Source organism: Bradyrhizobium amphicarpaeae, assembly GCF_002266435.3.
GTDB lineage: Bacteria > Pseudomonadota > Alphaproteobacteria > Rhizobiales > Xanthobacteraceae > Bradyrhizobium > Bradyrhizobium amphicarpaeae.
Window position 1 is genome coordinate 6,966,740 of record NZ_CP029426.2, and the last position, 55,871, is coordinate 7,022,610.

The 55,871-nt window shown below is 64.3% G+C and carries 52 protein-coding genes, 1 tRNA gene and 4 pseudogenes (1 of these 57 cut by a window edge); 28 read left to right on the forward strand and 29 right to left on the reverse strand.

Annotated elements, in window-relative coordinates:
- The 8 genes and pseudogenes from CIT40_RS32615 to CIT40_RS32650 form a co-directional block, all read right to left on the reverse strand.
- Nucleotides 1-61: the 5' portion of a M48 family metallopeptidase gene (locus CIT40_RS32615; RefSeq protein ID WP_094894546.1), read on the reverse strand. Its footprint begins 779 nt before the window's first position; the window shows 61 of its 840 coding nt (coding positions 1-61); it begins with the start codon at nt 59-61; its stop codon lies off the left edge, out of view.
- 217 nt (nt 62-278) lie between these two features.
- Nucleotides 279-1,607, reverse strand: coding sequence for a polyhydroxyalkanoate depolymerase (locus CIT40_RS32620; protein WP_094894544.1), 1,329 nt, complete (start codon nt 1,605-1,607; stop codon nt 279-281).
- Between the two features lie 121 nt (nt 1,608-1,728).
- Entirely contained in the window at nt 1,729-2,547 is an 819-nt protein-coding gene (locus tag CIT40_RS32625; protein ID WP_094894541.1) for an ABC transporter permease, read from the reverse strand.
- Nucleotides 2,548-2,764: 217 nt separating this feature from the next.
- A pseudogene (locus CIT40_RS32630) lies at nt 2,765-2,875 on the reverse strand (ABC transporter ATP-binding protein); the annotation flags it as partial.
- A 216-nt stretch (nt 2,876-3,091) separates the two neighbouring features.
- Nucleotides 3,092-3,202 (reverse strand): annotated as a pseudogene (locus CIT40_RS32635) (ABC transporter ATP-binding protein); the annotation flags it as partial.
- Nucleotides 3,203-3,430: 228 nt separating this feature from the next.
- Nucleotides 3,431-3,541: pseudogene (locus CIT40_RS32640) on the reverse strand (ABC transporter ATP-binding protein); the annotation flags it as partial.
- 228 nt (nt 3,542-3,769) lie between these two features.
- Nucleotides 3,770-3,880: pseudogene (locus tag CIT40_RS32645) on the reverse strand (ABC transporter ATP-binding protein); the annotation flags it as partial.
- A gap of 228 nt (nt 3,881-4,108) precedes the next feature.
- Complete coding sequence (locus CIT40_RS32650) at nt 4,109-4,912, reverse strand: ABC transporter ATP-binding protein (protein WP_094894529.1); 804 nt, start codon at nt 4,910-4,912, stop codon at nt 4,109-4,111.
- 105 nt (nt 4,913-5,017) lie between these two features.
- On the opposite strand from CIT40_RS32650, the gene CIT40_RS32655 reads away from it, so the two are divergent.
- Entirely contained in the window at nt 5,018-6,337 is a 1,320-nt protein-coding gene (locus CIT40_RS32655) for an ActS/PrrB/RegB family redox-sensitive histidine kinase (RefSeq protein ID WP_094894680.1), read from the forward strand.
- Nucleotides 6,338-6,440: 103 nt separating this feature from the next.
- On the forward strand, nt 6,441-6,995 hold the full coding sequence (locus CIT40_RS32660) for an ActR/PrrA/RegA family redox response regulator transcription factor (protein WP_094894527.1): 555 nt from the start codon (nt 6,441-6,443) through the stop codon (nt 6,993-6,995).
- Nucleotides 6,996-7,257: 262 nt separating this feature from the next.
- Here the strand turns inward: CIT40_RS32660 and CIT40_RS32665 are convergent, their stop codons facing one another.
- On the reverse strand, nt 7,258-7,749 hold the full coding sequence (locus CIT40_RS32665) for an MmcB family DNA repair protein (protein ID WP_094894524.1): 492 nt from the start codon (nt 7,747-7,749) through the stop codon (nt 7,258-7,260).
- 200 nt (nt 7,750-7,949) lie between these two features.
- On the opposite strand from CIT40_RS32665, the gene CIT40_RS32670 reads away from it, so the two are divergent.
- Nucleotides 7,950-9,647, forward strand: a complete 1,698-nt coding sequence (locus CIT40_RS32670) for an alpha-amylase family protein (protein ID WP_094894522.1) — start codon at nt 7,950-7,952, stop codon at nt 9,645-9,647.
- Nucleotides 9,648-9,785: 138 nt separating this feature from the next.
- On the opposite strand, the gene CIT40_RS32675 is transcribed toward CIT40_RS32670, so the two are convergent.
- A complete protein-coding gene (locus CIT40_RS32675) occupies nt 9,786-11,387 on the reverse strand; it encodes an alpha-amylase family glycosyl hydrolase (protein ID WP_094894519.1) in 1,602 nt (533 codons plus the stop codon).
- Nucleotides 11,388-11,549: 162 nt separating this feature from the next.
- Between CIT40_RS32675 and CIT40_RS32680 the strand changes: the two genes are divergently transcribed.
- Nucleotides 11,550-12,230 carry an MBL fold metallo-hydrolase gene (locus CIT40_RS32680; RefSeq protein ID WP_094894516.1) on the forward strand — a complete coding sequence of 227 codons (681 nt, stop codon included), beginning with the start codon at nt 11,550-11,552 and terminating at the stop codon, nt 12,228-12,230.
- A 3-nt stretch (nt 12,231-12,233) separates the two neighbouring features.
- Here CIT40_RS32680 and CIT40_RS32685 read toward each other — a convergent pair whose 3' ends face one another.
- On the reverse strand, nt 12,234-12,602 hold the full coding sequence (locus tag CIT40_RS32685) for a winged helix-turn-helix transcriptional regulator (RefSeq protein ID WP_094894514.1): 369 nt from the start codon (nt 12,600-12,602) through the stop codon (nt 12,234-12,236).
- 131 nt (nt 12,603-12,733) lie between these two features.
- Between CIT40_RS32685 and CIT40_RS32690 the strand changes: the two genes are divergently transcribed.
- A complete protein-coding gene (locus CIT40_RS32690) occupies nt 12,734-13,036 on the forward strand; it encodes a hypothetical protein (RefSeq protein ID WP_244611885.1) in 303 nt (100 codons plus the stop codon).
- 1 nt (nt 13,037) lies between these two features.
- Here CIT40_RS32690 and CIT40_RS32695 read toward each other — a convergent pair whose 3' ends face one another.
- Together CIT40_RS32695 and CIT40_RS32700 are read right to left on the reverse strand one after the other, a co-directional pair.
- Nucleotides 13,038-14,231: an extracellular catalytic domain type 1 short-chain-length polyhydroxyalkanoate depolymerase gene (locus CIT40_RS32695; RefSeq protein WP_094894678.1), complete on the reverse strand. Its 1,194-nt coding sequence runs from the start codon at nt 14,229-14,231 to the stop codon at nt 13,038-13,040.
- Between the two features lie 203 nt (nt 14,232-14,434).
- The gene (locus tag CIT40_RS32700; RefSeq protein ID WP_162307308.1) at nt 14,435-14,875 is read right to left on the reverse strand and encodes a hypothetical protein; all 441 of its coding nucleotides are present in this window, start codon (nt 14,873-14,875) and stop codon (nt 14,435-14,437) included.
- Between CIT40_RS32700 and CIT40_RS32705 the strand changes: the two genes are divergently transcribed.
- Nucleotides 14,777-16,012 (forward strand): LLM class flavin-dependent oxidoreductase, encoded by a 1,236-nt coding sequence (locus tag CIT40_RS32705; RefSeq protein ID WP_094894507.1) that lies wholly within the window; start codon nt 14,777-14,779, stop codon nt 16,010-16,012. The genes CIT40_RS32700 and CIT40_RS32705 overlap by 99 nt on opposite strands.
- Nucleotides 16,013-16,153: 141 nt before the next feature.
- Complete coding sequence (locus CIT40_RS32710; RefSeq protein WP_162307788.1) at nt 16,154-17,527, forward strand: cytochrome P450; 1,374 nt, start codon at nt 16,154-16,156, stop codon at nt 17,525-17,527.
- A gap of 258 nt (nt 17,528-17,785) precedes the next feature.
- On the opposite strand, the gene CIT40_RS32715 is transcribed toward CIT40_RS32710, so the two are convergent.
- Entirely contained in the window at nt 17,786-18,625 is an 840-nt protein-coding gene (locus tag CIT40_RS32715; protein WP_094894501.1) for an SDR family NAD(P)-dependent oxidoreductase, read from the reverse strand.
- 179 nt (nt 18,626-18,804) lie between these two features.
- Between CIT40_RS32715 and CIT40_RS32720 the strand changes: the two genes are divergently transcribed.
- The 11 genes from CIT40_RS32720 (at nt 18,805) to CIT40_RS32770 (ending at nt 33,164) form a co-directional block, all read left to right on the forward strand.
- Nucleotides 18,805-19,770: a sensor histidine kinase gene (locus CIT40_RS32720; RefSeq protein ID WP_094894498.1), complete on the forward strand. Its 966-nt coding sequence runs from the start codon at nt 18,805-18,807 to the stop codon at nt 19,768-19,770.
- Between the two features lie 209 nt (nt 19,771-19,979).
- A complete protein-coding gene (locus tag CIT40_RS32725; RefSeq protein ID WP_094894496.1) occupies nt 19,980-21,725 on the forward strand; it encodes a putative bifunctional diguanylate cyclase/phosphodiesterase in 1,746 nt (581 codons plus the stop codon).
- Nucleotides 21,726-21,871: 146 nt separating this feature from the next.
- Nucleotides 21,872-23,314, forward strand: a complete 1,443-nt coding sequence (locus tag CIT40_RS32730) for a sigma-54 interaction domain-containing protein (RefSeq protein ID WP_094894493.1) — start codon at nt 21,872-21,874, stop codon at nt 23,312-23,314.
- 344 nt (nt 23,315-23,658) lie between these two features.
- Nucleotides 23,659-24,843, forward strand: a complete 1,185-nt coding sequence (locus CIT40_RS32735; RefSeq protein WP_094894490.1) for a substrate-binding domain-containing protein — start codon at nt 23,659-23,661, stop codon at nt 24,841-24,843.
- 188 nt (nt 24,844-25,031) lie between these two features.
- The gene (locus CIT40_RS32740) at nt 25,032-25,808 is read left to right on the forward strand and encodes an ABC transporter ATP-binding protein (protein WP_094894487.1); all 777 of its coding nucleotides are present in this window, start codon (nt 25,032-25,034) and stop codon (nt 25,806-25,808) included.
- On the forward strand, nt 25,805-26,527 hold the full coding sequence (locus tag CIT40_RS32745) for a branched-chain amino acid ABC transporter ATP-binding protein (RefSeq protein ID WP_094894485.1): 723 nt from the start codon (nt 25,805-25,807) through the stop codon (nt 26,525-26,527). The genes CIT40_RS32740 and CIT40_RS32745 overlap by 4 nt, the downstream gene beginning before the upstream one ends.
- Nucleotides 26,524-27,534: a branched-chain amino acid ABC transporter permease gene (locus tag CIT40_RS32750; RefSeq protein ID WP_094894483.1), complete on the forward strand. Its 1,011-nt coding sequence runs from the start codon at nt 26,524-26,526 to the stop codon at nt 27,532-27,534. Before CIT40_RS32745 ends, CIT40_RS32750 begins: the two co-directional genes overlap by 4 nt.
- Complete coding sequence (locus CIT40_RS32755) at nt 27,531-28,616, forward strand: branched-chain amino acid ABC transporter permease (RefSeq protein WP_193550895.1); 1,086 nt, start codon at nt 27,531-27,533, stop codon at nt 28,614-28,616. Before CIT40_RS32750 ends, CIT40_RS32755 begins: the two co-directional genes overlap by 4 nt.
- Before the next feature lie 171 nt (nt 28,617-28,787).
- On the forward strand, nt 28,788-31,910 hold the full coding sequence (locus CIT40_RS32760) for an EAL domain-containing protein (RefSeq protein ID WP_162307789.1): 3,123 nt from the start codon (nt 28,788-28,790) through the stop codon (nt 31,908-31,910).
- 125 nt (nt 31,911-32,035) lie between these two features.
- Nucleotides 32,036-33,025, forward strand: coding sequence for a sensor domain-containing diguanylate cyclase (locus CIT40_RS32765; protein WP_414645436.1), 990 nt, complete (start codon nt 32,036-32,038; stop codon nt 33,023-33,025).
- Between the two features lie 62 nt (nt 33,026-33,087).
- Nucleotides 33,088-33,164: transfer RNA gene (locus CIT40_RS32770), tRNA-Arg, on the forward strand.
- 25 nt (nt 33,165-33,189) lie between these two features.
- Here the strand turns inward: CIT40_RS32770 and CIT40_RS32775 are convergent.
- Together CIT40_RS32775 and CIT40_RS32780 are read right to left on the reverse strand one after the other, a co-directional pair.
- Nucleotides 33,190-33,399, reverse strand: coding sequence for a hypothetical protein (locus CIT40_RS32775; protein WP_028139576.1), 210 nt, complete (start codon nt 33,397-33,399; stop codon nt 33,190-33,192).
- A gap of 94 nt (nt 33,400-33,493) precedes the next feature.
- The gene (locus CIT40_RS32780; protein ID WP_094894474.1) at nt 33,494-33,937 is read right to left on the reverse strand and encodes a TspO/MBR family protein; all 444 of its coding nucleotides are present in this window, start codon (nt 33,935-33,937) and stop codon (nt 33,494-33,496) included.
- 43 nt (nt 33,938-33,980) lie between these two features.
- Here CIT40_RS32780 and dinB point away from each other — a divergent pair, with 43 nt between their 5' ends.
- Nucleotides 33,981-35,081, forward strand: coding sequence for a DNA polymerase IV (gene dinB / locus CIT40_RS32785; protein ID WP_094894673.1), 1,101 nt, complete (start codon nt 33,981-33,983; stop codon nt 35,079-35,081).
- Between the two features lie 45 nt (nt 35,082-35,126).
- Here dinB and CIT40_RS32790 read toward each other — a convergent pair whose 3' ends face one another.
- Nucleotides 35,127-35,420 (reverse strand): hypothetical protein, encoded by a 294-nt coding sequence (locus CIT40_RS32790; protein ID WP_094894472.1) that lies wholly within the window; start codon nt 35,418-35,420, stop codon nt 35,127-35,129.
- A gap of 204 nt (nt 35,421-35,624) precedes the next feature.
- Nucleotides 35,625-36,311: a DNA-3-methyladenine glycosylase I gene (locus CIT40_RS32795; RefSeq protein ID WP_094894469.1), complete on the reverse strand. Its 687-nt coding sequence runs from the start codon at nt 36,309-36,311 to the stop codon at nt 35,625-35,627.
- 336 nt (nt 36,312-36,647) lie between these two features.
- Between CIT40_RS32795 and CIT40_RS32800 the strand changes: the two genes are divergently transcribed.
- From CIT40_RS32800 to CIT40_RS32810, 3 genes are all read left to right on the forward strand, one after another.
- The gene (locus tag CIT40_RS32800) at nt 36,648-38,042 is read left to right on the forward strand and encodes an MBOAT family O-acyltransferase (protein WP_094894466.1); all 1,395 of its coding nucleotides are present in this window, start codon (nt 36,648-36,650) and stop codon (nt 38,040-38,042) included.
- A gap of 30 nt (nt 38,043-38,072) precedes the next feature.
- A complete protein-coding gene (locus CIT40_RS32805) occupies nt 38,073-39,116 on the forward strand; it encodes a hypothetical protein (protein WP_148667249.1) in 1,044 nt (347 codons plus the stop codon).
- A 65-nt stretch (nt 39,117-39,181) separates the two neighbouring features.
- Nucleotides 39,182-40,009 (forward strand): metallophosphoesterase family protein, encoded by an 828-nt coding sequence (locus CIT40_RS32810; protein WP_094894670.1) that lies wholly within the window; start codon nt 39,182-39,184, stop codon nt 40,007-40,009.
- Here CIT40_RS32810 and CIT40_RS32815 read toward each other — a convergent pair.
- The 5 genes from CIT40_RS32815 to CIT40_RS32835 all read right to left on the reverse strand — a co-directional run bounded on the left by CIT40_RS32815 (nt 39,948) and on the right by CIT40_RS32835 (nt 42,919).
- Nucleotides 39,948-40,433, reverse strand: coding sequence for a Crp/Fnr family transcriptional regulator (locus CIT40_RS32815; protein ID WP_094894461.1), 486 nt, complete (start codon nt 40,431-40,433; stop codon nt 39,948-39,950). The genes CIT40_RS32810 and CIT40_RS32815 overlap by 62 nt on opposite strands.
- A 78-nt stretch (nt 40,434-40,511) precedes the next feature.
- Nucleotides 40,512-41,048 carry a GNAT family N-acetyltransferase gene (locus CIT40_RS32820; protein ID WP_094894458.1) on the reverse strand — a complete coding sequence of 179 codons (537 nt, stop codon included), beginning with the start codon at nt 41,046-41,048 and terminating at the stop codon, nt 40,512-40,514.
- Between the two features lie 122 nt (nt 41,049-41,170).
- Entirely contained in the window at nt 41,171-41,908 is a 738-nt protein-coding gene (locus CIT40_RS32825) for a di-trans,poly-cis-decaprenylcistransferase (RefSeq protein WP_094894455.1), read from the reverse strand.
- 32 nt (nt 41,909-41,940) lie between these two features.
- Nucleotides 41,941-42,315 (reverse strand): winged helix-turn-helix domain-containing protein, encoded by a 375-nt coding sequence (locus CIT40_RS32830; RefSeq protein ID WP_162307790.1) that lies wholly within the window; start codon nt 42,313-42,315, stop codon nt 41,941-41,943.
- Entirely contained in the window at nt 42,302-42,919 is a 618-nt protein-coding gene (locus CIT40_RS32835) for a hypothetical protein (RefSeq protein WP_094894449.1), read from the reverse strand. Before CIT40_RS32835 ends, CIT40_RS32830 begins: the two co-directional genes overlap by 14 nt.
- Nucleotides 42,920-43,114: 195 nt before the next feature.
- Here CIT40_RS32835 and CIT40_RS32840 point away from each other — a divergent pair, with 195 nt between their 5' ends.
- The gene (locus tag CIT40_RS32840) at nt 43,115-44,362 is read left to right on the forward strand and encodes a S1C family serine protease (RefSeq protein ID WP_094894447.1); all 1,248 of its coding nucleotides are present in this window, start codon (nt 43,115-43,117) and stop codon (nt 44,360-44,362) included.
- 12 nt (nt 44,363-44,374) lie between these two features.
- Here CIT40_RS32840 and CIT40_RS32845 read toward each other — a convergent pair whose 3' ends face one another.
- Complete coding sequence (locus CIT40_RS32845; RefSeq protein ID WP_094894444.1) at nt 44,375-44,653, reverse strand: DUF3551 domain-containing protein; 279 nt, start codon at nt 44,651-44,653, stop codon at nt 44,375-44,377.
- 149 nt (nt 44,654-44,802) lie between these two features.
- Nucleotides 44,803-45,777, reverse strand: a complete 975-nt coding sequence (locus CIT40_RS32850; RefSeq protein ID WP_094894442.1) for a Bug family tripartite tricarboxylate transporter substrate binding protein — start codon at nt 45,775-45,777, stop codon at nt 44,803-44,805.
- Nucleotides 45,778-45,900: 123 nt separating this feature from the next.
- Between CIT40_RS32850 and CIT40_RS32855 the strand changes: the two genes are divergently transcribed.
- Together CIT40_RS32855 and CIT40_RS32860 are read left to right on the forward strand one after the other, a co-directional pair.
- Nucleotides 45,901-46,311, forward strand: coding sequence for a VOC family protein (locus CIT40_RS32855; RefSeq protein WP_094894439.1), 411 nt, complete (start codon nt 45,901-45,903; stop codon nt 46,309-46,311).
- A 232-nt stretch (nt 46,312-46,543) separates the two neighbouring features.
- On the forward strand, nt 46,544-48,124 hold the full coding sequence (locus tag CIT40_RS32860; protein ID WP_094894436.1) for an AMP-binding protein: 1,581 nt from the start codon (nt 46,544-46,546) through the stop codon (nt 48,122-48,124).
- Between the two features lie 123 nt (nt 48,125-48,247).
- Here the strand turns inward: CIT40_RS32860 and CIT40_RS32865 are convergent, their stop codons facing one another.
- From CIT40_RS32865 to CIT40_RS32875, 3 genes are all read right to left on the reverse strand, one after another.
- Nucleotides 48,248-49,342 (reverse strand): HD-GYP domain-containing protein, encoded by a 1,095-nt coding sequence (locus tag CIT40_RS32865; protein WP_094894433.1) that lies wholly within the window; start codon nt 49,340-49,342, stop codon nt 48,248-48,250.
- A 300-nt stretch (nt 49,343-49,642) separates the two neighbouring features.
- Nucleotides 49,643-51,928 (reverse strand): xanthine dehydrogenase family protein molybdopterin-binding subunit, encoded by a 2,286-nt coding sequence (locus CIT40_RS32870; protein WP_094894431.1) that lies wholly within the window; start codon nt 51,926-51,928, stop codon nt 49,643-49,645.
- On the reverse strand, nt 51,925-52,416 hold the full coding sequence (locus CIT40_RS32875; protein WP_094894428.1) for a (2Fe-2S)-binding protein: 492 nt from the start codon (nt 52,414-52,416) through the stop codon (nt 51,925-51,927). Before CIT40_RS32875 ends, CIT40_RS32870 begins: the two co-directional genes overlap by 4 nt.
- Nucleotides 52,417-52,923: 507 nt before the next feature.
- Here CIT40_RS32875 and CIT40_RS32880 point away from each other — a divergent pair.
- The 3 genes from CIT40_RS32880 to CIT40_RS32890 all read left to right on the forward strand — a co-directional run bounded on the left by CIT40_RS32880 (nt 52,924) and on the right by CIT40_RS32890 (nt 54,916).
- Complete coding sequence (locus tag CIT40_RS32880; protein WP_094894426.1) at nt 52,924-53,697, forward strand: alpha/beta fold hydrolase; 774 nt, start codon at nt 52,924-52,926, stop codon at nt 53,695-53,697.
- Between the two features lie 41 nt (nt 53,698-53,738).
- Nucleotides 53,739-54,080 (forward strand): hypothetical protein, encoded by a 342-nt coding sequence (locus CIT40_RS32885; protein ID WP_094894423.1) that lies wholly within the window; start codon nt 53,739-53,741, stop codon nt 54,078-54,080.
- Between the two features lie 161 nt (nt 54,081-54,241).
- Nucleotides 54,242-54,916, forward strand: coding sequence for a dienelactone hydrolase family protein (locus tag CIT40_RS32890; RefSeq protein WP_094894420.1), 675 nt, complete (start codon nt 54,242-54,244; stop codon nt 54,914-54,916).
- Between the two features lie 192 nt (nt 54,917-55,108).
- On the opposite strand, the gene CIT40_RS32895 is transcribed toward CIT40_RS32890, so the two are convergent.
- Complete coding sequence (locus CIT40_RS32895; protein ID WP_094894418.1) at nt 55,109-55,852, reverse strand: polysaccharide biosynthesis/export family protein; 744 nt, start codon at nt 55,850-55,852, stop codon at nt 55,109-55,111.
- Between the last annotated feature and the right edge of the window lie 19 nt (nt 55,853-55,871).

Consider the following 55,871-nt stretch of genomic DNA (forward strand, 5'->3'; position numbering starts at 1 on the left):
GTTCGCCCGGATTCTGCCATAACCGCCGCCAGGGAAAGCGCTCGGCGCAAAAACAAATCATTTGCCCAATATACAGGGGTCTGGCGTCCGGGAGACCCTACAGACTGGGGTCGGAACCGGGTTTTTTCGCCCCCGCTGGACGCATGCGGCACCCCCAAGGGGTGAGGACAGACTCACTCCTATAAAGCTACCTAAATACCTCGAATCTGAAGGGAACCAGGCCCGGATGGAGACCCCTGCGGGACCCGATTTTCGACGGGAAAGCCGAAAAAGAAAAGTTATTCGGCCGCGCGAGCCTGCAACGAGCTCGGATTCGCCGCCGAAACCATGAAGTCGTGAATGCGCGGCACGATTTCCGACCTGAAGCGTGAGCCGTTGAAGACGCCGTAATGTCCGACGCCCTTCTGCACGTAATGAACGCGGCGATGATCGGGGATCGAGTTGCACAATGTGTGCGTCGCTTCGGTCTGACCGAGACCGGAGATGTCGTCGTTCTCGCCTTCGACCGTCATCAACGCCACACGCGTGACCTTGGAGGGATCGACAAGTGTTCCGCGATGGGCCATCTCGCCCTTCGGCAGCGAATGCTTCACGAACACGGTGTCGACCGTCTGCAGGTAATATTCGGCGGAGAGGTCCATGACCGCGAGATATTCGTCATAGAACTCGCGATGCTTGTCGACGAGGTCGCCGTCGCCCTTCACCAAATGGGCGAAGAGCTGCTTGTGGGCGTCCATGTGGCGGTCGAGATTCATGCTGATGAAGCCGTTGAGCTGCAGGAATCCCGGATAGACGTCGCGCATCATGCCCGGATGCGGGAACGGCACCTTGGTGATGACGTGGTTGCGGAACCAGTCGATGCCGCGCTCCTGGGCGAGATTGTTCACCGCAGTCGGATTGCGGCGGGTGTCGATCGGACCGCCCATCAGCGTCATCGAGGTCGGCACGAACGGGTCGCGCTTGGCTTCCATGACCGAGACGGCAGCGACGACCGGCACGGAGGGCTGGCACACCGCCAGCACATGCGTGTTGCCGCCGAGGACGTGCAGCATCTCGATGACGTAGTCGATGTAATCGTCGAGATCGAAGCGGCCATCGGCCAGCGGCACCATGCGGGCGTCGGCCCAGTCAGTGATGTAGACCTCATGGGCGGGCAGGAACGCCTCGACCGTGCCGCGGAGCAGCGTCGCATAATGGCCGGACATCGGCGCCACGATCAGCACGCGCGGCTGCGGACTGCGCAGCGGGCGGGTGAACTTGCGATCGAAATAGAGCAGCCGGCAGAACGGCTTTTCCCAGACCGAGCGAACCTCGACGGGGACGCGGATGCCGTTGACCTCGGTGTCGTCGAGGCCCCATTCCGGCTTGCCGTAACGGCGCGTGGTGCGCTCGAACAATTCGCAGGCCGCGGCAACCGACTTGCCGACTTCGGTGCGCGCCCAGGGATTGAGAGGATTCTGAAACAGCAGCTTGGTCGCGTCAGTGACCGCGCGTGCCGGATTGAGAGAGGCGTGCGCCATCTCGTACATCCAGTACATCGGCGTCGTCAGGACCGGACTGCCTTCAGCCGCCAGGGGCGGCGCGCCGCCAAACTCACCAATAGGCATCGCTATATCCTTCTTCGCATCGCAGCATACTGCCGAATGCGTAATATTGCGTCAATGCATGGTTCCGTACATCTACGTAGCGAAAACGGTTAAACCGGCCTGAATCCACGATAAAGCGACTTTATTCGCCACCGGACAGCAGCGAGCCATGCCGCTTGGCGCTGCGCAAAAGGGCAAGGAATGCCCAAAAAGAAGCTCCCAGCAAAGCTGCATTGATGGCCAACGCATCCAGCATCAGATCGATCCGGAAGGTTCGCTCGATCAGCAGCGCGCGCATCCCTTCGAACACGTAAGTCGGCGGCAGCGCCCAGGCGATGGTTTGCAGCCAGACCGGCAACACGCTGACGGGATAGTAGACGCAGGCGAGCGGCAGGATCGCGAACATCAAGGTCCAGACGATGCTCTCGGCGCCGAGGCCGTTTCTCAGTACGAGCCCCGACACGAAAATGCCGACCGACCAGCTCGTGAAGATCAGGTTGCAGAAGAACGCGATCAGCGGCAGGCCGAGGCCGTAGACATTGAAGTGAAACATGACCAGCGCGAGCAAGGTCATCGGAATGATCCCGATCGCAAGCCGGATCAGGCTCATGACCATCAGCGACAGCAGAAACTCGATCGGCCTCAAGGGGCTCATCATGAGGTTGCCGATGTTGCGTGCCCACATCTCCTCCAGGAACGAGATGGAGAAGCCGAGCTGCCCGCGGAACAGGATGTCCCAGAGGATGACGGCACCGATCAGCGTGCCGCCGGCACGCGCGAAGAAATTGGAATTCTCGGCGATGTAGTACTGGATGAAGCCCCAGGTGATGACCTGCAGCGCCGGCCAGTACAGCAGCTCCAGCAGCCGCGGCCAGGACGACATCAGGAGGTACCAGTAGCGCAGGATCATCGCGCCGATGCGATGCACGGAGATGCCGCGGTGGAGGGAGAGGTCGGTCATCGGGGGTGCCCGTAGCCCGGATGGAGCGCAGCGCGATCCGGGGCGCGGCAACAGCCACAAACACCGGCGTCATCCTGAGGTGCAAACCTTGCATCGCAAGGGTTGCCTCGAAGGATGGGCAGCGCACGCTTGCGGCTCATCCTTCGAGGCGCGCAAAGGGCGCGCACCTCAGGATGACGTTTGTGGGCGCGGATAGAGCTTTCATATAGGGACGCCCTCACCTCACCGCCTCCTTCGCACCGTTCACCCGGCCGCGCGCCACATCCAGAAACACCTCTTCCAGCGTGGTACGGTTGTAGCGCGCCATGATCATCTCCGGCGTGTCGTCGGGGTTGCCCGTAGCCCGGATGGAGCGCGGCGCGATCCCGGGCGCGGCGCCAGCCACAAGCACCGGCGTCATCCTGAGGTGCGCGCCCTTCGCGCGCCTCGAAGGATGGGCCACAAGCTTGCGCTGCCCATCCTTCGAGGCAAACCTTGCGATGCAAGGTTTGCACCTCAGGATGACGTTTGTGGGCGCGGATAGAGCAATCATAGAGAGGCCCGCTCATCGTGTCGCCTCCTTCGCACCGTTCACCCGGCCGCGGGCGACGTCCAGAAACACCTCTTCCAGCGTGGTACGGTTGTAGCGCGCCATGATCATCTCCGGCGTGTCGTCGGGATTGCCCGTAGCCCGGCTGGAGCGCGGCGCGATCCGGGGCGCGGCACCAGCCACAAGCACCGGCGTCATCCTGAGGTGCGCGTCTTGCGATGCGTAGCGCATCGCAAGACTTGCCTCGAAGGATGGGCAGCGCACACTTGCGGCTCATCCTTCGAGGCGCGCAAAGGGCGCGCACCTCAGGATGACGGTTGTGGGCGCGGATAGAGCAATCATAGAGAGGCCCGCTCACCTCACCGCCTCCTTCGCACCGTTCACCCGGCCGCGCGCGACGTCCAGAAACACCTCTTCCAGAGTGATACGGTTGTAGCGCGCCATGATCATCTCCGGCGTGTCGTCGGGGTTGCCTGTAGCCCGGATGGAGCGCAGCGCGATCGGGGGCGCGGCGCCAGCCACAAGCACCGGCGTCATCCTGAGGTGCAGGTCTTGCGATGCGTAGCGCATCGCAAGACTTGCCTCGAAGGATGGGCAGCGCACGCTTGCGGCCCATCCTTCGAGGCGCGCAAAGGGCGCGCACCTCAGGATGACGGTTGTGGGCGCGGATAGAGCAAACATAGAGAGACCCGCTCATCGTGTCGCCTCCTTCGCACCGTTCACCCGGCCGCGCGCCACGTCCAGAAACACCTCTTCCAGCGTGGTCCGGTTGTAGCGCGCCATGATCATCTCCGGCGTGTCGTCGGGGTTGCCTGTAGCCCGGATGGAGCGCAGCGCGATCGGGGGCGCGGCGCCAGCCACAAGCACCGGCGTCATCCTGAGGTGCAGGTCTTGCGATGCGTAGCGCATCGCAAGACTTGCCTCGAAGGATGGGCAGCGCACGCTTGCGGCTCATCCTTCGAGGCGCGCAAAGGGCGCGCACCTCAGGATGACGGTTGTGGGCGCGGATAGAGCTTTCATATAGGGACGCCCTCACCTCACCGCCTCCTTCGCACCGTTCGTCCGGCCGCGGGCGACGTCCAGAAACACCTCTTCCAGCGTGGTTCTGTTGTAGCGCGCCATGATCGCCTCCGGCGTGTCGTCGTCCTCGATGCGGCCGCGCTTCATGATGATGACGCGGTCGCAGAGCCGCTCGACCTCGAGCATGTTGTGCGAAGCCAGGAGGATGGTGGCGTTGTTGTCGCGGCGATAACGCTCCAGATGCGCCCGCACCCAATCGGCGGTATCCGGGTCGAGCGAGGCGGTGGGCTCGTCCAGCAGCAACAGCTCGGGCCGGTTGATCAGCGCCTTCGCCAGCGCGACGCGGGTCTTCTGCCCGGCCGAGAGCTTGCCGTTGGCGCGGTCCATGAACTCGGTGAGATCGAGATCGTCCGCGAGCGCGGCGATGCGCTCCGACAGGTTCTTCACCGCATAGAGCTTGCCGAACACGGTGAGGTTCTGCCGCACCGTGAGCCGCATCGGCATGTCGACATAGGGGCTCTCGAAGTTCATCCGCCCCAGCACGGAAGCGCTCTCCTCGGGCATCCCATGACCGAGCACCTGCACGCGGCCGGAGGTCGGCAGCACCAGGCCCATGATCATCGCGATGGTCGTGGTCTTGCCGGCGCCGTTGCCGCCCAGAAGCCCGGTGATGCTGCCGCGCGGCAGCGAAAAGGAAATGTCGTCGACGGCGCGGGTCTGCTTGTAGATCTTGACGAGGTGTTCGACCGCGATCGCCGCGGATGAGCTGTGCTCCGCGACAGTCGGCCGACTTGAAGCCTTGCCATTCTCGGTCATGCTGGTGGTTCTTCTGCTATTGCAGCGGATAGCGCAAGGCTTGTAATCCGGTGGTTCCGAAGCCCAGCGTCTGTGATCCTGGAAGGCACCGCCACATTGGCCGATATGACTGAAATTGCTGCTTCCGACTTCCGCCCTGCGCAGCGGCATATCCGCCTGGACACGATCCTGCGGCTGCGCTGGCTGGCGGTGCTGGGCCAGCTCGCCGCGATCTTCATCGTGGCGCAGGGGTTGGAATTCAACGTCGAGATCGTCCCTTGCGTCAGCATCATCGCCTTGTCGGCGGCACTCAATCTGGCGCTGCAGACCGCGGCCAACCCGATGCAGCGGCTGGAGCCGATGCAGGCGGCCGGACTGCTGGCGCTGAACATCGTGGAACTGGCCGGTCTGCTGTACTTTACCGGCGGGCTGCAGAACCCGTTCTCGTTCCTGTTCCTCGCGCCCGTCCTGATCTCGGCCACGGCGCTGCCGGCCCGCGTCACCTTCGGCCTCGGCCTGCTCGCCGTTGCCTGCGCCTCGGTCCTGTTCTTCTTCCATTTGCCGCTGCCCTGGGATTCCGACGATCCCCTGGTGCTGCCGCCGATCTATCTGGTCGGCGTCTGGCTCTCGATCGTGCTCGCGATCGGCGTCACCAGCCTCTACTCGTTCCAGGTAACGGAAGAGTCGCGCAAGCTCGCGGACGCGCTGGCCGCAACCGAGCTGGTGCTGACGCGCGAGCAGCATCTGACCCAGCTCGACGGCCTTGCCGCTGCAGCCGCGCACGAGCTCGGCACGCCGCTGGCAACGATCTTCCTGATCTCGCGCGAGCTGGAAAAGACGGTCAAGGACGCCAGCTTTGCCGCCGACCTGAAGACGCTGCGCGAGCAGACCCAGCGCTGCCGCGACATCTTGAGCAAGATCACCCAGCTCTCCACCGACGCGCCGTTCGACCGCATGAAGCTGTCGGAGCTGATCGAGGAAGTGGTGGCCCCGCACCGCGATTTCGGCGTCGAGATCAAGGTGCGGATCGCGGTCGCCGCCGTGTCCGAGCCGGTCGGCTCGCGCAACCCGGCGATCCTCTACGGCGTCGGCAACATCGTCGAGAACGCGGTCGATTTCGCCCGTACCACCGTCGAGGTGGACGCGTGGTGGAATAAGGACACGATCGAGCTTCTGATCTCCGACGACGGCCCCGGCATTCCGCCCGACATCCTGAACCGGATCGGCGAGCCCTATCTGTCGCGGCGGCGAAATACGGATGAGGGCGGCAGCGAGCGACGCGGCCTCGGATTGGGCGTGTTCATCGCGCGCACCCTGCTTGAACGCACCGGCGCCAAGGTCTCGTTTACCAACCGGATCTTTCCGGAACACGGCGCCATGGTCCAGATCACTTGGCCGCGACAGCGTTTTGAGGCTATCGAGAGCCTCGAAGAAACAATAGGATAGGCCGCGACCTTGCGTCGCACGACGGGGCCGATCGACTATCGGTGGCCTTGGCACCGCCCGATTGCGAGGCCATATGTAGACGCGTTGGAGAGAGGACAAAACCTTGAACGCCATCGCCGAACTGAACGAACAGACCGACCGCTCGCTGCTCATCGTGGAGGACGACAAGCCGTTCCTGGAGCGGTTGTCACGCGCCATGGAAACACGCGGCTTCGCGGTGACGTCGTGCGACACCGTCTCGGACGGACTTGCGCAGATCGGCAAGGCGGCACCCGCATTCGCCGTGGTCGACCTGCGGCTCGGCGACGGCAACGGCCTCGACGTGGTCTCGGCGCTGAAGAAGAAGCGCCCCGATGCGCGCGCAATCGTGCTGACCGGCTATGGCAACATCGCCACCGCCGTCACCGCGGTGAAGATGGGCGCGATCGACTATCTGTCGAAGCCAGCGGATGCCGACGACGTCGTCGCGGCGCTGCTGTCGACCAGCGCCGACAAGTCCGAACTGCCGACCAACCCGATGTCCGCCGACCGCGTCCGTTGGGAGCACATCCAGCGCATCTACGAGATGTGCAACCGCAACGTCTCGGAAACGGCACGCCGGCTGAACATGCATCGGCGGACGTTGCAGCGGATTCTCGCCAAGCGCGCGCCAAGGTGACGGTGTCATAGTGCCGTAGGGTGGGCAAAGGCGCCAAGCGCCGGGCCCACCATTTTTCTCCGTATTCAAGAAAGACGTGGGCACGCTTCGCTTTGCCCACCCTACAGCGCCGCTGCCGCAGCCCGTGCCCCGGACGCTGCGCAGCACGAAGTGATGCGCTGCAGAGCCGGGGCCCATCCCTCAGCTTGAACCAAGGCCCTCTGGGTCCCGGCTCTGCGCAGCAGCGTTTCACGCTGCGGCGCGTCCGGGACACGAGACCATCCTACTCCCAGAAATCCGCATGCCCTTGCGGGTCGACCAGCCGGTTGATCCGTAAGGCCGCGGCCATTCCAAACCGTACCGTCATCTGCTTGCGCGTGGCGGCAGCGAGCTTGTGCTCGGGCGCTTCGCAATGCAGGTGCGCGCCATAGGCGTCGGCGACGATCAGGCCGGTGCCTTCCGGAAAGATCTCGCACGGCAGGTCCTGCGTGAAAGCGAAAAACAGCCGATCGCAATGGGCACGGTATTCGTGCCATTTCTGGTCGGCACGCAGATCCTCGACCGACGATTTGATCTCGACGATCCAGATCTCGCCGCGCTCGTTCAGCGCCACCAGATCGGCGCGCCGGCCCGACGGCAGCGGCAATTCGCTGATGCAGCTAAAGCCGAGCGAGCGCAGCAGCCGCGCGGTGCCGCGCGCGATGGCCAGCGCCGTCTCGGACTGGCGGCGATCGGGCGGGGGCACGAGGGCGATGTTGCGGGCGATGTTGTCCATGGGGGGGAGGATAGCCGATTCCGTCAGGGGCGGACACTGTTCGATGGAAGCGAGCTGTTGCCACATTCTCGGTGTCGTCCCCGCCTCCTGCGCAATCCCGCGCGGGGGCGAGGAGACATCGAAAACGCGGAACCTCCCCTTCCCCAGGCACTTATCACGCAGCCGCCGCACCTCGGCGGAACCACCGAGGCTGCCCCGGCATGATCGACGATCTCTGGTACAAGAACGGCGTGATCTATTGCCTCTCCGTCGGCACCTATATGGATGCCAACGGCGACGGGGTCGGCGACTTCAAGGGCCTGCTGCGCCGGCTCGACTATCTGCACGGGCTCGGCATCACCACGATCTGGCTGATGCCGTTCCAGACTTCGCCCGGCCGCGACGACGGCTACGACATCGCCGATTATTACAGCGTCGATCCCCGCTACGGCACGCTCGGCGACTTCGTCGAATTCGCCCATGGCTGCAAGCAGCGCGGCATCCGCATCATCATCGATCTCGTCGTCAACCACACCTCGGACCAGCACCATTGGTTCAAGGAGGCGCGGCGCGACAAGAATTCGCCCTATCGCGACTGGTACGTGTGGTCGGACAAGAAGCCTGCCAATGCCAACACGGGCATGGTGTTTCCCGGCGTGCAGAAAACGACATGGACGCGCGACAAGGAGGCCGGCGCGTATTATTTCCATCGCTTTTACGATTTCCAGCCCGATCTCAACACGTCGAACCCGCATGTCCAGGCCGAGATCCTGAAAATCATGGGCTTCTGGATCCAGCTCGGCGTCTCCGGCTTCCGGATGGACGCCGTGCCCTTCGTGATTGCCACCAAGGGCGCCAAGGTGAAGAAGCCGGTCGAACAGTACGACATGCTGCGCTCATTCCGCGAATTCCTGCAATGGCGGCAGGGCGACGCCATCATCCTGGCCGAAGCCAATGTGCTGCCGAAAACAGACATGGAGTATTTCGGCCGCGATGGCGACCGCATGCACATGATGTTCAACTTCCACGTCAATCAGCACCTGTTCTATGCGCTGGCCTCGGCCGATTCGCGTCCTCTGGCGAAGGCGCTGAAAGCGACCAAGCCGCGGCCGGCCGCGGCGCAATGGGGCCTGTTCCTGCGCAATCACGACGAGCTCGATCTGGGACGGTTGACCAAGGCGCAGCGCGACCTCGTCTTCAAACGCTTCGGCCCCGACAAGGACATGCAGCTCTACGACCGCGGCATCCGGCGCCGCTTCGCCCCGATGGTCGGCGGCGACCGCAGGCGGCTCGAGCTCGCCTATAGCCTGATGTGCACGCTGCCGGGAACGCCCGTGATCCGCTATGGCGACGAGATCGCGATGGGCGACGATCTCTCATTGCCGGAACGCAATTGCGCGCGCACGCCGATGCAATGGTCGACAGAGCCGCATGGCGGCTTCACCAAGAGCGACAAGCCGGCCTGCCCCGTGATCGACACGGGGCCGTACGGCTATCCGCACGTCAACGTCGCCAAGCAGCGGCGCGATCCCAACTCGATGCTGAACTGGACCGAGCGCATCATTCGCATGCGCAAGGAGGTGCCTGAAATCGGCTGGGGCGATTTCGCGATCATTGCGACACGCGATCCCGCCGTGTTCATCATGCGTTACGACTGGCGCAACAATTCGGTGCTGTTCGTGCATAATCTCGACGAGACGCCGCGCGAGATCGCGTTCTCGGTGGGGCTGCCGGGCGAGGCCGGCGCGCATCTGATCAATCTGCTCGCGGAGGACCACAGCCACGCCGACAAGCGCGGCCAGCACCGAATCGTGCTGGAGCCATATGGCTATCGCTGGTATCGCGTCGGCGGGCTGGATTATCTGCTGAAGCGAAGCGACATCGACGGGAGTACCGCCGGCAACAAGCATCCGGGGTGACGCCACTGGGTTTTCTCCGCCGCTTCCACGATCGTCATTGCGAGCGTAGCGTAGCGTAGCAATCCAGACTGCCCCCGCGGAAAGATTCTGGATTGCTTCGCTACGCTCGCAATGACGAGGAGAGAGTGTCGACGACGGCTAGGCGGGTGGCGCGACGATCACGCCTTCGTTGCCGCGCAAATCGAGCACGCCTTCGATCCGCTCGCCCTCGCGATCCAGGAACGTCGAGAGCAATATGCTGCTGCCGAAGCGGATCGCGCTCGTCGTCACCGCGATCGGATCGGGGCCGAGATTGAGCGCCACGATCACCGCTCGGCCCTCGGCTTCGCGGCGATAGATCAGGAGATCGCCTTGCGCGGTGATCGGATGATAATCGCCTGCGACCAGCGGCGGATAGTTCTGCCGCAAGCCAATCAGTCGCTTGTAGAGATTGAGGATTGAGCGCGAATCGGCTTCAAGATTGACGACATTGTCGCGCACGTGGTGCTCCGGCAGCGGCAGCCACGGCCGCGCCGCCGAGAAGCCGGCGAATTCGGTCGCATCCCATTGCATCGGGGTGCGGCAGCCGTCGCGGCCGACACCGATGCCCGGCACGTTCTTCTCGAAGGGATCGCGAACATCCTCCGGCGCGATGGCCACCTGATGCATGCCGATCTCGTCACCGTAATAGAGCGTCGGGGTGCCGCGTAGCGTCAGCAGCAGCATGGCGGCAACTCGCGCCTGCTCGGGGCCGACGCGGCTCGCCACGCGCGGACGGTCGTGATTGCCGAGCACCCAGTTCGGCCAGGCGCCGCGCGGCAGCGCCTTTTCGTAATCCTCGATGATCCCCTCGATCGATCGCGCACTCCAGAAGGTCGAAAGCAGCGCGAAGTTGAACGGCATCTGCGCGCCGGTGAGGTCGTTGCCGTAATAGGCCATCAGACGGTGCAGCGGCAGATAGACTTCGCCGATCAGCACGCGGGCTCCGAATTCGTCGGTGACGCGCCGCATCTCGGCGATCACATCGTGCACCTCCGGCTGGTCAGTGGAGTATTGCGTCAGGATTCTTTCGTTCGGCGGCCGGCCCTCGACGTAATTCGGGTTGGGCGGGTTGTCGCGGAATTCGGAATCCTTGATCAGGTGCCAGATCACGTCGACGCGAAAGCCGTCGACGCCCTTGCCGAGCCAGAACCGCATCACGTCGTAGATTGCGGCACGGACGTCGGGATTACGCCAGTTCAGGTCCGGCTGCTGGGCGAGGAAGGCGTGGTAATAATATTGCCCCGTAGCCTCGTCGAAAGCCCACGCGCTGCCGCCGAACTCGGACAGCCAATTGTTCGGAACCCCGCCGTCTTGTGCCGGGTCCCGCCAGACATACCAGTCCCGCCTGGGATTGTCGCGCGAGGCGCGGCTCTCGACGAACCAGGGATGCCGGTCGGAGGTGTGGTTCGGCACGAGGTCGAGGATCAGCTTCAGGCCGTTGTCGTGGGCGGCCGCGATCAACGCATCGAAATCGGCCATCGTGCCGAACAGCGGCTCGATGCCGGTATAGTCGGAGATGTCGTAGCCGAAATCTTCCATCGGCGAGGGAAAGATCGGCGACGGCCAGATCGCATCGACGCCGAGCGATTTGACGTAAGGCAACCGCTGCAAGATGCCGGCGAGATCGCCGATGCCGTCACCATCGGAATCCTGAAAGGAGCGCGGGTAGATCTGATAGAAGATGCCGTCGCGCCACCAGTTCTCGTTGCTTTGAGTCATGCGAAAGGACCACCCGGAATCTGCGTCTTGCGCGGGAGAACGCGACAACACGGCCCCGGTTCAAATTGGAAGGCCAATTGGACGGCCGTGTGACGGCTGTTCCCAGCCTGGCGGCCCGAATCTTTTGCTTGGCGACTTGGCAAAAATCGGCATTGTGGCGCCATGACCGAGCAAAACGACACCCAGGACTCTTCGCAAGCCAAGGCGGGCGCAATCATCGTCCCCGTGACGCTGTTCGAGCAGAACTGCACCATCATCTGGGACGAACCCAGCAAGAAGGCGGTGGTGATCGATCCCGGCGGCGACGTGCCGAAGATCCTGGACGCGATCAAGCAGACCGGCGTCACCGTGGAGAAGATCTGGCTGACCCACGGTCATATCGACCATGTCGGGGGCGCGGCCGATTTGCGCGATGCGCTGAAGGTGCCGATCGAGGGCCCGCATGAAGCAGACAAGTTCCTGCTCGACAATGTGGTCGAGAGCGGCGCGCGCTTCGGCATGACAGGCGTGCGCAATTTCGCGCCGGACCGCTGGCTTGCCGAGGGCGACACCGTGTCGATCGGCGATCTCGCGTTCGACATCTTCCACTGCCCCGGCCACTCGCCGGGCAGCGTGGTGTTCTTCAACAAGCAGCTGCGCTTTGCCCATGTCGGCGACGTCCTGTTCGCCGGCTCGGTCGGACGGACCGATTTGCCCGGCGGCAGTCACGCCACGCTGATCAACTCGATTCTCACCAAGCTGCTGCCGCTCGGCGACGATGTCGGCTTCATCTGCGGCCATGGCGCCGGCTCCAGCATTGGCCAGGAACGGATGACCAATCCGTTCATCACCGGCGAGATGTGAGCGTTATTCTGCGGCATCCACAAACGCCGCCGCTTCCGTGAGGTGACGATCGCCCCAATCGCGGATCGCGGCCACCACGGGCACGAAGCTCTTGCCCTTGCGGGTCAGGCGATACTCGACCTTCGGCGGCACTTCGCCGAAATCCTTGCGGTCGATCAGGCCGGTTGCGGTCAGCGCCTTCAGTTCACGGCTGAGCACGCGCGGAGTGATCTCGGCGCTGCCTTCCGTACCGCGCAGAAGACCGCTGCGGATCTCGCCATAGCGGCGCGGGCCGTCCTTGAGATCCCAGACGATGCGGAGCTTGTACTTGCCGCTGATCATCTTCTGAAACGCCGCGACCGGACAGGTGCGCGCCGGGTTCGCCTTCGCCATGTCGTCTCCTCCACGTGCGGGGCGAAGATAGAAGCGGCGTCGAAAAAGTCCATACTATCAATTTTGTCCGTACTTGCAGGATCGTTTGCAAGCCGCAGATGATGACGCACACGACGAACAAGGAGCGTCACATGAAGCACTTCATGATCAAATACGAATTCAGGAACGGCACCACGGACGCCTGGCACCAGGAGATCGGCCGCTTCGTCAAGGCGATCGACGGCGATCCGGAGCTGACGGGCCGGATCGCTTATCGTGTCTTGAAGAACCGCGACGACGGCAGCTATTTCCATCTCGCCAGCGTCGCCGACGAGGCCGCGCAAAAGGCACTGCAATCGCGCGACTTCTTCAGGGCTTATCAGGAGATGACGCGGAAAATCGCCGGCGGCGAGGTGACGGTGACGCCGATCGAGTGGATCGGCCAGACCGCCTGAACTACTTCATCAATCCCGCGGCGGTCAGTGCGCGCGTGATGATCTGGCCGAGATCGAAGCCGCGAGCCTCCTCGCGCGTCGGCTCGGCCGGCTGCTCGGCGACCGCTGCGCGGATCGAGCGGGCCAAATGCGGCGCCGGCGTCAGCGCCGGCTGCGCTGCAGGCTTGCTTGCAGGCGTGCTTGCAGGCTTGGCCTCCGCCTTTGCAGCATCGGCAATCCAGCCGGTGAGGCCGAAGAACTTTGCGATGTGATAGGACGACGAAATGCCGGCCTCGATCAGGAATGCGCCCTCCACGCCGTAGCGCTGGTCGTTGTCGGCAAGGCCAAGCGGCGTGCCGTGCGCCATGTCGGTGATGGCGTAGGATTCGACCAGCGTCTCGCCATCCCTGCCCCACCAGGCCTGGCGCGGATAACCGTCGACATTGGTCTCCGCCATCGGCGCTTCCGGCAGGTCGTGCAGATCGAGCCACTGCTTGACGATCTCGTTGGCATTGCCCGGATTGACGGTGCGGTCGGCGCTGCCGTGCCATACCGAAACCTTCGGCCAGGGGCCGCGATGATCCGAGGCGCTGCGCACGAGATCGCCGAGTTCGCGCGCGGGACGCGTCGGCGAATGAAACATGCCGTCGAGCGCCTGGCGCAAATTCGAGGCGATGCCGTAGGGCAGCCCGGCGATGACCGCGCCGGCCGCGAAGACTTCCGGATAGGTCGCGAGCATCACCGACGTCATGCCGCCGCCGGCGGACAGGCCGGTGATGAAGATACGCCTGGGATCGATGCGATGGGCGTCCGCCATATGCGCGATCATCTCGCGGATCGACTGCGCCTCGCCGCCGTCCCGCGCGGTGTCTTCCGGATTGAACCAGTTGAAGCAGGTGTTGCCGTTGTTGCTCCGCTGCTGCTCGGGCATCAGCAGCGCGAAGCCATAGTGCTTCGCGAGCGTCGACCAGCCGGCGCCGAGATCGTAGCCCGCTGCCGTCTGCCCGCAGCCATGCAGCACGACGACCAGCGCGCGCGGCTTCTGCAACTGCGCGGGCACGAACGCGAACATGCGCAAGGCGCCCGGGTTGTCGCCAAAGCCGGTGACCTCCTGCAATGGACTGGACCCATCCGGGCTGCGGCCGAACTCCGCAAAGCGCAGACCGTCCAGCCTCGGGAGACGTCTCAACAGATCGACATTTTTGGCTAACGACACGGCAACTTCCTGATGGGCGACGTACAACGTCCAGCCAAACCAGATAGTTGCTGCAATGCAAAATAAAAAGACCGTGCGCTGTCAATCGAGTGAAAACCGCGGGAAACCCCCGGGAATCCGCACGTATTAACCGCAATGCCTCAACTTCATGCAGATGCACGACACCTCCCACGACAGAAATGCGGCGGAGAAGATGATTAATGTCACAAACAGTACGAGCGAGCGGAAATCGTGCGCGCGCAGATTGCAACGCTTCGACTGCTGAGAACACCGCGCCGATTGCGGCCACTCCGGCCGCATTTCCGATCTGCTCCGTCGTGCCATGCCTGACTGCCGAAGATGATCACGATGAACGCGAGCAGGAGCTCGCGATGGCGCGATACCACGACGAAGGCAAGCGCGAGCGGGATGAAGTTTGCGGGGAGAGCGAGAAGGCGCGCATGCCTGCATTCCGCTGCGCGGGACACCGCGCGATTGCGTTCGCGCCCTTGGGCACGTAGCCTCACCGCCTCAACAAACAGAAAATCAAAGCCGGAGAGAACGCCATGGCGCGCCTGAAGTTCGGAGCCTTCCTTGCCCCGCATCACCCGATCGGGGAGCATCCGATGCTCCAGTTCCGGCGCGATCTCGACCTGGTTGAGCAACTCGACGCGCTCGGCTATGACGAATTCTGGTGCGGCGAGCACCATTCATCCGGCTGGGAGATGATCGCCTCGCCCGAGATGTTCCTGGCTGCGGCCGGCGAGCGCACCAAGCGGATCAAGCTCGGCACCGGCGTGGTGTCGCTGCCCTATCATCATCCCTACAACGTCGCCCAGCGCATGGTGCAGCTCGACCACATGACCGGCGGCCGCGCCATCTTCGGCTCCGGCCCGGGCGCGCTCGCCTCCGACGCGCACACGCTCGGCATCGATCCGATGACGCAGCGCGACCGCCAGGACGAGGCGATCGGCGTCATCCGCCGGCTCTTCAACGGCGAGCGCGTCACGGCCAAGAGCGACTGGTTCACCATGAACGACGCCGCGCTGCAGATCCTGCCGCTGCAGGAAGAGATGCCGTTCGTGGTCGCTTCGCAAATCTCGCCCTCCGGCATGACGCTCGCCGGCAAATACGGCTGCGGCATCATCTCGCTGGGCTCGATGACGACGCAGGGCCTGATGTCACTGCAGCAGCAATGGCAGTTCGCCGAGGACGCCGCGAAGAAGCACGGCACGAAGGTCGACCGCGCCAACTGGCGCGTGCTGCTGACCTTCCACATCGCCGAGACCCGCGAGCAGGCGCGCAAGGAAGCCGGCGCCGGGCTGATGCGCTGGCACAACGAATATAATGTCGGCACGCTGCAGCGGCCGGGGCTGACCGCGTTCTCCTCGCCCGACGAGGCCGTGGACAAGACCGCCTTCGTCGAAGGCGCTGCGTCCACCATCGGCACGCCCGACGATCTCGTCAAAACCATCAAGAACGTGATGCAGGTCTCCGGCGGCGTCGGTGCCATCATCGGCTTCGTGCACGACTGGGCCAATCCGGAAGCCACGCGCCGCAGCTGGGACATGGTGGCGCGCTACGTCGTGCCCGAGATCAACGGCTATATCGACGGACTGCGCCGGTCGCAGAAATTCGTCATCGAGAACCGCGCCATCTTCGAGCGCGCCGGCCAGGCGGTGATGGCCAAGATCATGGAGAACGAGAAGGCCGCCGAGGCGCTCAAGGTGACCGGCCCCGGCCGCGTCGCCATTCCCGCCGTCAACGCGCCGGATCTGCAGAAGGAAGCGGCGAAGCGGTAGGCATCATCGAGGTTGCGCCTGTCACCACTATCATGAGGACGTGATACCGGCCTGTGCTATGCTGATCCCATCAGCCTGGCGCAGCCGTATTAATGCCGCGGTCGGGCGATTTCTGTCGGTCAGCCAACCGGAGCAATCGTCATGTCGATGCAGAATGTCGCCCCTGCGCTTCCGTTCACCGCCCCAAGGCGCAACGAGCTGACGCACATCCCCGGCGACGAAGGATGGCCGATCATCGGCAAGACCTTTCAGGTGTTGGCCGATCCCAAAGGCCATATCGAGGCGAACGGCGCCAAATACGGCCTGGTCTACCGCACCCATGTGTTCGGCGAGACAAATGTCGTGCTGCTCGGGCCCGAGGCCAACGAACTCGTGATGTTCGATCAGCAAAAGCTGTTCTCCTCGACCCACGGCTGGAACAAGGTGCTCGGCCTGTTGTTTCCGCGCGGATTGATGCTGCTCGATTTCGACGAGCACCGGCTGCACCGCAAGGCGCTGTCGGTCGCGTTCAAGTCGGGGCCGATGAAATCCTACCTGGCCGATCTCGACCGCGGCATCGCCGCGCGGGTCGCGCAGTGGAAGGCCAAGCCCGGCGAGATGCAGCTTTATCCGGAAATGAAGCAGCTCACGCTGGATCTCGCGGCGGCGTCCTTCCTCGGCGCCGATATCGGGCCGGAAGTCGACGAGATCAACCGCGCCTTCGTCGACATGATCGCTGCCGCTGTCGCGCCGATCCGCCGTCCCCTGCCCGGCACCCAGATGGCAGCCGGCGTCCGGGGGCGCAAACGCATCGTCGCCTATTTCCGCGAGCAGATCCCGCTGCGACGCGGCAATCACGGCGGCGATGATTTGTTCTCGCAGCTCTGCCGCGCCACCCACGAGGACGGCGCGCTGCTGTCCGAGCAGGACATCATCGACCACATGAGCTTCCTGATGATGGCGGCGCACGACACGCTGACCTCGTCGCTGACGTCGTTCGTCGGCGAACTCGCCGCCAATCCGGACTGGCAGGACAGGCTGCGCGCGGAAGTTCTCGCACTCGGGCTCGCGGCCGATGCGCCGAGCAGCTTCGACGATCTCGAAAAGATGCCGCTGTCCGAAATGGCGTTCAAGGAGGCGCTGCGGATCAAGCCGCCGGTGCCCTCGATGCCGCGCCGGGCGATGCGCGATTTCAACTTCAAGGGCTACACGATTCCCGCCGGCACCGCGGTCGGCGTCAATCCGCTCTATACGCATCACATGAAGGACATCTGGCCGGAGCCGGATCGCTTCGATCCCATGCGCTTCACTGAAGAAGCCCAGCGCAACCGCCACCGCTTCGCCTGGGTCCCGTTCGGCGGCGGCGCGCATATGTGCCTCGGCCTGCACTTCGCCTACATGCAGGCGAAATGTTTTGCGCGGCACTTCCTGCAGAACATCGAGGTGTCGCTGGAAGAGGGCTACAAGCCGGACTGGCAGATGTGGCCGATCCCGAAGCCCCGCGACGGGCTGAGGGTGAGAGTGAAGGCGGTGTGAGCTTCGCCTCTCGTGTCCCGGACGCGCGAAGCGCGAGCCGGGACAGAGAATCTTGCGGCACGTCGCGCGCGAAAGAGATGGGCCCCGGCTCTGCAGCGCACCGCTGAAGAAGCGCTGCGCTGCGTCCGGGGCACGAGACCTCCCACGATCGCTGGTAGGGTGGGCAAAGGCGCAAAGCGCCGTGCCCACCATCTTTCACGTCGCGACAATTCGTGGGCACGCTTTGCTTTGCCCGCCCTACGGCACCGCGCCTCGCCGCTACGCCCCTTGGTCGAACGCCTTGCGCAGGGCGACATAGCCCTGCTGCTGCTGGGTCCAGTTGCGGCCGCCGGTCATGGCGCCGTCGACGACGAGATCGTGGCCGTTGATGAAGCTGGATTCGTCGCTGGCCAGGAACACCGCGGCCTGGGCGATGTCCTCGGGGAGGCCGGCGCGCGGGATCGGCTGCGCGCTCTTGTAGACCTCGCGCATCACCGCCGGGGTCTTCTCCGCAGCATCGGTCGAGAGCCCGAGCGCCTTGCCGAAAATGCCGGTCGCGATCGCGCCGGGCGAGATTGCGTTGACGCGCACATTGGACTCGCCGAGCTCCATCGCCACGCATTTGGTGAGGTGGATCACCGCCGCCTTGGCCGCGCTATAGACCATCGAGGACGAGAAGCCGGCGAGGCGTCCGGCGATGCTGCCGTTGTTGATGATGCTGCCCGACCCCTGCTTCTTCATGGCGGGCGCGGCGTGCTTCATGCCGAGCATGACGCTCCGCACCAGCGTCGCCATCGCCGCGTCGAAGCGCTCGACCTCGAGACCCTCGATGCCGCCGGTCTGCGCCGGGCCGCCGGCATTGTTGAACAGGCAGTCGATCCGGCCGAACTTGTCCACGGCGAGCGCGATCAGCGCCTGCATCTGCGCTTCGACCGTCACGTCGGTCTGGCGGAAGATGCAGTTGGCGCCGAGCTGCTTCGCCAGGGCTTCGCCCTCCGGTAGACGCCGTCCCGCGATCACAATTTTGGCACCTTCGGCAACGAAGACTTCCGCGGTGCGCAACCCGATCCCGCTCGTGGCGCCCGTGATCACCGCAACCTTGCCGTCCAGCCTGCCCATGGAATGTTCCTGTTTTCGAACGATTTGATGCCAAACGGCGAACATCAGCCGCTGCCTTCGCCGCAGATGCCACTATCCCTGCCTGTCTTCGGCAAGGCAAGCTATGCTTGTGCGGGCGGGATGCGTAACATCTTCACAGGCCGTTCGATTTTCGAACGCATATCGCAACTGGGCTGCGCATGGGGAAGCTGATCGACGAATTCCGCAGGGGTTGGCAGGGTGCGGCGCCGCCATCGCTCGGTCTGAGCATTGCGTTTGCGGTGGTCTGCCTGCTGGTTGCGACGCTGACGCGCTGGGCGCTGGCGCATATGCGGCCCGACGTCTACTTCACCCCCTATTTTCCGGCCGTGTTCTTTGCCGCCGCGTTCGGAGGCTTCCGGATCGGGATCGTGACCGCACTGGTCGGCGGCATGCTCGGCGTCGTCCTGAATTTCGGCGATGCCTTTGCCGATCGCGCGCGGTTTGCCCTGCTGGCACTCTATTGGACGGTCTGTGCGCTCACCATCTGGGGCGTCGAGCACTATCGCACCATGCTGGCGGAGCAGCGCCGGATCTCCAAGCGCCTGATCGAGGAAGAGGAATATCGCAAGCTGCTGGTCGACGAGCTCCAGCACCGGCTGAAGAACAAGCTGTCCACGGCCCATGCCGTGCTGCATCAGGTGCTGCATGACGAGCCGCTGGTCTGGGCCCGGGTCGATCCGCGGCTGCGCTCGCTTGCCGCGACCGACGATCTGATCTCGCGGATCGACAAGGCCGGCTGTGACATTCGCGATCTCCTGATCTCGGAGCTCGGCCCCTACGGCCATGTCCGCTTCACCCTGAACGGCGATCGGCTGTTCCTGCCGCCGAAGCTCGCGGTCACGCTGTCATTGATGTTTCACGAACTGGCCACCAATGCGGGCAAGTACGGCGCGTTCTCCTCACCTCGCGGTCTGTTGCAGGTGTCATGGACGGTGAGCGACGACCGCCTGACCATCACCTGGGACGAGACCGAGGGGCCGAGCGTGGACAAGGTGTCGGAGCCCGGCTTCGGCACCAAGCTGCTGAAATCGGCACTGTCGGCCTTTGATGGCAGGACCGATACCTCCTACTTGAAGACCGGGCTGCATTGCATCATGCAATGTCGAATCCCGCGAAGCGAATAGCATCGCGCAAAACGAAAGCCGACCCGCGCGCCCGCCCGCAGTTTCGCAGGCGCTGTTGACGTCCTGTTAATGACGATAGTCGGCGCGCGTCGCATCGTCGCAAGTTTCCCCCAAAACAACCCCGTATTTCTCCGGAGCCCTTAACCAAACTTAAGAGGGAACCGCGCAAGATCGCGCCCATTGCAAAGGCGCGCTGAACAGCAAGATTCATGACTTCTACGAACGACAACCAATATTCCGGCGCGAGTGAAGCCGAGCTCGGTTTTCTCAAGGAAATCGTTAGAATGCTGCCGGCCGGCCTGACCGTGCAGGATGCGGATGGCGAGCTTCTGCTGGTTAACGATGCCGCCGCCGCACAGCTCGGCATGGACGGCAGCCGTCCGTCGCCGGATCTGGCGCCGCGCCGCGAAGCCTGCCGCCAGGCGCTGAGCGCCGGCCAGGCTGTCGTCACCGAGGAGGCGCTTCACGGCGGCGCCGCGCGCCAGGTGCTGCTCACGACCCATCGTCCCGTTCGCCTCGCCGGCCGCGAACTGCTGATCTCGGCATCCTCCGACATCACCGAGCAGAAGAATTTCGAGGACCAGCTGTTCCGTTCGGCCTATTTCGACGAACTGACCGGATTGCCCTCGCGCCGCGTGATCGAACATCACGCCAGCAAGCTGCTCGCGGCCGATCGTGGCGGCGAGCGCTTCGCGCTGGCCTTCCTCGACGTCGACAATTTCAAGCACATCAACGACTATTACGGCCACGCCGTCGGCGATGCGCTGCTCGTCGAGCTGTCGAAGCGGCTTGGACGCGACTTGCGCGATTCCGACATGCTGTCGCGCATCTCCGGCGACGAATTCCTGCTGCTGCTGTCGCCGATCCAGAGCCAGGAGGAGGTCGCCGAATTCATGCAATCGACGCTGGAGCGGCTGACGGCGCCGTTCTTCATCGACAATTCGGAAGTCTTCGCCTCCACCTCCGTCGGCATCAGCCTCTATCCCGATCATGGCCGCAGCTTCGAGACGTTGCGCCAGAACGCCGACATTGCGATGTACCGCATCAAGAATGACGGCAAGGGGTCGGCGACGTTCTTCGACTCCAGCATGGAGCGCGAGGCGCTGGCGCGGATGAAGATCGAGCAGTCGCTGCGGCAAGCCATCCTTGAGAAGCGCTTCTGCTGCGCCTTTCAGTCCAAGGTCGACATCCGCACCCAGGCCGTGAAGGGCATCGAGGCCCTGGTGCGTCTGCGCGACGACGAAGGCGTGATCCAGGCGCCCGGCTCGTTCATCAATCTCGCCGGTGAGCTCGGGCTGATCGACGAGTTGACTCATCTCGTGCTCGCCGAGATCGTCAAATCGATCGACCTGATCAACGAGACCTTTGGCGCGGAAGCCACCATCAGCATCAACGTCGCCGCCAAGCAGGCCGGCAATCCCGAATTCATGCGCAGCTTCGCGCGGGCGCTGGAGGAGACCGGCTTTCCGCAGCGCTTCATGATCGAGGTGACGGAAGACGCCTTCGTCGCCAAGAATCACTTCCAGGCCGAGATCCTGCCGATGTTCCGCAGGCTCGGCGTCGGCATCTCGATCGACGATTTCGGCACCGGCTATTCCTCGCTCTCGGCGCTGGCCGACATCACCGCCGACGAGATCAAGATCGACCGTTCCTTCATCACCGATATCCATAAGCGCCCCCGCAGCCAGGGCATCCTGCGCGCGATCGAATCCCTGAGCGAGGCGCTCGGCATGACCGTGATCGCCGAAGGCCTCGAAACCTACGAGGAGCTCGCTTATCTCCAGGCCGCGACCAAGATCCGCTACGCCCAGGGCTATTATTTCTCCCGCCCGATCTTCCTCGAGGAGCTGAAGCTCGCGACACCGGCCTCGAGCGAGTCGCGCGCCAGCGTGGCGAACCGGCCGGCCCAGCAGAACCGCCAGGGCTATTCGCGCGCGAGCGGGTATCGAAGGTAGGACCCGCGCTTCTCTCATCTCGGTGTCGTCGCCCGGCTTGACCGGGGCATCCAGGGCGGGGTGTCCCGCATCCATCCCACCATTTCTCCCCTTTGAAATTGCTGCCCTTTTGCTAATACACGGACAGACCTCCCCCGAGATATGTCATGTCCGCCCCTTCCGCCTCGATCAGCGATCCCGCCTATCTCCGTGCGCGCGCGATGGAGACGCTGTTCGAGCGGCTGGAACAGCTCTGCGAGGGCGCGATCGCGATCGACCGCGACGGGCGCGTCGTCTACGTCAACGAAAAATATCTCGCGGCACTCGGCCTCACGCGCATCAGCGAGGCGATGGGCCGGCCGATCGAGGAGGTCATCCCCAACAGCCTGATGCGGAAGGTGGCCGAGACCGGCGAGCCGATCCTGCTCGACATCATGGAACTCGGCGGCGAGCAGCTCGTCGTCACGCGCATGCCGATCGAGGACGAGAACGGGATGGTGATCGGCGCGATCGGCTTCGTGCTCTACGACCACATCGAAAGCCTGAAGCCGCTGCTCGCCCGCGTCGCCCAGCTCGAGAGCGATCTGCGGCTGGCGCGACGACAATTGTCCAACGCCCGCGCCGCGCGTTTCACTTTCGCGGATTTTGTCGGCACCACCGCGGGAATCGCGCAGGCGAAGGAATTCGCCAAGCGCGCGGCACGGCAAAGCGTGACCGTTCTGCTGACCGGCGAGACCGGCACCGGCAAGGAATTACTGGCGCAGGCGATCCACAATGCATCGCCGCGCGCCGAAAAGCCGTTCGTCAGCGTCAATGTCGCGGCGATCCCGGAGACGCTGATCGAGTCCGAATTCTTCGGCACCGCGCCTGGGGCCTATACCGGCGCCGACCGCAGGGGACGCGAGGGCAAGTTCCGCATCGCCGACGGCGGCACCCTGTTCCTCGACGAGATCGGCGAGATGCCGCTGCAATTGCAGGCCAAGTTGCTGCGCGTGCTGCAGGAGCGCGAGATCGAACCGCTCGGCTCGGACAAGATCAGCAAGGTGGATGTGCGCGTCATCGCCGCGACCAACGTCGATTTGCGCAAGCGCGTCAGTGACGGAGCCTTCCGCGCCGATCTCTATTACCGGCTCAACGTGCTCTCGATCGACTTGCCGCCACTTCGCCAATGCCTCGACGATCTGCCTGACATCTGCGCGCGGCTGATCGAAGACATCTGCGCCTCCGGCGACTTCGTCAACGCCAGGATCACCCCGAGCGGCCTCTCGGCCCTCGCCCATTACGATTGGCCCGGCAATGTCCGCGAGCTTCGCAACATTCTCGAACGCGCGCTGATCCTGAGCGATTCCGGGCGGCTGACCAGCGACGATTTCGTTCACATCCTGCCGATGAACGGGGCCGCCGTTTCAACGTCAGAGGCCCGAATGACCGGATCTGTGGTGCCTTACGCCGAGGCGGAGGCCGAGTTCGAGAAGCAGACGCTCGAACATGCGCTCGCCGCGAGCAACGGCCAGATCACGGAAGCAGCCAGGATGCTTCAGATCTCGCGCGCAACCTTCTACAAGAAACTCGCCAAGTTCGGACTGGCTTCGGGTGCCCCGCCTGTCTGAATTTCGAGACTGACGTGTCTGAAGTCTCGGATTCCGGACACCTCGGCGCCGGCCCTTGCTCGCAGCGTCTTCAGCGTTTGTGCCGCATTTTCAGCCATTCCCACTCCGGGCTCCGCCTCTGGCGCAAGGCTTGCTCTGGGCCCGTCAGAGGAAACGCATGGGCCGATGCAGGACGCTGCATGGCGCCGCTTCGCCAGAACGCGCGACGTTAGCCGCGCGGCGCACACGTCAAGAGACTGTCACATGCCCCTCGTGCAAGCACCGCCGGAAAGGCGGAATTGCAATGTGTGCACACTTGTGCAAATCGCTTTGACCAAGGCAGTTCATTCAAGGAGGAACCCATCGTGCGTCGATCGCTCATTCTCACAGCAGCCATTCTCGGCCTGGCCGCGAGTCCCTCCGCGCAAGCCGACGATCTCAAGATCGCGCTGATCTACGGCAAGACCGGTCCGCTCGAGGCCTACGCCAAGCAGACCGAGACCGGCCTGAAGATGGGCTTCGAATACGCCACCAAGGGCACCATGACCCTCGATGGCCGCAAGATCGTCATCATCACCAAGGACGACCAGGGCAAGCCGGACCTCGCCAAGGCCGCGCTCGCCGAAGCCTATCAGGACGACAAGGCCGACATCGCGATCGGCACGACCTCGTCGGCCGCGGCGCTCGCCATTCTCCCCGTCGCCGAAGAGAACAAGAAGATCCTGATCGTCGAGCCCGCCGTCGCGGACCAGATTACCGGAGAGAAGTGGAATCGCTACATCTTCCGCACCGGGCGCAACTCCTCGCAGGACGCGATCTCCAATGCGGTCGCGATCGGCAAGCAGGGCGTCACCGTCGCAACGCTGGCGCAGGACTATGCGTTCGGCCGCGATGGCGTCGCCGCCTTCAAGGAGGCACTGGCCAAGACCGGCGCGACGCTCGCCGCCGAAGAATATGCCCCGACCTCGACCACCGACTTCACCGCGGTCGGCCAGCGCCTGTTCGACGCGCTGAAGGACAAGCCGGGCCGCAAGGTCATCTGGGTGATCTGGGCCGGCGCCGGCAATCCGCTGGCCAAGCTCCAGGACATGGACCCGAAGCGCTACGGCATCGAGCTCTCCACCGGCGGCAACATCCTGCCGGCGCTCGCCGCCTATAAGGGCCTGCCCGGCATGGAAGGCGCGACCTACTATTTCTACGAGATCCCGAAGAACCCGGTGAACGACTGGCTGGTCGCCGAGCACCAGAAGCGCTTCAACGCGCCGCCGGACTTCTTCACCGCTGGTGGTTTTGCCGCCGCGATGTCCGTCGTCGCCGCCGTCACCAAGGCGAAGTCGACCGACAGCGAGAAGCTGATCACCGCGATGGAAGGCCTGGAGTTCGACACGCCGAAGGGCAAGATGGTGTTCCGGAAGGAAGACCATCAGGCGCTGCAGAGCATGTATCACTTCAAGGTCAAGGTCGACCCGAACGTCGCCTGGGCGGTCCTCGAGCCGGTGCGCGAGCTGAAGATCGAGGACATGGACGTTCCGATCAAGAACAAGCGCTGATCTTCTTGCTTCACCTCTCCCGCTCTTGTCCGCCGAAGCCTTGGCGAAGGCGGATGCGGGAGAGGGCTCTTTCCTCTTGGGGGTTTTCGCAAGTGGAGACACCCTCTCCCCCGCCCTCCCCCGCAAGTGGGGGAGGGAGCGCAACGTGACTCGCGGATATATCCCGTTTCACCATTTGTAGATTCTCAATGTCCCTCACCCTCGAGACCCGCGACCTCACCATCCGCTTCGGCGGCCATGTCGCGGTCAACAACGTCTCCTGCACGTTCCGTCCGGGCGAGCTCACCGCGATCGTCGGGCCGAACGGCGCCGGCAAGACCACCTATTTCAACCTGATCTCGGGACAGCTGCGCGCCTCGAACGGCAGCATCCTGTTCGACGGCACCGACATCACTCAGCACTCCGCGCCGCTGCGGACCCGCGCGGGCCTCGGACGCGCGTTCCAGCTGACCAACCTGTTTCCGAATCTCACCGTGGAAGAGAACGTCCGTCTCGCGGTGCAGGCGGCGAACGGCACCCATTACGACATGCTGCGGCCCTGGATGGTGCGCCGCGACCTGATCGCACGCGCCGACGCCATCCTCGACCAGGTCGCGCTCGGCAGCCGCCGCGGCGTCGCCGCGACCGCGCTGTCGCATGGCGACCAGCGCAAGCTCGAGGTCGCGCTGATGATCGCGCTGGAGCCGAAGGTCTTCATGTTCGACGAGCCGACTGCCGGCATGAGCATCGACGAGGTGCCTGTGGTGCTCAACCTGATCGCGCAGCTCAAGCAGGACAGGAGCAAGATCATCCTCCTCGTCGAGCACAAGATGGACGTGGTGCGCTCGCTTGCCGACCGCATCATCGTGCTGCATAACGGCCAGCTCGTCGCGGACGGACCGCCGGCCGAAGTGATCGCCTCGCCGATCGTGCAGGAGGCCTATCTCGGCGTTGCTCCCAAGACTGCTGGAGGGAGCGCAGCATGACCGATCTCCTGAAGCTCTCCGGCGTGCACACCCATATCGGCCGCTACCACATCCTCCAGGGCATCGACCTCGCGGTCCCGCAGGGGCAGACCACGATGCTGCTGGGGCGCAACGGCGCCGGCAAGACCACGACGCTGCGCACCATCATGGGCCTGTGGCAGGCGTCCAGCGGTGAGATCAGCCTCTCCGGCGACCGTATCGAGAGCCGTGCCACGCCCGATATCGCGCGGCTCGGCGTCGGCTACGTGCCGGAGAGCATGGCGGTGTTTTCCGATCTCACCGTGAAGGAGAACCTAGTGCTGGCGGCGCGCGACGGCCCGCTCGACGATAAGCAGCTGGAATGGATCTTCGGCTTCTTTCCCGCGCTGCGCCGGTTCTGGCTGTCGCGGGCGGGGAGCCTCTCGGGCGGGCAGAAGCAGATGCTCTCGATCGCGCGCGCCATCATCGAGCCGCGCAAGCTCTTGCTGATCGACGAGCCGACCAAGGGGCTGGCGCCGGCGATCGTGATGGCGCTGATCGAGTGCCTGAAGGAGATCAAGCGCAAGGGCGCGACCATCCTCCTGGTCGAGCAGAATTTCTTTGCCGCCCGCGAACTCGGCGACAACGTGCTCGTGATGGACAACGGCACCATCGTCCATCGCGGCGAGATGGCGGCGCTCGCCGCCGACGTGCCGCTGCAGGAGCGGCTGCTCGGCCTGAGCCTGGAGGCGCATCAGTGACTGACCTTGCCGCAACCGATCCGCTGCCGAAGCCGAAGCGCGACATCGCGCCGATCCTGCTGCCGGTCGCGCTCGCTTTGGTGACGATCCCGCTGATCGGCTCGCCCAGCACCTGGCTGACGCTGACCGCCGCGAGCCTTGCCATGGGCATGATGATCTTCATCATGGCCTCGGGCCTGACGCTGGTGTTCGGCCTGATGGACGTGCTCAATTTCGGCCACGGCGCCTTCATCGCCGTCGGCGCCTATGTCGCAACGCTGGTGCTGGCGCCGTTCGCAGCTTCCATCCAGGCGGATTCGCTCTGGATGAACCTGGCGGTTCTGGCGCCGGCGGCGCTGCTCTCGATGGCCGTGTCGGGCGCCCTCGGCCTCGTCGTCGAGCGCGTGCTGATCCTGCCGGTCTACGGCCAGCACCTGAAGCAGATCCTGATGACGACCGGCGGCCTGATCGTCGCCGAGCAGACCCTCTATGCGCTGTGGGGACCACAGATCATCCCGATGCCGCTGCCGGCCTCGCTGCGCGGATCCTTCATCCTCGGCGACGTCGCGATCGCCAAATACCGCGTGCTGGCGATGTTGATCGGGCTGGCCGTCTTCGTCGCGATCCAGCTCGTGCTCAACCGCACCAAGCTCGGGCTGCTGATCCGCGCCGGCGTCGAGAACCGCGAAATGGTCGAGGCACTCGGCTATCGCATCCGCCGGCTGTTCCTCGGCGTGTTCATGACGGGATCGGCGCTGGCCGGCCTCGGCGGCGTGATGTGGGCGCTCTATCGCGAGCAGGTTCATGCCTCCATGAGCGACGAGCTCACGGTGCTGATCTTCGTGGTCGTCATCATCGGCGGCCTCGGGTCGATCGGCGGCTGCTTCATCGGCGCGATCCTGGTCGCGATGGTCGCCAATTACGGCGGCTTCCTGGTGCCGAAACTCGCCCTCGTCTCCAACATCCTGCTGATGGTCGCCATTCTGATGTGGCGGCCGCGCGGCCTCTATGCGGTGACCAGCCGATGATGATCCTGTCAGGCGATCCGCCGCGTAGCCGGATCCTCACGCTCGTTCTCGTCGTCATCATCCTGGCGCTGGCGGCGACGCCGTTCCTGTTTCCGGGTGCCAAGGCACTGAACGTCGCGGCCAAGATCTGCGTCTTCGCAGCCCTGGTCGCCTCCTACGATTTGCTGCTCGGCTATACCGGTTCGGTGTCGTTCGCCCACACCATGTTCTACGGCATCGGCAGCTACGCGATCGCGATCTCGCTGTACGGCATGGGCCCGAATTGGGCCGCGGTCGCCACCGGCATCGTCATCGGCCTGCCGCTGGCAGCCCTGCTCGCGCTCGCCATCGGGCTGTTTTCACTGCGGGTCGCCGCGATCTTCTTTGCCATGATCACGCTGGCGGTCGCCTCCGCCTTCCAGGTGCTGGCGTCGCAGCTGTCCTGGCTGACCGGTGGCGAGGACGGGCGCAGCTTCCAGCTGCCGGAGCTGCTGCGTCCCGGCACGGTGCTGATCTCCAAGAGCCTGTTCGGCTTCGAGATCAACGGCCGCATCCTGACCTTCTATCTGGTGTTTGCCGTCTCGGCCCTGATGATCCTCGCCTTGCTGCGGGTGGTGAACTCACCGTTCGGGCGGGTGCTGCAGGCGATCCGCGAGAACCGCTTTCGGGCCGAGGCGCTCGGCTTCCGCACGGTGTTCCACCTGACCTATGCCAACTGCATCGCCGCGCTGGTCGCTGCCAGCGCCGGCATCCTGAATGCGCTGTGGCTGCGCTATGCCGGTCCCGATACCTCGCTCAGCTTCTCGATCATGCTCGACATCCTTCTGATGGTCGTGATCGGCGGCATGGGCACGATCTACGGCGCGATCATCGGCGCCACCATCTTCATCCTCGCCCAGAACTATTTGCAGTCGCTGATGGGCCTCGCCTCCACGGCGGCGTCGGAGGCCGGCCTGCCGCTGCTGCCGGGGTTGTTGCATCCCGACCGCTGGCTGCTGTGGCTCGGCCTGTTGTTCATCGCCAGCGTCTATTTCTTCCCGACCGGCGTGGTCGGACGGCTGCGCAATCCCGCCGGCGACAAGAGCGCCGGCAATTCGCATTAGGCCGCGATTAATGATGCAGTGCGGCGTGCCGCGTCAGCGCACAACCGCCACGCGATTCACGCTCCGCTGCATACGGAGGCGGTGGCGCAACTGGATTAATGCTTAGGTAACTGGCTTTCCTAAGGTTTAGGCCATTTGTGCGGTGTATTCGTGTTCCTCCAGGGAGGGGGAATGCGCCAGGTCTTTTCCACGGTGGCAGCCGGAATGTCTCTAGCCGCAAGGAACGGCTGGGAGGCTTTGGCGCGACGTGGTCCCGTCCTGTGGCTGACCCTGTGCGGCGTGTTGCTGGTCGCCGGCATCTTCGGTGTGACCGCCATGGCCGTCGGCGAATTTCGCGAGCGCACCCTGACCAACCGCGAACGCGAGCTGGAAAACACGGTCCAGCTGATCGCCCGGCACTTTGACCAGCAATTCGAGGATTCCGACGTCGTCGCCGCCGACGTGATCGGGCAGATGAGCCTGATCGAGATCACTTCGCCGGCGATGTTCCGCGAGCGCATGTCCGGCCCGGCGGCGCACCAGATGCTGCGCAGCAAGATCAGCTCGGTGTCCTATCTCGGCGATATCGCGATCTACGACGCCGACGGTGAGCTGATCAACTGGTCGCGGCCGCAGCCGTTGCCCAAGATCAACGTTTCGGCCCGGGCATATTTTCAGACGTTCAAGACCAATCCGCAGTCCGAGCCGGTGCTGCTGGAATCCGTCCGCAGCTTCATCATCAACAAATGGACCACGGTCGTCGCACGCCGCTTGACCGGCGCCAACGGCACCTTCCTCGGCGCGATGGTCCGCCGGATCGATCCCGACAGCTACCAGCATTATTTCGCATCGGTCGCGCTTGCCGAAGGCACCGCCATTTCGCTGTTCGATCGCGAGGGCAAGATGCTGGCCCGCTATCCGCATCGCGAGGAGCTGATCGGACGGAGCTTCAGGGATGCGCCCTTGGTGCGGAAAGTGCTGGCCGAGGGCGGCCAGCGGACACTCCGTGGCAAGGGCCCGGTCGATGGAGAGGAGCGGCTCGGATCGGGCGCGTCGCTGAATCACTTCCCGCTCGTCATCGTCGCCACCAGCACCACGGCGGCAGCGCTGGCCGACTGGCGGCAGCAGACCGGCTTCATGGTCACGACCGCCGCGCTTTCGGCTGCCGTCATCGCGCTGATCCTCTATCTGATCATCCGCCTGATCAACCGGCAGAACCGCGAGGCGCAGGAACGGCTGGAAGCGGAGCGGCTGCGGCTCGACACCGCCTTGAACAACATGACGCAGGGGCTGATCCTCTACGACGCGAGCGGCACCATCGTCACCTGCAACCGCCGTTATGCCGAGATGTTCGGTCTCTCCCACGACGTCATCAAGCCCGGCTGCCACATCCGCGAGGCGATGTACCATCGCAAGGAGCGCGGCGCGTTCGACGGCGACGTCGAGGCGTTTTGCACCGATGTCATGAGGGTCGTTGCCGAAGGCACGGTCTCCAGGCGCACGCATCAGCTGGCCAACGGCCGCGCCTTCCAGGTCATCAACACCCCGCTGGCACAGGGCGGCTGGGTCGCCACGATCGAAGACATCACCGAGCGCCGCAACCTCGAGCAGGAGCGCGACCGCAACCACACCTTCCTGCGCGAGATCATCGACCATATCCCGTCGCAGATCACGGTGAAGGACGCCCGCACGCGACAGTACCTCCTGCTGAACGGCGTCGCCGAGCAACTATTCGGCCAGTCGCGCCAGGACGTCGTGGGCAAGACCGCTTTCGACATCTTCCCCGAGGCGCCCGCCGCCCGCATCACCGAAGACGACACCAACGCGCTGCAATCGGCCAACGGATCGTTCAAGGACGAACACGCCTGGCAGATGCCGGGCAAGGGGATGCGCTACATTACGTCGACCCGGATCGGGATCCGTGACGAAGCCGGCGAGCCGCGCTATCTCATTCATGTCATCGACGACGTCACCGACCGGCGCCGGGCTGACGAGAAGATCGCGCATATGGCGCATTACGATGCGCTGACCGACCTGCCGAACCGCACGCTGTTCCGCGAGCAGATCGAACGCGAGCTGGCGAAGGTCGCCGACGGCCGCCAGTTCGCGCTGCTCTACATCGACGTCGACGAATTCAAGGGCATCAACGATTCGCTCGGCCATCACGTGGGCGACGAGCTGTTGAAGCTGATCGCAAGCCGTCTGCGCGGCTGCCTCAAGGAGGGCGACCTGATCGCGCGGCTCGGCGGCGACGAATTCGCGGTGATCCAGACCGGCATCCAGTCCTCTGCCGAGGTGCTGGCCTTCGTAACCCGGATCTACCAAGCCATCCGGCAACCCTATCATTGTCTTGGTCATCAGCTCTCCACCGATGCCAGCGTCGGCATCGCGCTGGCGCCGCAGGACGGCACCGATCTCGACCAGCTCATCAAGAATGCCGATCTTGCGATGTACGGCGCCAAGGCCGAAGGACGCCGCACCCACCGCTTCTTCGAGCCGGAGATGGATGCGAGCGCCAAGGCGCGCCTGAGCATGGAGCAGGATCTGCGGCAGGCGCTGGTGAACGGCGGCTTCGAGATTCACTATCAGCCGCTGGTCGACCTGCGCACCAACGAAGTCTCGGGTTGCGAGGCGCTGCTGCGCTGGCGTCACCCCGAGCGCGGCATGGTGTCGCCGGCCGAGTTCATTCCCGTCGCCGAGGACACCGGCCTGATCACCGAACTCGGCGACTGGGTGCTGCGCATGGCCTGCAACGAGGCCGCGACCTGGCCGACGCATATCCGCGTCGCCGTCAACGTATCGCCGGTTCAGCTCAAATGCGACACGCTGGCGCTGCGGATCGCGGGCGCGCTCGCCGCTTCCGGGCTGGACCCGCGCCGGCTCGAGATCGAGATCACCGAGGCCGTGCTGATCCGCGACGACGAAGCCGCGCTCTCGATCCTGCACCAGCTCCGCTCGATCGGCGTTCGCATCGCGCTCGACGATTTCGGCACTGGCTACTCCTCGCTCAGCTATCTCAAGCGCTTCCCGTTCGACAAGATCAAGATCGACCGCTGCTTCGTCGCAGACATCGCGGAGACGAGCGGCGCGCCCGTGATCGTGCAGGCGGTGGTGAACATCGCCACCGCCAGCAACATGACCACGGTCGCCGAGGGCGTCGAGACCGAGGCGCAACGCGATATCCTGCGTGCGCTCGGCTGCACGCAGATGCAGGGCTATCTGTTCAGCCGGCCGGTGCCGGCCAGGGAAGTGCGGAAACTGTTCGGCTCGCGTGACGGCTTGCCCGGAGCCTCGCCGGTGGCGGCGGTGGCCTGATGGCGAAACCAGGGACGTCGTCAAGCAAGTCGCCGGGAAGGACATCAGGCAAGACGCCGACCAAGTCTTCAGCCAAGTCTTCGGCCAAATCCGTCGACGTCGCGGATTCCTATGCCGTGCGGCTGATGCAGCATCTGGTGGTACCGACTTTCGTGATCGACCCGAAACGTCGTGTCGTGATCTGGAACAGGGCTTGCGAGCGGTTGACAGGCCTCGCCGCGTCCGAGGTGATCGGCACCAGCAAGCACTGGCAGGCCTTTTACGAGACGAGGCGCCCCTGCCTTGCCGACCTCGTCGCGCTCGATCGGCCGGAGCGGCTCCCGGAGTTCTATTCGGAATATGCCGCGCGCGGTCATAACGGGCTCGGCTTTTCCGCGGAAAACTGGTGCACGATGCCGAAGCTCGGGAGCCAGCTCTATCTCGCCATCGACGCCGGTCCGATCCACGATGAGGCCGGACACCTGATCGCCGTGGTGGAGACGCTGCGCGACCTCACCGACCAGAAGCGCGCGGAGATGGCGCTGAAGGAGCTCGCGACCAAGGACGGGCTGACCGGCCTGTCGAACCGCCGCGCGTTCGACCAGATGTTGATGAGCGAATGGGCTCGCGCCCACCGCACGCAGAAGCCGCTGGCGCTGCTGTTCGTCGACGTCGATCATTTCAAGCTGTTCAACGACCATCACGGCCACCAGACCGGCGACGAATGCCTGCGCGCGATCGCTTCGGTCGTCAGCCGGCATGCCGTGCGCCCGCTCGATATCGCCAGCCGCTATGGCGGCGAGGAGTTTGCGCTGATCCTGCCGGACATGGATTGCGAGACCGCCTGCGTCATCGCCGACGCGATCCGCTGCGCCGTGATCGCCTTGCGGATCACCCACGGCGCCATGGGCGCCGGCGACCACGTCACCCTCAGCGTCGGGGTCGCCAGCCACATTCCCGGCGGCGCCGACGGCGGGCCCGACCGGCTGCTCGGCGCGGCCGACGAGGCGCTCTATGTCGCCAAGCGCCTCGGCCGCAACCGCGTCATCTGCGCCGAAAGGGTGCTCGCCGAGTTCGCAAGCCTCGGCCGGGAGGCCGCAGCGGTTCCGGGCCCCTTCCGGCGCAAAACGGCCTAAAGCGCAATGTGGCGAGAACCGGTTGCCCGCCCCGCGCCAATCGGCTAAATGAGCGTCGACTAGCACCCGTAGCTCAGCTGGATAGAGCGTTGCCCTCCGAAGGCAAAGGTCACACGTTCGAATCGTGTCGGGTGCGCCAGTTTTGCCGCCGTTTCAGGCCGCCCTCACGTCAGCATCGCGACGATCGCCTGGATCTGGTCGGAGGCGGACGAAACCAACCCGTCATATGAGGTCTGGCCGTGCGCGGCGGCGTTCAGGATGCATTCGGCGACCGCCGCTTTCAGGCCGAACACCGATTGATGCGCCGGTACGCTTGCCATCACCGTCTCCAGCGCTTGGCGCATGGTATGAATGAGCTCGGAGCTGTATTGCATGGGCTGTCCTCCGTGTACTCATATTAGATCGCATCACCATGCTTGCCACTCACAAGCCTGAGATTGCTGTTTGAATCGGTCGAGACCGAATGTCTCAATTCAAACGCCAGATGGCCGCATTGAGTACGCCGGCAAACGCGACCCAGGCTGCGTAGGGCACGAACAACGCGGCCGCCAGCCTGTCTCGTGATGCCTCGATGCCGATGTAGCTCACGATCGCGACGAACATGCCGACGAGGATGACGAGCGCGGCGCCGATCTGGTGCATCGTGAACATGACCGGCGACCATGCGAAGTTCAGCGCAAGTTGCGCCGCCCAGGCCAGCATGGCCTTGCCCGACGGCTCGCGGCGAAAGGTCCGCCAGCCCGCGATGGCGATCATGAGGTAAAGGAGGGTCCATGCCACCGGGAACGCCCAGTTCGGCGGCACGAAGGCCGGCTTGGCGAGGGCGGCATACCAGTCTCCGGGGAGATTGGTTGCGCCGATCAGCCAGCCGATGCCGACCACGCCCACCACGAACGACAACAGCTGCAGCATCCATCACCTCGCGCATCCCGTCGCGCAATTGTATCATCTTTCCATGAGCGAATCCGACATGGTGACCGGCGAAGCCCCGCCCGTCCGCAAGATCATTCATATCGACATGGATGCCTTTTATGCGTCGGTGGAGCAGCGCGACAATCCGGAGCTTCGCGGCAAGCCGGTCGCGGTCGGAGGCTCAGCGGAACGCGGCGTCGTCGCGGCCGCCAGCTACGAGGCGCGCCAGTTCGGCGTGCGCTCCGCGATGCCATCGGTCACGGCGAAACGGCAGTGCCCCGATTTGATCTTCGTCAGGCCGCGCTTCGAGGTCTACAAGGCGATCTCCCGGCAGATCCGCGACATCTTTGCCGAGCACACGCCCGTCATCGAACCGTTGTCGCTCGACGAGGCCTATCTCGACGTGACGGAGAACCTGCAGGGCATCCCGCTGGCGCGCGACATCGCGCTGAAGATCCGCGGGAAGATCAAGGCCGAGACCGGTCTCAACGCCTCGGCGGGCATCTCCTACAACAAGTTTCTCGCGAAACTCGCCTCCGACCATCGCAAGCCCAACGGTCAATTCGTGATCTCGCCGGAGATGGGACCGGCTTTCGTCGAGACGCTGCCGGTCGGCAAGTTCCACGGGATAGGCCCGGCGACGGCTGCGAAGATGAACGCGCTCGGCCTGTTCACCGGTCTCGACATCCGCAACCAGACGCTGGCGTTCATGAACGCGAATTTCGGCAAGTCGGGCGCCTATTATTACTGGATCTCGCGCGGTGTCGACGAACGGCCGGTTCGCGCCAACCGGATCCGCAAGTCGATCGGCGCGGAGACCACGTTCTCCACCGATCTCAGCGAGCTCGACGCGCTCGCAATCGAACTGAGGCCTCTCGTCGACAAGGTCTGGCGCCATTGCGAGGCGACGGGTCACCGCGGTCGCACCGTCACCTTGAAGATCAAATTCGCCGACTTCGAGATCATCACGCGCAGCAGATCCGTCCCGGCGGCGGTCGCACGCCGGGACGATCTGGAACGGCTGGCCAGCGGCCTGCTCGCAATCGAGATGCCGCTGCCCAAGCGCGTCAGGCTGCTGGGGGTGTCGCTGTCTGCGCTCCAGGCCGGGGACGAAGCGGAGCCACAACTGACGTTCGGCATTTGAACGAGGCCGGAGGCGATCCGCTCCGACATATCCGGCCCGGGCGGATCAATGCCGCACGTGCTCGAACACGACGATCACGCCGGTCGGCTCGGGCTCGTGCGCCATCAGGCGCGTCAGGTCGGAATCGCCCCAATCGGCGAGGCTGACGACTTCACCGCTCTGCCGATCGGGACCGGGCGATGGTGTGGGCTCGAGGACCTTGAGGCCCATCTCGTCGACGAAGAAGGTATGCTCGCCGAACATGCTGTTGAGCTGCGGCATGGCCGGATGTTCGTCGGGCAGCACCTGAGCGCCGAGCTGGTTGACGGTCTGCTTTACCTGTTCGGATGTGAGCTTCATGAGCTGCTCCGTTTCTGTCACGTCGGGTTTCATTGAGCTGAGCCAGCGGGCGTTCCCTGCGTCGCTATTCGCCTGGCTCAAACTCCCGAACAGGTGCAGCGCACGAATGTTCCGGCAAAATTTAATTCGTGATTGCGCGTTGCGACCGCCGCGCTCGCGGCACGAGATCGCCACACTGCGCACATCATTGGAGGGAGGGGAACGCTATTCGCTGCGGCTTTCACCGATGGAGAGCGCGCAGATGCGCGACAGATAAGTATAGGGCAAGCCGGTCTCCGCGGCCCAGGCGTTGAACTGCGTCTGGACCTTGGCGAGATCGCCCTTCGACTTGACCTGTTCGGCAATGTCGAGACCGGCATCGCGCAGGCAGGCCACCACGTCCCCGGACGTCACAAAACCGTCCCAGCCGAGGAAGCGCAGCAGCATCTGCCCGGTGTTGCCGCCGAGCCGGCTGCCGCGCCTGGTCATGAGATCGAGCAGGCCGATCTCGTCGGACGAGGGCCACTTCGTCAGAAACCTGCCGAAGCTGCCATGCTCCTTCGCGATCTCCTGCACGAAGGCGGCGTTGTCGCGCACCGACATGATCTTGGCACCGTTGCGCACGATGCGCGCATCGCGCAGCAGGCCTTCCCAATAATCCTCAGGCTGAAACGTAAGCTTCGCCGGCTGGAAATGCAGGAAGGCGTCCTCGAAGCCGTCCCATTTCGACTCGATCACGCTCCACGCAAAGCCGGCGCAAAATACCCGCTTGGTCATTTCGGCGAGGACGCGGTCGTCGCCGAGCCTGGCCAACCGCTTGAGATCCGGCTTTGCCGGCATCAATTTCTCCAACGCCTTGGGCCCGCCCTTGCGCTTCTCGGCGCGGGCACGAATGGTCTTGAAGGAGGTCATGCGGACATCCGTGTTGAGGGTCCGTCACGACATCAGAATTCGCTCCAGAGGTCCAGTTCCGCCGTGATGGAAATGCCTGATGCCGGGGCGCCAGGCGCCATTCATCGAGCGCTCGGCAGACGACGTCGCCCCGTGACCGGACACGCCCGCGGATGGCGGTTGCTTTCATCTCATAGTTGTTATTGGATGCCTCCACCAGTGAGGCAGCCTCAGTCACCGCCTCGCCGGCCCGTGGTTTATCTGCGCAATCCCGGTAGCACCCTCCGCTCGCATCGTTTTCAGACTGAGCAGAACGACGAGCGGCGGCGCGACCCAATAATGTGAACCATTTCTGCAATGTCCTTTGTCTCCGTGGCGTTCCTCTGTCTAGTTCCCGCGACCTTCCTGCTCTACCACGCCACCTCCCGGCTCGCGCTTCAGAACGTCATCATCCTGGCGGCAAGCTACGTCTTCTACGGCTGGTGGGACTGGCGTTTTCTGCCTTTGCTGGTCGGGATTTCCCTCGTCAACTACGCCGCAGCGGTTCTGATCGCCGCGAGCCCTCACGAGCACACAAGAAAGCTTCTGGTCTTTTCCGCGGTCGCCGTGGCGATCATCGTGCTCGCGATATTCAAGTATTTCAGCTTCTTCGTCGATTCGTTCGCGACGATCGCGCAACACGCGGGTCTCAAACCGAACCTGCCGACGTTGCGAATCATCCTGCCGCTGGGCATTTCCTTCATCACATTCCAGGGCATCGCCTATGTCGTGGACGTCTATCGCGGCAAGCATGTCGCGGAGAGAGACCTCGTCAAGTTTCTCGCCTTCAAGGCGTTCTTCCCGCAACTCGTGGCGGGACCGATCGAAAGAGCCAGCAATCTCCTGGATCAATTTTCCAAGCCGCGACAATTCACGGCCGATCATGCCGACCGCGCACTCTGGCTCCTGATCTACGGCTACGCCCTGAAGGTCGTGGTCGCCGACAGCCTGGCGATGATCGTCGATACGCTCTTCATTCCGGATCAGCCCTTTGGATGGTCGGTCGTGCTCGCCACGATCGCCTTCGGCATCCAGATCTACGCCGATTTCAACGGCTACAGCCTGATCGCAAAGGGCGTCGCGCTGCTGTTCGGCTTCGAGCTGACGTGGAACTTCCGCTACCCCTACTGGTCGGTCTCGATCAGCGAATTCTGGCGGCGCTGGCACATCAGCCTCAGCACATGGCTCCGCGACTATTTGTACATCTCCCTCGGCGGAAACCGTCGTGGCGAGATGATCACGAACCGGAACTTGATGCTGACCATGGCTTTGGGAGGACTTTGGCACGGCGCGTCGTGGACGTTCGTTCTCTGGGGACTGCTCCATGGCACCGCGCTTGCGCTATGGCGCAAATTGCCCGGCGGGGATGAGCCGCCTTCGACGATTGCTCGCGGCGCCGGCTGGGCCGTCACCATGCTGATCGTATTCGTCGGCTGGTTCCTCTTTCGGGCGGCAAATTGGAATTTGCTGGTCGGCATGCTCAGTGCGCTCAGGAATTGGGAATGGGCTCCGGTGCACAGCGCCGTCGCGCTCGCGGTTCTGTCGCTGGCAGCCCCGCTGATGCTGCTGGAATGGCAGCTGCAGTCGCACGGAGACTATTTCCTGATTCGACGCCCTGCATGGATGAAGTATCCGCTGTTTGCAGCCCTGGCGGCGATGACGATCGCGGCGTCCGGGCACGTCAACGCAACCTTCATCTATTTTCAGTTCTAGGCCATGCTGAAACGCGCGATCCAACCGATCATGAAGTCGCCGCTGACCAATGCACTTCGGCTTGTCGCACGCAGGTTCGTTCCGGTCGCGGTCTTGACGGCTCTCATCCTCGGAATCGCAAGTTTCATCCACGGGCGGAGCAACCATCAATGGTCTCGCGGAATCGAGACCTACATCGTCCTCGAGCAGGTCAGGCGTTCGGAGCGGCTGCCTGCATCCGATCTGGCCTTTCTCGGCGACAGCTCCTGCCTGTTTGGGGTTCACGTCCCGACCTTGTTGCACGCGTTTCCGGGATCCAACGTCGAGGCGTTTTGCACCATCGGCTATGTTGGCCCGGATGGCTACGCCGCGATGCTCGACAAGATGATCGCCCGCGGTCGCCAGCCGAAGAAGCTCATTCTGGTGTTCAATCCGATCCAGTTCGAGCGCGATCCAAGATGGAATGAGTGGCCGGCCTTCATCAGAAACGACCGTTTCGAACTTCCTTCCGGCCTGGGCTTTCCGGCCGGCGGTCTCGAATATATCCGACTGCTGATGGAGCGCGCCGTGTACACTCCGCTTCCAGGCGCTTATGCGATTTATTACGGCGGCAAGGACCAGTTCATTTCGACCATCTGGAATGAGCACGGTGGCGCGATCGAGCCCAACCGAATGCTCGATATTCCTTCGCTGGAGGCGTTCAGGGCCACGCTGCCCGGCCACGTTCTTCTCAAGCCGCTCCCCGCCTCAAAACCGTTCGTGATCAACGCGGAATTCGAGAAGGCGCTCGACTCCCTGTCCGTAACGCTGTCGAAGCTCGACCGGTCCAAGGTCTATCTCGTCATCTCGCCGGTCAATTCCGTCAATGCTCAGGGCGGCCCGCAGAGCTTCCACACCGAGGCAGGCAAGAGGATTGCGGCTCGGCTTGGCCTCGATCAATCGCACTTCCTGGATACCCCGGACGTGATGCTGGACATCCTGTATGCGCACTATCCCTCGCATTTGCATCGATGGGCGCGGATGATCTACACTGAGCAACTGGCGAAGACTCTGGCTGATCGGGGAATCCTCGAACAACATCAGGCGACTGATTGATCGGCCGGCCGGCCGGCACCGTCAATTTGCAAGTAATTCGATTTCTCTTGACCAACGGATTTTCGATGCGTTGCCTGGTCGTTGCCGACCTGCATTATTCGCTGCCGCAGCTCGACTGGCTGGTCAGCGCGGCTCCGCAATTCGACCTCGTGATCTTCGCCGGCGATGCGCTCGACATCGGTTCGATGGTGGATTTCCGGGCCCAGATCGTGGTGGTGAAGAAGTACCTCGCCCTGCTCGCCGCGAAGACCCGCGTGATCCTCTGCTCAGGCAATCACGACCTCGACGACCGCAACGCAGAAGGCGAGAAGATCGCGCGCTGGATTTCGGAGGTGCGCGACATCGGCATTGCCTGCGATGGCGACAGCCTCACCATCGGCGACACTCTGTTCACGGTATGCCCGTGGTGGGACGGGCCGCTGGTCAAGCAGCGCCTCATGGCCCAGCTCGGCGACGCCGCTTCCGGCCGGCTGCGACGCTGGATCTGGGCCCATCACGCGCCGCCGGCGGATTCACCGACGAGCTGGGGCGGCAAGCGCTTCTTCGGCGACGTCGAGCTGGTGCAATGGATCACGCAGTACCAGCCGTCGATCGTGATCTCAGGCCACGTGCACCAGTCGCCCTTCATCAAGGATGGCTCGTGGTACGACCGGCTGGGCGAGAGCTGGATCTTCAACGCCGGCCTGCAACCCGGCCGTCCTCCGACCTACATCGTGCTCGAGCTCGACGCGGACAAGGCGTTCTGGCTTGCGGCCGGCGAGGCGCAATGGATCGACCTCAACGCGCCGCTGAAGCGGCCCGCCACGCCCATCGATGCGCCGCCGGACTGGCTCACATCCTTGGATCGGATTGCAGATCCGAGCCTGGCGATACCTCAACCGGCGGCAGGTTGATCATGCTCTGGAGCACCTCGCCGACCATGGCCAGGTGCGTGCCGTGCCCGGCATATTGCCGCTTGAGATCTGCGAGATAGGTGTTGGCAACGTTGAGCCGCTGCGCCAGCATCTTTGCGATGAGCAACGCGACGCCCGGCTCCTGCTTCAGGAACGAGGCGGCATCTTCAAACTCGTAGATGACGGCGTCGGTGCAGGCCCGCACCGTCGCGGTATGCGGCTGCCCCAGCAGCACGGACATTTCACCCAGCACCGCGCCCGGCTCGGTGACGGTGGCGACCACCATGTCGCCCTTGAGCACTTCGAGCTTGCCCTGCATCAGCACGTAGAGATGACCGGTGGTGCCGCCCTCGGTGACGACGACCGACCCGGCCTCGACCTGCCGTTCCGTCCCGCCGCTGCAATAATCCAGAACCGCGCGCATCCTGCGAAAGCTCCCGTCGCTGGGATACCTCGGACACTAGAGCACGATCCATGCCACGCGGCAAATCAGCGCGCAGAGCTAACGCGACAAGCGCTTCGCGAGATGGATCGACTGCCAATCTCCCAGTCCGGTATCGCTGAAGCCTGCCTTCTTCGCCAGGCCGCGCATCTCGGCATTGGTCCGGGCGGTCTCGGCGGCGATCATGTCGTGACCGAGATCGATCGCCCGCGTTTCCATCGCCGTCATCATCCGAAGGCCAAGGCCCATGCGCTGGAAGGCATCCGCGACCGAGATAGCGAATTCGCCGTGCCGGACGGCGTCGTCGTAAGCGTATCGCGCTTCGCCGATGATCCGGCCCTGGCCCTCCTGCCTGAGCTCGGCGAGCAGGGTGAAGTGGTCGAGCCGGTCGGACCTGGCGACGCACTCGGCCGCGACCACGGAGAGATCGGTTCGCGCGCCACTGAAGCGCTTGTTGCGCGATGTCGTGGAGAGGCCGGTGAAATAGAGCGAGAGGCTCTCGACATCGGATTCGCCCGCGGTCCTGATGCAGACCATGCCCTTCGTTTCGGCCAGTTCGACCGGCTCGACGACGGCTCCCGGAAACAGCTGTGACATGCGTGATGCTTTCGGCAGGTTGCTGGGACTTGCAGACCTAGCCGAGGCCGCGCACCATCCGCTTGGACGGTGCTGCCAATCATGCGGCTGAAAACGAACAGCTCGTTTCCACGTGCCGCGCGTCACACACGGGAGAGTGAAGGCACCTCCTCGGGCACGATCGCCTGAAGCCCGCCGAAGCGGCGCTCGCGGCCATGGAATGACGCCAAGGCAGCGGCGAGATCGCCCGCGTCGAATTCGGGCCACATCCGCTCGGTGAAGTGCAGCTCGGCATAGGCGCCCTCCCAGAGCAGGAAGTCAGACAGCCGCTTCTCGCCCGAGGTGCGGATGATGAGATCGACGTCGCGCAGGCCGGCTTCGCCGGTGACGAGCTGCGAGAACGCTTCGCGGGTGAGGCTCGTCAGCGCCGCCGCTTTCGCCGCGGCATTGAGGATGGCATCACGGGCGGAATAGTCGACGGCGATGCGCAAATGCAGCGTGGTGCCTTCGGCGGTGGCGTCTTCGGCGCGCGTGATCGCATTGGCAATGCCGTCAGGCAACCGGTCGCGGCGGCCGATCACGGTGAGGCGCACGCCGTTCCTGACCAGGCTCTGCACCTCGTTGGCGAGATAGAAGCGCAGCAAGGTCATCAGCGCCGCGACCTCGGCCTTCGGCCTCCGCCAATTGTCGGTGGAGAAGGCGTACAGCGTCAGTGTGCCAATGCCCTGCTTTGGCGCGGCCTCGACGACGCGGCGGATCGCCTCGACACCGGCCTCGTGGCCGCGCAGGCGCGAGAGGCCGCGCCGCGTCGCCCATCTGCCGTTGCCGTCCATGATGATGCCGACATGAAGCTTCTCGTTGCGGGACGCATTACTTTGCATCGCAAAGTCTCCGGTCAAAAAAAGGGGAAGGATCAGGTCGAGGCCATACCGAGGCGGCCGAGCGGCGGCGCCTCGCGTCCGGCGGCCTTGGCGGCGTCGCGCACCAGGCGCTCGAGCACGGCGAGATAGTCGAGGAAGCGGCGGCGCCCGGTCTTGGTGAGGCGGCAGGTGGTATGCGGGCGGTTGCCCTCGTAGCCCTTGGTCACCTCGACGAGGCCGGCTTCCTGCAGCACGCCGAGATGCCGGCTGAGATTGCCGTCGGTCAGGCCGCAGAGCTGCTTGAGGTCGGCGAATGCCAGCCCCTTGGGATGTGCCATCAACGAGGTCAGAAGCCCGAGCCTCGCCTTCTCGTGGATCACACGGTCGAGCCCTTCATAGGAGAAGGGCGCGCTGTCAATCTTCGACATCATGGTCTCCGGATGCGACATAGAGAATGCCCGCCATCACCGACTGCCCGATCACGAAGGGCAGGCCCATGGTCCATGGCGAGAGCGTATGGGTCTGGCTCGCGAGCACCACCACCGCGAAGCCGGACACGAAATACCAGGCGCCGGCGAGCGCGACAGTGCGCGGCAGCGAGCGGACGGAGGCGAAAATGCCGAGCGACACCAGGATCTGCCACAGCCCCGGGAGCAGCCACAGCGCCTCGCCCGCGAACTTCCACAACACCACCGCGAGCAGCACACCGGCAACGCCTGCCGGCAGGAACTGCTCGACCGCCTGGTGGATCATGGCGTCGGCCAGACCCGAATGATGGCGGCGCGAACGCGCGCGCATCTCGATCCCGATCATCAGGACGGAGAGCGCGGCGGCGATGAACCAGCCGAAGAAGAAGCCGAGCGGCTCGCCGGTGGGATCGCCCAGCAGCCAGAATTGCAGGATCGCGGTGAGCAGCGCGACGACGCCGGTCGCGGCCATCGTCGCGGGGCCGTAGCCGCGGAACGCGGTCCCGGCCGCAATCTGGCTGCGGATCGCCACGATATCGGCCAGTGCCTTGTCGAGATCGCGCAACGCCAGAGCCTCGTTCCGCCCGTGTTTCCGGGATTACCCGTCCCGTTACTTTGTAATGCAAAGCATATGGCATTGCAAAGCAAACGCAAGCCCGAAAGTCGCCCCGAGGGGATTCCGCCGGCACGGACAACTGTTGGTTGCGCGCCCCCTGTTCCCGCAGGTAAGATGCGGCCCGAAAGCGTGCCGGGGGCTGGTATGTGGCTTAAGTCGTTAATCGTCGCGTCCTTGTTGCAGGTCGGTATTGCCGGAGTCGCCAATGCGGCGGGACCTTTCGGCAGCGTCAATATCGGCAACTGGATCGGCGGCGCCTTCAGCAATGACCAGACCGGCGCCTTCTCCCATTGCGCCGCGACGACGCCTTATGCGAACGGCGTCATCCTCGTCGTAAGCCAGAATGCCGCCGGCACTTGGTCGCTCGCCTTTGCGAATCCCAGCTACCGCTTCAACAAGGGCGAGAACGCCGCGATCGACGTGACCTTCGACGGAAAGGAGCAAGCCAGGCTGTACGCGACGGCGTATCAGTCCAACATGCTCACGGCCATCATGCCGCTGAATGTCGTGCGTACGTTCCAGAAGGCGAGCCTGATGGTCGCAACAGCCGGCCGCGCCGTTCTGAATTTCGATCTGACGTCGACCGGGCCGGTCATCGCGGCGTTGGCCAATTGCGTGAGCAAGGTGAAAGCCGACGGGCTCGACAAGGCCGGCGACTTCGCCAAGGTTGCGGCGAAGCCCGCGGTGGCCGGCGACAAGCAAGGCGCACCTTCTGCCAAGCCGGGACGAACCGGCACCTTGACCGGCACTGGTTTTGTGGTCAGTCCCAACGGACATATCGTCACCAACAGCCACGTGATCGATAGCTGCACCGGGGATATCAAGGGCAATCTCGCCGGTGAGGCCACGATGGTTCTGCGCGTCGTCTCCAGCGACGCGACCAACGATCTCGCGCTGCTGCAGGCGCCGGCAACGGCAGTGTTCAAGGATTTTGCGAAGATCAGGGACCGCTCGATGCACTCCGGCGACCCCGTGGTGGCCATCGGCTTCCCGCTGCACGGCTATCTCTCCTCCGACCTGACCGTGACGACGGGAATCGTCAGCTCGCTCAGCGGCTTCCGCAATCACACCGGACGTTTGCAGATCAGCGCGGCGGTTCAAGCGGGCAACAGTGGGGGCCCCTTGTTCGACTTGTCCGGCCAGGTCGCGGGCATCGTCGTTGCCAAGCTCAACGCGCTCAGGATGATCAAGGAGACCGGGCAGTTGACGGAGAATATCAACTTCGCCATCAAGACCGGCGCGCTGCGCGTCTTCCTCGACAACTCCGTGGTGCCCTACCAGACCGCAGAGCCCAAGGGCGACCTGAAGACTGCCGACATCGCCGCCAACGCCCGTGCCTACACGATGCTGATCTCGTGTACCGGCACGGAACAGGCGGACGCGAAGCGGTAGACCGCTCTGCCCTCAATACGGAGCGACGGGCCGCCCACGCCGCTGCGGCCGCGGTTGCGCCGGCTGTCCCTGACCGTAGGCGAAGCGCGGATTGCGATCGCAATACAGCAGCCGGCCGGACACGCTGGCCTGGCATTGTTCATAGGTGCTGTAGGCGCATTCGCCGGGATAATCATACTCGCCGCCCTGGGCGCACCATGGGTACTCCCGCGCCGCCGCGGGCGTGACGGTGGCGAAGCCGGCCAGGAGCGCCGCACTGAACGTCAGCAGCACCAATTGCGTCTTGCGCATGATCCAACTCCTCTTTAGCTGGCCCGAGATACGGCGCCATCTATCATCAGGTTTCGCCGCGCGGTTTTATTCCAGATCAACGAAACAAGGCACCCAAGAAAAAAGCCCTGCCGGACGGCAGGGCTCCTATCCCAGCGATCACAAGATCGCTACTCGACCTTCAGGCCGGCGAACTCGACGACCTTCTTCCACTTCTCGGTCTCGGCCTTGATCTCCTCGCCGAACGCCTCGGGCGTCTGCACCCGCGGCTCGCCGCCGAGCTCGACCAGACGCTTGGTCATGTCGGGCTCCTTCATCAGCGCGTTGATCTCGGTATTGAGCTTGGCGATGATCTCCTTCGGCGTGTTCTTCGGCGCACCCATGCCGAACAGCGCGCTGGCCTCGTAGCCCTTGACGGTGTCGGCGATCGGCTGCACGTCGGGCAATTGCGGCGAACGTTCCGTGGTGGTGACGCCGATGGCGCGAAGCGAGCCGGAGCGGATGTGCTGGATGATCGAGGGCATGTTGTCGAAGATCACCTGCACCTGGCCGCCGAGCATGTCGGTGATCGCGGGCGCCGCGCCGCGATAAGGCACGTGCTGCATCTTGCAGCCGGTCATGGCCATGAACATCTCGCCGGACAGATGCACCGAGGTGCCGTTGCCGGACGAAGCCATGTTGACCTTGCCGGGATTGGCCTTCACGTATTCGATGAACTCGGCGACGTTCTTGGCCGGCACGTCCTTGTTGACGGTCATCACGTTCGGCACGCGCTGGAACGAGGCCACCGGCGCGATGTCGTTCACGAAGTTGAACTTGAGATTCTTGTAGAGCGAGGCGTTGATATAGTTGGCCGGGTTGATCAGCTGCAGCGTGTAGCCGTCGGGCTCGGCGTTGACGACCGATTCGGTGCCGATGTTGTTGCCTGCGCCCGGCTTGTTCTCGATCACGAATTGCTGGCCGAGCTTTTCCGAGAGCCGCTGGCCGATCAGCCGCGCCAGGATGTCGGTGGCCCCACCCGGCGGATAGCCGACCACCCATTTCACCGGACGGGCCGGATAATCGGCGGCAAGGGCCTTCGACAGCGGGGTGGCTGCAAGCGGACTGGCGGCGAGCAGGCCCAGCGCGGTACGGCGAGTGATCATCTCAAGGGTTCTCCCAGTGTTGTTCTTTAAGCCAGACAGCTTGAAACCGGCGTCGGCGGGGTTGTAACAAAGCTCGCCGCAGGCGGAAAGTGCGTGGAGCGCATCACGACGAAAGGATAAGGCATGGCGGTCAAGGTCGAAGCTCTCGATCATCTCGTGATCAATGTCTCCGACGTCGCGGCCACCGCCGAGTGGTACGGCAGGATTCTCGGCATGGAAGTCAAGGTGTTCGACCCCGGCGGCGGCAAAGCGCCGCGGACTTCGCTTCACTTTGGTAACCAGAAGATCAACGTCCGGCCGCGCGATGCCGACAAGGTGGAGTGGTTCACCGCCGACCACCAGACCGCCGGCAGCGAGGACCTCTGCTTCCTCACCTCGGCTTCGCCTGGCGAGGTGGTGGCGCATTTGCAGGCACACGGCGTCGCAATCGAGGAAGGCCCGGCGCCCAAGCAGGGCGCGCGCGGCACGCTGCGCTCGGTCTATTGCCGTGACCCGGACGGGAGCCTGATCGAGATTTCGTCGTACGAGGATTGAATCAGCCTTGGCACTACGCTCTCTGCCGTCATGCCGGGCTTGTCCCGGGCATCCACGCTCTTCGTGAGGCAAGGCGTGGATGGCCGGGTCAAGCCCGGCCATGACGGAGGAGAGAGCATTTCCTGCTGCACGCCACGCCCTCCGATTTGCTCCCCGCCTCATCCGATGGCAGGAAGACGCAATCATCGAAAGACAGCCGCCATCAAGATGCAGGCTGCACGGGAGGGCAATCATGTCACTTCAACAGACCGCAGCCGGGATCGTCGGCCCATTCGACGGGCTCGACGTGCCCTGGCTCCTGAGGATGCGCGCCGAGGTCCGGCCTGATCATCCATTCCTGATCTGGGCGCCGTTCGATGCGCCGGCGCGGCGCTGGAGCTATGGCGAGTTTCACGAGCGGGTCGGCGCGCTCGCGGCGGGGCTGGCACGGCGTGGCGTGAGGCCGGGCGAATACGTGCTCATTCATCTCGACAATTGCATCGAGGCGCTGCTGGCCTGGTTTGCCTGCGTCGAGTGTGGTGCCATCGCGGTCACCACCAACACCCGCTCGGCGCCGGCCGAGATCGCGTATTTTGCCGATCATTGCGGCGCGGTCGCCGCGATCACGCAGCCGGCCTATGCCGAGACCGTCGCTCGGAACTGCCGCAACATCCGCTGGATGGCGGCGACCTCGCACGATGCCGGCGCAGCGCCCGCGCACGGCGTCTCGCGCGGCGACAGTTTTGAATCCCTGTTCGCCGACAGTGCCGACCGCCCCAGGCGCGCGGCCGATCCACTGGCGCCGTGCAGCGTGCAGTATACCTCGGGCACGACCTCGCGCCCCAAGGCCGTGCTGTGGACCCACGCCAACGCGCTGTGGGGCGCCAAGATCAACGCCGCGCATGAAGATCTTCACGCCAGCGACGTGCATCAGACCTATCTGCCGCTGTTCCACACCAATGCCCTCGCCTACTCCATGCTGGCGACGCTGTGGGTCGGCGGCTCCTGCGTGATCCAGCCGCGCTTCTCCGCCAGCCGGTTCTGGGGCGTCGCGCGCGAGCACGATTCGACCTGGACCTCGACGATTCCGTTCTGCATGAAGGCGCTGCTCGAGCAGGAGATCCCGAAAGACCACAGCTTCCGCCTGTGGGGCACCGCCATCAACGAACCGCCGGCCTTCGCCGCCTTCGGAATCAAGATGATCGGCTGGTGGGGCATGACCGAGACCATCACCCACGGCATCGTCGGCGAGGTCGACCAGCCCAACATCCCGATGTCGATCGGGCGGGCCGCGCCGGAATATCAAATCCGCATCACCGACGACGAGGGACGGCCGACCGAAATCGGCGACACCGGCAATCTGGCGATCAAGGGCATCCCCGGCCTGTCGCTGTTCGCCGAATATCTGCACAACGAGACAGCGACGCGCGAGAGTTTCGACGCGCACGGCTTCTTCCTCACCGGCGACCGCGTCGAGCGGCTTGCGAATGGCTTCATCAAGTTCGGCGACCGTGCCAAGGACATGTTGAAGGTCGGCGGCGAGAACGTCGCGGCCTCCGAGATCGAGCAGGTGATCGCGGTGGTGCCGGGCGTGCGCGAGGCGGCCGTGGTGGCGAAGAAACATCCGATGCTGGACGAGGTGCCTGTCGTCTTCATCATCCCGCATGGCGGCGTCGCGGGCGCCGCGCCCGATCTGCACGACCGCGTGATGGCCGCCTGCCGCAACGGCCTTGCCGACTTCAAGGTGCCGCGCGAGATCAAGCTCGTCGACGACATGCCACGCTCGACGCTGGAGAAGGTGGCGAAAGCGGAGTTGCGGAAGATGGTGGGATGAAGTCGTAGGGTGGGTTAGGAATCGTAGGGTGGGCAAAGCGGAGCGTGCCCACCAATTGAGTGCGATCGGAGAAAGCTCGTGGGCACGGCGCTTCGCGCCTTTGCCCACCCTACGGCATCTCGCCTAGAACGACCCCAGCGCCACCGGCCGGAACGCCTGCAACAGCTGCTGATCGAGCTTGCCGCCCATGCCTTCCATCATCGTGAAGGCGCGCGAGTGCGTGAACGGCATGCGGTAGGCGCGTTTCTCGACCAGCGCGGCGTAGATGTCGACGATCGTCGTGAGACGCACGATGTCGCTGATCTGGTTCGACGACAGGCCGTTCGGATAGCCCGAGCCGTCGAGGAATTCGTGGTGATGCAGGATCACGTCGAGCATCTCCGGCGGGAAGCTGCCTTGCGCGGCGAGCGCGTCATAGCCGCGGCGCGGATGCTGGCGGACCTCGGCCATCTCCTCGTCGGTGAGCTTGCCGGGCTTGTCGAGCAGCGCGGAGGGAACGAAGGCCTTGCCGACATCGTGCAGCAGCGCGGCGCGGGTCAGGCGCCGCTGGTCGTCCTCGCGCATGCCGAGATGCTGCGCGAAGGAGACGGCGAAGCCGGTGACGAACAGGCAGTGCCGGTAGCTGCCGACATGGTGGCAGCCCACCGCAGTGAGCCATTCGCGCAGCGAGGAATGCTTGATCGCTTTCAGAATCTTGCTCTCGGCGGCGATCACGTCGTCGAAGGTCAGGGGCACGCCGAGCGGCAGCTTCTCGAACATCTTCGCCAGCACCGCGTGCGCGGCCTCGACGCCGCGGTTGAGCGTCTTGCCGCGATCGGTCGCGTCATAGGCGGCGGTGTCGGGGAAGGCGGCGCGGATGCGCTGGAGGATGGCATCCGCCTGGAGCGGCCGCGAGATGGTGTCGGTGGCGCCCAGCGCCCAGGCCTGCATGGTGCCGTGATGCAGGGCATCGGCGAGCACGAACAGCCGCGGCATCGCGCGATAGGCATCGCCGCGCAGCTTGTTGCGCACCCGCTGCACGCTCTCGGGCGAGCGCAGGTTGATGTCGACCACGAGGCCGGAGAGATCGCGCGAGGGCTGTTCGGGGATCTCTTGCGTCGTCACCGTCGAGACGTCGCCGACCGCCTTCAGGATGCTGGCGAGTTCGGTGCTCGCATCGCTCCGGTCGGAGGCGAGCAGGAGCCGGCGTTTGGCGGCGGTTTTGGCTGGCGCGTTCATGACTTCCCCAGAGCACGGGACTGGATTTGGCGTCAGCCTAAGCTGGATCAGGTTCTCCGGCCCTTAAGAGGCGTGCTCAATGGAACCTTCTGGAATTGCGCGCAATTTTACCGATTTGGAGCTCCAGGAGGCCGGCGACCAAAATCGCGAAAACAACCCCATGCACAGTAGAACGGCCTTGATAACAAAGGGAAATTTCGAGCGGTTTGCCGCGCCTTCCCTGTCGTGGCCCGGCGGAGGCAGGCCAAAACGAAGCCGCCGGAGGCTTGCCTCCGGCGGCTCATCTCATTCGCTCTCGCCTTACGCCTTCATACCCGCCTTCACGGCCTCCGCCGTAATCGGCAGCGCCCGCACGCGAGCGCCGCTGGCATTGAAGATGGCGTTGCCGATGGCAGGCGCGACGACGGTCACCGCGGGCTCGCCGACGCCGGTGGCCTTCTCGCCATTGGCGATCACCGCGACCGCGACCTCGGGCACCTGGCTCATGCGCAAGGGCCGATAGCTGTCGAAGTTTGTCTGCTCGATGCCACCGTCCTTCAGCGTCGCCTTCTCGTACATCGCCAGCGACAGGCCCCACAGCGCCGCGCCCTCGACCTGGGCACGGATGTTGTCGGGATGCACCTGGGTGCCGACGTCGGTTGCGACCGTGAGCTTCTTCACGGTCACCTCGCCCGAGGGAGCCACTGCGACATGGGCGACGCAGGCCGTCCAGCTCGCGCTTGCGCGCTCCTGCGACGACACGCAGGCAACGCCCATCCCCTCACCCTTCGGCAGCTTGCGGCTGCCGTAGCCGGCAAGGCCCATCGCGGCGAGCAGGGTGTTGCGCAACCGCTGCGCGCCGCCGTCGTTCTTGCCGGCGCCGTCGAGCAGCGAGATGCGGAACTGGGCCGGGTCCTTGCCGGTCGCAGCCGCGATCTCGTCGATCATGCTTTCGACCGCCCAGAAGGTCCAGCCCGGCGCCACCGAGCGGAGCTGGCCGGACGGCGTGGCGTTGTGCGCGAGCTCGTTCTTGATCGCGCGCACATAATGGTTGGGCACGGTGTAGAAGAAGTCCGCACCATTCACGGTGAAGCTGTCGAGCGGACCCTTCTTGTCGACCGAGGGCGTCAGGAAATCGGGGATTCCCCAGCGCGCGGTCGGCCAGGCCGAGACCACGTCGTGGCTGAGCGCGATCAGCTTGCCGTCGCCGTCCACGCCAGCCTTGACCCTCTGGAAGGTGAGCGGACGCGAGAAGTCCATCGTCATGTCGTTCTCGCGCGAGTAGATCACCTTCACAGGCTTGCCGACCGCCTTGGCCGCCTGCACCGCCGGCACCATCATGTCGGCATCGAGCCTGCGGCCAAAGCCGCCGCCGAGCCAATGCTGATGCATCACGACGAATTTCGGATCGATCCCGGCCGCACCCGCAGCGATCGCGCCGGAGCGCGTCGCGAACTGGTTGCCGGAATAGATGTGCAGGATGTCACCCTTGAACTCCGCGGTGGCGTTCATCGGCTCCATCGGCGCATGGATGTTGATGCTGGTGGTGTACTCGGCCTCCACCACCTTGGCAGCCGTACCGAAGGCGGCTGCGGGATCGCCGTCCTTGACGAAGAACTGGCCGGAATCCTCCAGGCCCTGAAGCCGTTTGGCTTCATCCAGCAACGACTGGCTCGACAGCTTCGCGTTCGGACCGCCGTCATAGGCAATCTTCAGCACCTGCGCCGCCTTCTTCGCGTTGGCATAGGTGCCGGCGACCGCAACCACCCAGCCCGAAGTGGTCTGGGTCTTGTCGTCGAGGATGACCGCCTTGATGAAGCCCGGCACCTTCTTCGCAGCGCTGTCGTCGACCGACTTGACCGTGGCGCCGAAGCGCACCGGCGGCGTGACGATCGCGCCATAGGCCATGCCCGGCAGCATCACGTCGATGCCATATTTGGCCGTGCCGTTTGTCTTGGAGGGGATGTCGAGCTGCGGCACCGACACCCCGATCATGGTGTACTGGTCCGGCGTCTTCAGCTTGATCGCCTTGAGCTCGTCCGGCGTGAAGGTCTTGGTCGCCTTGCCGCTCTTGACGATCTCGGCGAATGACATCTGCTTCTTGGACTTCGAATGCACGATCATGGAATCGCGCACCACGAGTTCCGAAGCCGGCTGGCCCATGGCTGCGGCCGCCGCCTCCGTCAACGCCATGCGGCCGGCAGCACCCGCCCGGCTCATCGCCTCGAAATTCATCATGGTCGACCAGCTGCCGCCGGTGATCTGCGCACCGAGCACGGGATCGTTGAACTTCGGGTCGTTGGAGGCGAGCTGCACGCGCATGTCGCTCCATTTCGCGCCAAGCTCCTCGCAGACGATCTGCGCCATGGTGGAGGCGATGTGCTGGCCCATATCGGCCTTGCCGCAGGTCACGGTAACGAGACCATCGGGCGAGATCGCATACCAGACGCTCGGCTCGAAATTGGCAGGCGCCGCAGCCGATGCGGACTCGATGCCGGGCACGCCGGCATAGCCGAGCACGAGGCCGGTCGCGGCGGTGCCGACCAGGAAGGAGCGGCGGCTGAGATCGGTCGTCTCGGGCATGATGGTCGTGATGTGCTTGTTCATGTGGGCCTCCGTTCGTTGCCGGAGGCGGACGCGGTGCGCATCTCGGATGCGGCGCGCATGATCGCCTTCTGGATCCGCGAATAGGTCATGCAGCGGCAGAGATTGCCGTCCATATGCGCGACGACCTCTTCCTTGGTCGGATTGGGATTCTTCGACAGCAGCGAGGCCGCCTGCATGATCTGCCCGGACTGGCAGTAGCCGCATTGCGGCACCTGCTCGGCGACCCATGCCTTCTGCAAGGGATGATCACCCTTGGCGGAGAGGCCTTCGATGGTGGTGATCTTCTTGCCGGCGACATCGCCGACCATGGTCTGGCACGAGCGCACGGCTTCACCGTTGACGTGCACGGTGCAAGCCCCGCACAAGCCGGCACCGCAGCCGAACTTGGTGCCGGTCATTTGCAATTGCTCGCGGATGGCCCAGAGGAGCGGCGTGTCGTTCGCCGCATCCACGGACAGACTCCGCCCGTTGATGGTGAGAGTTGGCATAGGCGTCTTCCCCTGCCGGTGCATGAAGCCGCTTACGGCGGCAACTTGTCTGACCGAAACCCACCGGGCTGGTGCCGGTCTTGGCGGCAAGAATGATCGGGTTCGGGGGCGGTGGCAAATGCAATTTGGAACGGGTCGAAACAAACCGCGTCTGCACTCGCTCGTTGTGCGCCGCGCCAACGGTGCCGACGCAGCGACTGGACGCAACAGACAGCGCGCCGCACATGTGTGCCATCACGTTGAGGCAGTTTCTTCCAGGTAACTTGGCGCTAGAGTACGATCGTTGCCGCGGGCGTCCCTTCGCCTTGTGGGAGAAGGTGCACCGTCATCGTTGCTAGAGTGAACAAGTGTCGTAGGGTGGGCAAAGCGACGCGTGCCCACGTCCGCAACGAGATGAAAAGACGTGGGCACGGCGCAAGTGCGCCTTTGCCCACCCTACGAGACTGGCCTCGCGGAGACATATGTCTCGCTACGGTTTGAGTGGAAGAACAAGAAAGGGCGGAGACAATGCCTGTGATCAATCGGGACGGCGTCAATATCCATTACGAGGTTCACGGCAGCGGTCCGCCGCTGCTGCTCACCCATGGCTGCTCATCGACGTCGGCGATGTGGCACGGGCAGGTCGACGCGCTCGCGAAGGATCACACGCTGATCCTGTGGGACATGCGTGGCCATGGCCAGTCCGATTACCCCGATAATCCCGGCGCCTACAGCGAAGCGCTGACGGTCGCCGACATGGCGGCGATCCTCGATGCCGTCGGCGCCGAGCGTGCCATCATCGGTGGCCTCTCGCTCGGCGGCTACATGTCGCTGGCGTTCTATCGGGCCTATCCGGAACGCGTCCGCGCGCTGCTGATCATCGACACCGGCCCCGGCTTCAAGAAGGACGACGCGCGCGAGGCCTGGAACGCGCGGGCGCTCGGCACCGCCGACAGGCTCGATCGCGAAGGCCTCGGCATGCTGAAATCGGCGACGCGCGAGCGCGCCACCGCCAATCATCGCGACGCCAAGGGATTGGCGCTGGCCGCACGCGGCATGCTGACCCAGCGGGATGCGCGCGTGATCGAGCTGCTGCCCGACATCAAGGTGCCCAGCCTGATCGTGGTCGGCGCCGACGACGCGCCGTTCCTGGCCGCGTCCGATTACATGGCGGCAAAAATCCCCGGCGCACAAAAGGTCGTGATCCCCGCGGCCGGCCACGCCGTCAACATCGATCAGCCCAAGGCTTTTGTTGACGCCGTCGAGCCTTTCCTGAAGAACTTGCCTCAAGAACCTGCCTGAAGAACCTGTCGGCATAGGCTAAGGCAATGGGAACCTGGACCATGATGCGAGCGATCTTCGCGGCGGGCGCGATGACGGCGCTGCTGTCTTCGGCAGTGCAGGCCGAACCATTCGGCGCGGTGCCGCCGCGCCAGCCCTTCGTCACGACCCTGTCGAACAACGTTCCGCTCGCCTTCGGCATGGATGCCGAGCAGACCGCCCGTGCCCTCGGGCAGCCGCTGCAATATGTGCGCGGGCGTCCCGGCAGCGAGATCTATCTCGCGCTGCGCAACCTCGGCGGCAGCGGCCTGATCCCGTACCGCCACCGTCTGTTCCTGCAATTCCGTCATGGACGGCTGGCAGGATGGAAGGAGGATTACGGCGAGAACTGGATGTGGGAGTAGGCGTTGCCCGTTATCCTGAGGAGCTTGCGCAGCAAGCGTCTCGAAGGATGAAAGGCCCCACTGTTGCATCTCGGCCTTCATCCTTCGAGACGCGCGAAGAGCGCGCTCCTCAGGATGAGGGGAGAGAGCAGAGTACGTAGCAACCAAGAAGGACAACCCGCGTGGGACAAGACATCAAGCTGACGGCCTCCGACAATTTCCAGTTTGGCGCCTATCGCGCCGACCCCTCGGGCACGCCGAAAGGCGCGGTGGTGGTGATCCAGGAGATCTTCGGCGTCAATCACCACATCCGCTCGGTCTGCGACCGCCTCGCCGGGGAAGGTTATGTCGCGATCGCGCCGTCGATCTTCGACCGCACCGCGCCGGGCTTCCAGTCGGGCTATTCGCCCGACGAGATCGCCGAAGCGCGCAAGTTCGTCGCCAATCCCGATTGGGCCGCCATGCTGCGCGACACCCAGGCGGCGATCGATGCGGTGAAAAGCGTGGGCCCGGTTGGGATCATCGGCTTCTGTCTCGGCGGCAGCATCGCGTTTGTCGCGGCGACGCGGCTGTCGGGACTGAAGGCTGCGATCGGCTACTACGGCGGCGCCGTCGTGCGCTTTGCCGAGGAGACACCGAAGGTGCCGACGCAACTGCATTTCGGCGAGAAGGATGCGGGCATCCCCCTGACCGACGTCGAGACCATCAAGTCGAAGCGGCCGGACGTGGAGGTCTTCGTCTATCCGGGCGCGCAGCACGGCTTCCATTGCGACGAGCGCGCCAGCTACGACAAGGCCAGCGCCGACATCGCCTGGCCGCGCAGCATGGCGTTCTTCGCAAAGCATTTGACGAAGTAACACCACCCGTCATGCGCGGGCTTGACCCGCGCATCCATCAAACGAGGCATTTTTCTCAAGTGGATGGATTGCCGGGTCAAGCCCGGCAATGACACCTCAGAGCAGGAATCGGGTGGCGGCTTCCTGCCGCCCCGCACTGGAGCTGGCCGGTCAAATCCCCGGAATGACCGAGCAAAAAAGTCGGGCTGAAATCTAGAACCAGCGCTCGCCGACGAACACGGTGTCGCCGGGGTTCAAGGGGGTGCCGAGCGGCACCACGGCGCGCATGGAGCCGCCGTTCTCGGTATGTGTGATGGTGACGACGTCGCGCTTGGCGCGGGGCGAGAAGCCGCCGGCGATCGCGACCGCGCTTTCGACCGTCATGTTCGGCACGTAGGGATACTGGCCGGGCGCCGTGACTTCGCCGAGAATGAAGAATGGGCGATAGGACTCGACCTCGACAGCGACCGAAGGCTCGCGGATATAGCCGTTGCGCAGCCGCGCGGCGATTTCACCGGCGAGCCCTGCCGGAGTGCGACCGCGTGCGGGCACGCCGCCGATCAGCGGCATCGTGATCGAACCACCGGCATCGATGGCGTAGCTGTTGGTGAGACCTTCCTGGCCGTAGACCACGACGCGAAGCTTGTCGCCGGCGTCGAGATGGTAGGAGGCATCGTAACGTGCCGCCATCGGCGCGGCGTAGCCGACCGGCATCGGTGCGGGCGAAGCGGCAAAGGAATTGCTGAGCGCGGCGATGGCGCCGCCGCCGTTGTTGGCAACGACGACCGGCTGCGGGCCGCTGTAAGGCTGGCCATAGGCCATGGAGTCGAGATCGGCGCGCGGCTGCATCACCGCGACGGGGCCGGCGGTCTGCATGCAGCCACCAAGGGTCAGCGCGGCGGACGCTGCCAGTGACGCTGCCAAGATCGACCATCGAAACGCGCGTGCAACCGGCACCGGACCAATCCCTCGAAAC

Bases quoted from the DNA above. Each gene is read 5' to 3' on its own strand.
- CIT40_RS32620 (WP_094894544.1), bottom strand. From the start codon at position 1,607: ATGCCTATTGGTGAGTTTGGCGGCGCGCCGCCCCTGGCGGCTGAAGGC.
- CIT40_RS32625 (WP_094894541.1), bottom strand. From the start codon at position 2,547: ATGACCGACCTCTCCCTCCACCGCGGCATCTCCGTGCATCGCATCGGC.
- CIT40_RS32650 (WP_094894529.1), bottom strand. From the start codon at position 4,912: ATGACCGAGAATGGCAAGGCTTCAAGTCGGCCGACTGTCGCGGAGCAC.
- CIT40_RS32655 (WP_094894680.1), top strand. From the start codon at position 5,018: ATGACTGAAATTGCTGCTTCCGACTTCCGCCCTGCGCAGCGGCATATC.
- CIT40_RS32665 (WP_094894524.1), bottom strand. From the start codon at position 7,749: ATGGACAACATCGCCCGCAACATCGCCCTCGTGCCCCCGCCCGATCGC.
- CIT40_RS32670 (WP_094894522.1), top strand. From the start codon at position 7,950: ATGATCGACGATCTCTGGTACAAGAACGGCGTGATCTATTGCCTCTCC.
- CIT40_RS32675 (WP_094894519.1), bottom strand. From the start codon at position 11,387: ATGACTCAAAGCAACGAGAACTGGTGGCGCGACGGCATCTTCTATCAG.
- CIT40_RS32680 (WP_094894516.1), top strand. From the start codon at position 11,550: ATGACCGAGCAAAACGACACCCAGGACTCTTCGCAAGCCAAGGCGGGC.
- CIT40_RS32685 (WP_094894514.1), bottom strand. From the start codon at position 12,602: ATGGCGAAGGCGAACCCGGCGCGCACCTGTCCGGTCGCGGCGTTTCAG.
- CIT40_RS32690 (WP_244611885.1), top strand. From the start codon at position 12,734: ATGAAGCACTTCATGATCAAATACGAATTCAGGAACGGCACCACGGAC.
- CIT40_RS32705 (WP_094894507.1), top strand. From the start codon at position 14,777: ATGGCGCGCCTGAAGTTCGGAGCCTTCCTTGCCCCGCATCACCCGATC.
- CIT40_RS32710 (WP_162307788.1), top strand. From the start codon at position 16,154: ATGTCGATGCAGAATGTCGCCCCTGCGCTTCCGTTCACCGCCCCAAGG.
- CIT40_RS32715 (WP_094894501.1), bottom strand. From the start codon at position 18,625: ATGGGCAGGCTGGACGGCAAGGTTGCGGTGATCACGGGCGCCACGAGC.
- CIT40_RS32720 (WP_094894498.1), top strand. From the start codon at position 18,805: ATGGGGAAGCTGATCGACGAATTCCGCAGGGGTTGGCAGGGTGCGGCG.
- CIT40_RS32725 (WP_094894496.1), top strand. From the start codon at position 19,980: ATGACTTCTACGAACGACAACCAATATTCCGGCGCGAGTGAAGCCGAG.
- CIT40_RS32730 (WP_094894493.1), top strand. From the start codon at position 21,872: ATGTCCGCCCCTTCCGCCTCGATCAGCGATCCCGCCTATCTCCGTGCG.
- CIT40_RS32740 (WP_094894487.1), top strand. From the start codon at position 25,032: ATGTCCCTCACCCTCGAGACCCGCGACCTCACCATCCGCTTCGGCGGC.
- CIT40_RS32745 (WP_094894485.1), top strand. From the start codon at position 25,805: ATGACCGATCTCCTGAAGCTCTCCGGCGTGCACACCCATATCGGCCGC.
- CIT40_RS32755 (WP_193550895.1), top strand. From the start codon at position 27,531: ATGATGATCCTGTCAGGCGATCCGCCGCGTAGCCGGATCCTCACGCTC.
- CIT40_RS32760 (WP_162307789.1), top strand. From the start codon at position 28,788: ATGCGCCAGGTCTTTTCCACGGTGGCAGCCGGAATGTCTCTAGCCGCA.
- CIT40_RS32765 (WP_414645436.1), top strand. From the start codon at position 32,036: ATGCAGCATCTGGTGGTACCGACTTTCGTGATCGACCCGAAACGTCGT.
- CIT40_RS32775 (WP_028139576.1), bottom strand. From the start codon at position 33,399: ATGCAATACAGCTCCGAGCTCATTCATACCATGCGCCAAGCGCTGGAG.
- CIT40_RS32780 (WP_094894474.1), bottom strand. From the start codon at position 33,937: ATGCTGCAGCTGTTGTCGTTCGTGGTGGGCGTGGTCGGCATCGGCTGG.
- dinB (WP_094894673.1), top strand. From the start codon at position 33,981: ATGAGCGAATCCGACATGGTGACCGGCGAAGCCCCGCCCGTCCGCAAG.
- CIT40_RS32790 (WP_094894472.1), bottom strand. From the start codon at position 35,420: ATGAAGCTCACATCCGAACAGGTAAAGCAGACCGTCAACCAGCTCGGC.
- CIT40_RS32795 (WP_094894469.1), bottom strand. From the start codon at position 36,311: ATGACCTCCTTCAAGACCATTCGTGCCCGCGCCGAGAAGCGCAAGGGC.
- CIT40_RS32800 (WP_094894466.1), top strand. From the start codon at position 36,648: ATGTCCTTTGTCTCCGTGGCGTTCCTCTGTCTAGTTCCCGCGACCTTC.
- CIT40_RS32805 (WP_148667249.1), top strand. From the start codon at position 38,073: ATGAAGTCGCCGCTGACCAATGCACTTCGGCTTGTCGCACGCAGGTTC.
- CIT40_RS32810 (WP_094894670.1), top strand. From the start codon at position 39,182: ATGCGTTGCCTGGTCGTTGCCGACCTGCATTATTCGCTGCCGCAGCTC.
- CIT40_RS32815 (WP_094894461.1), bottom strand. From the start codon at position 40,433: ATGCGCGCGGTTCTGGATTATTGCAGCGGCGGGACGGAACGGCAGGTC.
- CIT40_RS32820 (WP_094894458.1), bottom strand. From the start codon at position 41,048: ATGTCACAGCTGTTTCCGGGAGCCGTCGTCGAGCCGGTCGAACTGGCC.
- CIT40_RS32825 (WP_094894455.1), bottom strand. From the start codon at position 41,908: ATGCAAAGTAATGCGTCCCGCAACGAGAAGCTTCATGTCGGCATCATC.
- CIT40_RS32830 (WP_162307790.1), bottom strand. From the start codon at position 42,315: ATGTCGAAGATTGACAGCGCGCCCTTCTCCTATGAAGGGCTCGACCGT.
- CIT40_RS32840 (WP_094894447.1), top strand. From the start codon at position 43,115: ATGTGGCTTAAGTCGTTAATCGTCGCGTCCTTGTTGCAGGTCGGTATT.
- CIT40_RS32845 (WP_094894444.1), bottom strand. From the start codon at position 44,653: ATGCGCAAGACGCAATTGGTGCTGCTGACGTTCAGTGCGGCGCTCCTG.
- CIT40_RS32850 (WP_094894442.1), bottom strand. From the start codon at position 45,777: ATGATCACTCGCCGTACCGCGCTGGGCCTGCTCGCCGCCAGTCCGCTT.
- CIT40_RS32855 (WP_094894439.1), top strand. From the start codon at position 45,901: ATGGCGGTCAAGGTCGAAGCTCTCGATCATCTCGTGATCAATGTCTCC.
- CIT40_RS32860 (WP_094894436.1), top strand. From the start codon at position 46,544: ATGTCACTTCAACAGACCGCAGCCGGGATCGTCGGCCCATTCGACGGG.
- CIT40_RS32865 (WP_094894433.1), bottom strand. From the start codon at position 49,342: ATGAACGCGCCAGCCAAAACCGCCGCCAAACGCCGGCTCCTGCTCGCC.
- CIT40_RS32870 (WP_094894431.1), bottom strand. From the start codon at position 51,928: ATGAACAAGCACATCACGACCATCATGCCCGAGACGACCGATCTCAGC.
- CIT40_RS32875 (WP_094894428.1), bottom strand. From the start codon at position 52,416: ATGCCAACTCTCACCATCAACGGGCGGAGTCTGTCCGTGGATGCGGCG.
- CIT40_RS32880 (WP_094894426.1), top strand. From the start codon at position 52,924: ATGCCTGTGATCAATCGGGACGGCGTCAATATCCATTACGAGGTTCAC.
- CIT40_RS32885 (WP_094894423.1), top strand. From the start codon at position 53,739: ATGATGCGAGCGATCTTCGCGGCGGGCGCGATGACGGCGCTGCTGTCT.